The organism is Nostoc sp. DedVER02, from assembly GCF_034530675.2.
Lineage (GTDB): Bacteria > Cyanobacteriota > Cyanobacteriia > Cyanobacteriales > Nostocaceae > Nostoc.
In genome coordinates, this window is sequence record NZ_JAVRCP020000017.1 from 57,672 (window position 1) to 115,342 (window position 57,671).

The 57,671-nt window shown below is 41.8% G+C and carries 38 protein-coding genes and 1 pseudogene (2 of these 39 cut by a window edge); 17 read left to right on the forward strand and 22 right to left on the reverse strand.

The window, feature by feature from the left end; all coding sequences use genetic code 11:
• From RMZ41_RS18225 to RMZ41_RS18235, 3 genes are all read right to left on the reverse strand, one after another.
• Nucleotides 1–2,014 carry the 5' portion of a phosphoketolase family protein gene (locus RMZ41_RS18225; RefSeq protein ID WP_322644860.1) on the reverse strand. The gene continues 368 nt to the left of window position 1, outside the view, so the window shows 2,014 of its 2,382 coding nt (coding positions 1–2,014); the start codon lies at nucleotides 2,012–2,014; its stop codon lies off the left edge, out of view.
• Between the two features lie 383 nt (nucleotides 2,015–2,397).
• Nucleotides 2,398–2,985 carry a ribosome maturation factor RimM gene (rimM, locus tag RMZ41_RS18230; protein WP_322644859.1) on the reverse strand — a complete coding sequence of 196 codons (588 nt, stop codon included), beginning with the start codon at nucleotides 2,983–2,985 and terminating at the stop codon, nucleotides 2,398–2,400.
• A gap of 63 nt (nucleotides 2,986–3,048) precedes the next feature.
• Nucleotides 3,049–4,332: a valine--pyruvate transaminase gene (locus RMZ41_RS18235; RefSeq protein ID WP_322644858.1), complete on the reverse strand. Its 1,284-nt coding sequence runs from the start codon at nucleotides 4,330–4,332 to the stop codon at nucleotides 3,049–3,051.
• A 281-nt stretch (nucleotides 4,333–4,613) separates the two neighbouring features.
• Here RMZ41_RS18235 and RMZ41_RS18240 point away from each other — a divergent pair, with 281 nt between their 5' ends.
• On the forward strand, nucleotides 4,614–5,723 hold the full coding sequence (locus RMZ41_RS18240; protein ID WP_322644857.1) for an S-(hydroxymethyl)glutathione dehydrogenase/class III alcohol dehydrogenase: 1,110 nt from the start codon (nucleotides 4,614–4,616) through the stop codon (nucleotides 5,721–5,723).
• 128 nt (nucleotides 5,724–5,851) lie between these two features.
• On the forward strand, nucleotides 5,852–6,310 hold the full coding sequence (locus RMZ41_RS18245) for a DUF29 domain-containing protein (RefSeq protein WP_322644856.1): 459 nt from the start codon (nucleotides 5,852–5,854) through the stop codon (nucleotides 6,308–6,310).
• 25 nt (nucleotides 6,311–6,335) lie between these two features.
• On the opposite strand, the gene RMZ41_RS18250 is transcribed toward RMZ41_RS18245, so the two are convergent.
• Nucleotides 6,336–8,009, reverse strand: a complete 1,674-nt coding sequence (locus RMZ41_RS18250; protein ID WP_322644855.1) for an ATP-binding protein — start codon at nucleotides 8,007–8,009, stop codon at nucleotides 6,336–6,338.
• A 292-nt stretch (nucleotides 8,010–8,301) separates the two neighbouring features.
• Entirely contained in the window at nucleotides 8,302–10,221 is a 1,920-nt protein-coding gene (locus RMZ41_RS18255) for a GTPase family protein (RefSeq protein ID WP_322644854.1), read from the reverse strand.
• 404 nt (nucleotides 10,222–10,625) lie between these two features.
• Between RMZ41_RS18255 and RMZ41_RS18260 the strand changes: the two genes are divergently transcribed.
• Entirely contained in the window at nucleotides 10,626–11,429 is an 804-nt protein-coding gene (locus tag RMZ41_RS18260; protein WP_322644853.1) for a PEP-CTERM sorting domain-containing protein, read from the forward strand.
• A gap of 23 nt (nucleotides 11,430–11,452) precedes the next feature.
• Here the strand turns inward: RMZ41_RS18260 and RMZ41_RS18265 are convergent, their stop codons facing one another.
• Both RMZ41_RS18265 and ebsA read right to left on the reverse strand, forming a co-directional pair.
• Nucleotides 11,453–11,836: a hypothetical protein gene (locus RMZ41_RS18265; protein WP_322734473.1), complete on the reverse strand. Its 384-nt coding sequence runs from the start codon at nucleotides 11,834–11,836 to the stop codon at nucleotides 11,453–11,455.
• A 152-nt stretch (nucleotides 11,837–11,988) separates the two neighbouring features.
• Nucleotides 11,989–12,363 (reverse strand): type IV pilus biogenesis protein EbsA, encoded by a 375-nt coding sequence (gene ebsA / locus RMZ41_RS18270; RefSeq protein ID WP_322644851.1) that lies wholly within the window; start codon nucleotides 12,361–12,363, stop codon nucleotides 11,989–11,991.
• A 686-nt stretch (nucleotides 12,364–13,049) separates the two neighbouring features.
• On the opposite strand from ebsA, the gene RMZ41_RS18275 reads away from it, so the two are divergent.
• Nucleotides 13,050–14,456, forward strand: a complete 1,407-nt coding sequence (locus tag RMZ41_RS18275; RefSeq protein WP_322644850.1) for a glycosyltransferase family 2 protein — start codon at nucleotides 13,050–13,052, stop codon at nucleotides 14,454–14,456.
• Between the two features lie 66 nt (nucleotides 14,457–14,522).
• On the opposite strand, the gene dnaX is transcribed toward RMZ41_RS18275, so the two are convergent.
• On the reverse strand, nucleotides 14,523–17,897 hold the full coding sequence (dnaX, locus tag RMZ41_RS18280; RefSeq protein ID WP_322644849.1) for a DNA polymerase III subunit gamma/tau: 3,375 nt from the start codon (nucleotides 17,895–17,897) through the stop codon (nucleotides 14,523–14,525).
• Between the two features lie 392 nt (nucleotides 17,898–18,289).
• On the opposite strand from dnaX, the gene RMZ41_RS18285 reads away from it, so the two are divergent.
• Together RMZ41_RS18285 and RMZ41_RS18290 are read left to right on the forward strand one after the other, a co-directional pair.
• A complete protein-coding gene (locus tag RMZ41_RS18285) occupies nucleotides 18,290–18,976 on the forward strand; it encodes a hypothetical protein (protein WP_409875586.1) in 687 nt (228 codons plus the stop codon).
• A 171-nt stretch (nucleotides 18,977–19,147) separates the two neighbouring features.
• Nucleotides 19,148–23,062: a CHAT domain-containing protein gene (locus RMZ41_RS18290; protein ID WP_322644847.1), complete on the forward strand. Its 3,915-nt coding sequence runs from the start codon at nucleotides 19,148–19,150 to the stop codon at nucleotides 23,060–23,062.
• A gap of 226 nt (nucleotides 23,063–23,288) precedes the next feature.
• Here RMZ41_RS18290 and recR read toward each other — a convergent pair whose 3' ends face one another.
• From recR to RMZ41_RS18310, 4 genes are all read right to left on the reverse strand, one after another.
• Nucleotides 23,289–23,846: a recombination mediator RecR gene (gene recR / locus RMZ41_RS18295; RefSeq protein WP_245245965.1), complete on the reverse strand. Its 558-nt coding sequence runs from the start codon at nucleotides 23,844–23,846 to the stop codon at nucleotides 23,289–23,291.
• A 202-nt stretch (nucleotides 23,847–24,048) separates the two neighbouring features.
• Nucleotides 24,049–25,131 carry a photosystem II q(b) protein gene (gene psbA / locus RMZ41_RS18300; RefSeq protein ID WP_409875567.1) on the reverse strand — a complete coding sequence of 361 codons (1,083 nt, stop codon included), beginning with the start codon at nucleotides 25,129–25,131 and terminating at the stop codon, nucleotides 24,049–24,051.
• Between the two features lie 1,020 nt (nucleotides 25,132–26,151).
• The gene (gene metK, locus RMZ41_RS18305) at nucleotides 26,152–27,426 is read right to left on the reverse strand and encodes a methionine adenosyltransferase (protein WP_322641553.1); all 1,275 of its coding nucleotides are present in this window, start codon (nucleotides 27,424–27,426) and stop codon (nucleotides 26,152–26,154) included.
• Between the two features lie 423 nt (nucleotides 27,427–27,849).
• A complete protein-coding gene (locus tag RMZ41_RS18310; RefSeq protein WP_322641552.1) occupies nucleotides 27,850–28,854 on the reverse strand; it encodes a phosphoribulokinase in 1,005 nt (334 codons plus the stop codon).
• Between the two features lie 979 nt (nucleotides 28,855–29,833).
• Between RMZ41_RS18310 and petH the strand changes: the two genes are divergently transcribed.
• From petH to RMZ41_RS18340, 6 genes are all read left to right on the forward strand, one after another.
• The gene (gene petH / locus RMZ41_RS18315; RefSeq protein WP_322641551.1) at nucleotides 29,834–31,144 is read left to right on the forward strand and encodes a ferredoxin--NADP reductase; all 1,311 of its coding nucleotides are present in this window, start codon (nucleotides 29,834–29,836) and stop codon (nucleotides 31,142–31,144) included.
• Nucleotides 31,145–31,371: 227 nt separating this feature from the next.
• Entirely contained in the window at nucleotides 31,372–32,658 is a 1,287-nt protein-coding gene (locus RMZ41_RS18320) for a homoserine dehydrogenase (RefSeq protein ID WP_322641550.1), read from the forward strand.
• Between the two features lie 330 nt (nucleotides 32,659–32,988).
• Nucleotides 32,989–34,152, forward strand: coding sequence for a DUF262 domain-containing protein (locus tag RMZ41_RS18325; protein WP_322641549.1), 1,164 nt, complete (start codon nucleotides 32,989–32,991; stop codon nucleotides 34,150–34,152).
• Nucleotides 34,149–35,345 carry an AAA family ATPase gene (locus tag RMZ41_RS18330; RefSeq protein ID WP_322641548.1) on the forward strand — a complete coding sequence of 399 codons (1,197 nt, stop codon included), beginning with the start codon at nucleotides 34,149–34,151 and terminating at the stop codon, nucleotides 35,343–35,345. Before RMZ41_RS18325 ends, RMZ41_RS18330 begins: the two co-directional genes overlap by 4 nt.
• Nucleotides 35,346–35,348: 3 nt before the next feature.
• The gene (locus RMZ41_RS18335) at nucleotides 35,349–36,314 is read left to right on the forward strand and encodes a hypothetical protein (protein WP_322641547.1); all 966 of its coding nucleotides are present in this window, start codon (nucleotides 35,349–35,351) and stop codon (nucleotides 36,312–36,314) included.
• A 100-nt stretch (nucleotides 36,315–36,414) separates the two neighbouring features.
• On the forward strand, nucleotides 36,415–37,137 hold the full coding sequence (locus RMZ41_RS18340) for a Uma2 family endonuclease (protein ID WP_322641546.1): 723 nt from the start codon (nucleotides 36,415–36,417) through the stop codon (nucleotides 37,135–37,137).
• A 233-nt stretch (nucleotides 37,138–37,370) separates the two neighbouring features.
• Here the strand turns inward: RMZ41_RS18340 and crtH are convergent, their stop codons facing one another.
• Nucleotides 37,371–38,861, reverse strand: coding sequence for a carotenoid isomerase (crtH, locus tag RMZ41_RS18345; RefSeq protein WP_322641545.1), 1,491 nt, complete (start codon nucleotides 38,859–38,861; stop codon nucleotides 37,371–37,373).
• A 369-nt stretch (nucleotides 38,862–39,230) separates the two neighbouring features.
• On the opposite strand from crtH, the gene upp reads away from it, so the two are divergent.
• The 3 genes from upp to RMZ41_RS18360 all read left to right on the forward strand — a co-directional run bounded on the left by upp (nucleotide 39,231) and on the right by RMZ41_RS18360 (nucleotide 40,721).
• Nucleotides 39,231–39,881 carry a uracil phosphoribosyltransferase gene (gene upp, locus RMZ41_RS18350; protein WP_322641544.1) on the forward strand — a complete coding sequence of 217 codons (651 nt, stop codon included), beginning with the start codon at nucleotides 39,231–39,233 and terminating at the stop codon, nucleotides 39,879–39,881.
• Between the two features lie 77 nt (nucleotides 39,882–39,958).
• Nucleotides 39,959–40,312 (forward strand): hypothetical protein, encoded by a 354-nt coding sequence (locus RMZ41_RS18355; RefSeq protein ID WP_322641543.1) that lies wholly within the window; start codon nucleotides 39,959–39,961, stop codon nucleotides 40,310–40,312.
• A 130-nt stretch (nucleotides 40,313–40,442) separates the two neighbouring features.
• A complete protein-coding gene (locus RMZ41_RS18360) occupies nucleotides 40,443–40,721 on the forward strand; it encodes a YggT family protein (protein WP_322641542.1) in 279 nt (92 codons plus the stop codon).
• A gap of 91 nt (nucleotides 40,722–40,812) precedes the next feature.
• On the opposite strand, the gene RMZ41_RS18365 is transcribed toward RMZ41_RS18360, so the two are convergent.
• Nucleotides 40,813–42,396, reverse strand: a complete 1,584-nt coding sequence (locus RMZ41_RS18365) for a hypothetical protein (RefSeq protein WP_322641541.1) — start codon at nucleotides 42,394–42,396, stop codon at nucleotides 40,813–40,815.
• A gap of 416 nt (nucleotides 42,397–42,812) precedes the next feature.
• Between RMZ41_RS18365 and RMZ41_RS18370 the strand changes: the two genes are divergently transcribed.
• Nucleotides 42,813–43,445: an acyltransferase gene (locus RMZ41_RS18370; RefSeq protein WP_322641540.1), complete on the forward strand. Its 633-nt coding sequence runs from the start codon at nucleotides 42,813–42,815 to the stop codon at nucleotides 43,443–43,445.
• Between the two features lie 745 nt (nucleotides 43,446–44,190).
• Nucleotides 44,191–46,404 (forward strand): phosphoketolase, encoded by a 2,214-nt coding sequence (locus RMZ41_RS18375; RefSeq protein WP_322641539.1) that lies wholly within the window; start codon nucleotides 44,191–44,193, stop codon nucleotides 46,402–46,404.
• A 651-nt stretch (nucleotides 46,405–47,055) separates the two neighbouring features.
• On the opposite strand, the gene RMZ41_RS18380 is transcribed toward RMZ41_RS18375, so the two are convergent.
• The 8 genes and pseudogenes from RMZ41_RS18380 to RMZ41_RS18415 form a co-directional block, all read right to left on the reverse strand.
• Nucleotides 47,056–47,811, reverse strand: a complete 756-nt coding sequence (locus RMZ41_RS18380) for a sulfotransferase domain-containing protein (protein WP_322641538.1) — start codon at nucleotides 47,809–47,811, stop codon at nucleotides 47,056–47,058.
• A 480-nt stretch (nucleotides 47,812–48,291) separates the two neighbouring features.
• Nucleotides 48,292–48,627, reverse strand: coding sequence for a type II toxin-antitoxin system HicB family antitoxin (locus RMZ41_RS18385; protein WP_322641556.1), 336 nt, complete (start codon nucleotides 48,625–48,627; stop codon nucleotides 48,292–48,294).
• Entirely contained in the window at nucleotides 48,627–48,860 is a 234-nt protein-coding gene (locus RMZ41_RS18390) for a type II toxin-antitoxin system HicA family toxin (protein ID WP_322641555.1), read from the reverse strand. The genes RMZ41_RS18385 and RMZ41_RS18390 overlap by 1 nt, the downstream gene beginning before the upstream one ends.
• A 300-nt stretch (nucleotides 48,861–49,160) precedes the next feature.
• Nucleotides 49,161–51,266, reverse strand: coding sequence for a hypothetical protein (locus RMZ41_RS18395; protein WP_322641537.1), 2,106 nt, complete (start codon nucleotides 51,264–51,266; stop codon nucleotides 49,161–49,163).
• Nucleotides 51,267–51,426: 160 nt separating this feature from the next.
• The gene (locus RMZ41_RS18400; RefSeq protein WP_322641554.1) at nucleotides 51,427–51,762 is read right to left on the reverse strand and encodes a XisI protein; all 336 of its coding nucleotides are present in this window, start codon (nucleotides 51,760–51,762) and stop codon (nucleotides 51,427–51,429) included.
• A pseudogene (locus RMZ41_RS18405) lies at nucleotides 51,759–52,169 on the reverse strand (XisH family protein). The gene RMZ41_RS18400 and the pseudogene RMZ41_RS18405 overlap by 4 nt, the downstream one beginning before the upstream one ends.
• 114 nt (nucleotides 52,170–52,283) lie before the next feature.
• The gene (locus RMZ41_RS18410; RefSeq protein ID WP_322641536.1) at nucleotides 52,284–56,267 is read right to left on the reverse strand and encodes a magnesium chelatase subunit H; all 3,984 of its coding nucleotides are present in this window, start codon (nucleotides 56,265–56,267) and stop codon (nucleotides 52,284–52,286) included.
• Nucleotides 56,268–56,904: 637 nt separating this feature from the next.
• Nucleotides 56,905–57,671, reverse strand: the final stretch of a protein-coding gene (locus RMZ41_RS18415; RefSeq protein ID WP_322641535.1) for a DUF4347 domain-containing protein. The gene runs 1,195 nt beyond the window's last position; 767 of the gene's 1,962 nt are visible here — the last part of the coding sequence; the start codon falls outside the window, past its right edge; it ends in the stop codon at nucleotides 56,905–56,907.

Consider the following 57,671-nt stretch of genomic DNA (forward strand, 5'->3'; position numbering starts at 1 on the left):
GTTCGCTTTTTGGTTGTAGTGTCATCAAATCGACTACGTTCACTACCCGCACTTTTAAGTCGGGGAAGTGCTGACGCAGAATGTCCACAGCCGCTAAGGTTTCCAAGGTGGGAATATCCCCAGCACAAGCCATTACTACATCTGGTTCGCCGCCTTGATCGTTGCTTGCCCATTCCCAAATGCCGATGCCTTTTGTACAGTGCTTGATAGCAGCATCCATGTCAAGATATTGCAATGCTGGTTGCTTGCCGGCAACGATGACGTTGACATAGTTGCGGCTTCTTAAACAATGGTCAGTTACTGATAGCAGAGTATTAGCATCGGGGGGCAAATATACGCGAACGATTTCTGCTTTCTTATTGATTACATGGTCGATAAAACCGGGATCTTGGTGAGAGAAACCGTTATGGTCTTGCCGCCAAACGTGGGAGGTGAGTAGGTAATTAAGGGAAGCAATCGGTCTACGCCAGGGAATATGTCTGGTTGTTTTCAGCCATTTGGCGTGCTGATTGAACATTGAGTCAATGATGTGGATAAATGCCTCATAGCAAGAGAAGAACCCGTGCCGTCCTGTGAGGAGATAGCCTTCTAACCATCCTTGACAGTTAGTTTCGCTGAGAATTTCCATTACCCGACCGTCGGCAGAAAGATGGTCATCTTCTGGGAGAATCTGGGCTACCCAATCCCGATCTGTAACTTCTAGTACAGCGCCTAAGCGATTCGATACCGTTTCATCGGGGCCGACGATGCGGAAGTTGCGGGTTTCTTGGTTAAGTTGCATGATATCCCGGAGAAATTTTCCTGCAACTTGAGTAGCTTCTGCGATCGCTTGGCCTGGTTTGAGAACATCTACAGCATAGTCTTGAAAGTCTGGCATCTTTAAGTCGCGCAGCAAAATGCCGCCGTTGGCGTGGGGATTGTCACCCATGCGTCGATGACCTTTGGGAGCCAGTTCTCTGAGTTCGGGAATCAGTGTACCGTTAGCGTCGAAGAGTTCTTCTGGTTTGTAACTCTTCATCCAATCTTCTAGGAGTTTCAGGTGTTCTGGCTGTTTGGCGATATTGCCAAAGGGGACTTGATGCGATCGCCAATAACCTTCAGTTTTTTTGCCATCAACTTCTTTGGGCCCTGTCCAACCTTTGGGGGTTTTTAAGACAATCATCGGCCACTGGGGACGTTTGGTGAAACCATGTACGCGGGCTTCTCTTTGGATGTTTTGAATTTCGGCGATCGCTATATCTAAAGTCGCCGCCATCTGCTGGTGGACATCTGCCGGATCGTCACCTTCGACAAAGTATGGTTTGTAGCCGTAGCCTACAAATAAGCTTTCTAATTCTTCATGACTAATCCGTGCGAGTACTGTTGGATTAGCAATTTTATATCCATTCAGGTGCAGAATCGGCAGTACAGCCCCATCATGCACGGGGTTCAGAAACTTGTTGGAATGCCAGCTAGTTGCTAAAGCACCTGTTTCGGCTTCACCGTCACCGACAACAGCAGCAACGATCAAGTCAGGGTTATCAAAGGCAGCACCAAAAGCGTGAACGAGGGCATAACCTAGTTCCCCGCCTTCGTGGATCGAACCAGGAGTCTCCGGTGCAACGTGGCTGGGAATACCACCAGGGAAAGAGAATTGTTTGAAGAGTTTCCCGATTCCTTCAGCATCCTGGGAGATGTTATGGTAATACTCAGTGTAAGTACCTTCTAAGTATGTGTTGGCTACCAGTCCGGGGCCTCCATGACCAGGGCCAGCAATGTAGATTGTATTTAGGTCATATTTTTTAATGACTCGATTCAGGTGAGCATATATCAAATTCAGCCCTGGGGTTGTTCCCCAATGGCCCAAAAGCCTGGGTTTGACGTGTTCCAGCTTTAGCGGTTCTCTAAGTAGCGGATTATCGAGTAGATATATTTGCCCAACTGAAAGATAGTTCGCTGCCCGCCAGTAGGCGTTTATTTTATGTAATTCTTCATCTGTTAAAGGCTTTGTTTGTGGAGTCGTTGCTAATGTCATTTCGACACTCCATTACAAAAAGGATTAGGATGGGTTCATCAGTAAGTAATTATACTTTTTTTCCCGATTATGACCATCTACCCATGATGATTTTTTCCAGCCTTTGTGACTAAAATTTTGTCTTTTAGCACAGCATGGAAAGCTATATCTACGACAGGCTACGCTTACCCTAACAATCTTAAATAAATCTTTAAAATCTCCGATTCCTGTCTCTGCGTTCTCTGCATCTGTGAGGTTAATTTATTTTTAGAAATCATTCAGGATTAGTATCTATTGATTAATAGGATAGTAATCGAATTTGATTTTTTCAAAAATAAAAAATTAATATCCAACTAATCATTAGGGACGACTTAATTTGTTGCCTAAGCGATGGAGTTAGTGACCTAATTATTAATTTCCAACAATCCAGGCGGCGGCGTAATTTCAATGCGATTAGATTTCAAGTCTACAACTGGTGCGATCGCTTCCACAAATGGAATTAAAACAGTCTTTTGTTGTTTGTCATTTGTCATTTGTCCTTTGTCAGTGGTAAAAGATGGGTGTAATTTTACTTCTAACAAATCATTACCGGCGGGGATGATGTCTACCACCGTACCAACGAGTTCGCCAGATGCTTGCATAAAGACTTCCAAGCCAATCAGATCGAGGACATGGTATTCATCTTCGCCTAATTGGGGGCGATCGCTTGCTGGTACCATTAACTTACAACCGCGCAACGCCTCGGCCTGATCGCAATTTTCCACGCCAGCTAATTTAATTACATACAAGTTCTTATTACTGAGATAACGTCCTGTCAATAATTCTATTGGTTGCGGTTCTGCCTCATCTGAACGCAACAACCAACGTTTTCCCGGAACCTCAAATCTTTCGGGGAAGTCAGATACAGGATAAACCCGCAATTCTCCAGATAATCCTTGAGGGGCAACAATCTTACCAATTTCTAGCCAATCATCTAATTTGTCATTTGTCATTTGTTATTTGTCATTAGTTTTCCTCCCCTGCTTCCCCTGCTCCCCCTGCTCCTCTGCCCTTAATTAGGCAGTCACCGCCGCACTTTTATAAACTTCTTCAGCAACTTTTGCTAAACGTTGCATGGCAGTGGCTATCTCTTCATCTGTACCTGTGAGACTGACGCGGAAACATTGATGCTTGTGCGCCCATTCTTCTTCTAAACCAGGGAAGAAGGTACTTCCAGGGACAATAATCACACCGACTTGCTTTAATTTTTGGTAAAATTCCCAATCACTGATGGGTAAATCTTGTAACCACAACCAAGCAAAAATTGCTCCTTCACCGCGATGCAGGAACCAAGGTAAATCCTTGGGCATAGCTTCTTCTAAGCTGGTTTCTAAAACGGTAAACTTATTCTGGTAAAAGGGACGGATGACGGTGTGAGAAATTTCTACTAATGCACCAGAATTAATTGCAAAAGCTGCGATCGCTTGGCCGTAACGTGAAGAATGAAGGCTCATATTTGCCTGAAAACACTCAAGTACTTCAATCCATTTTTCATCCCCAATGGCAATACCAAGCCTTTCTCCTGGTAATCCGGCTTTCGATAAACTCATGCAGTGTAAGATATTCTCACCAAATACTGGTGTCATTTCGGTAAAGTTCAGTGCTGGGAAGGGAGGCGCATAAGCGGAGTCAATTAACACAGGGAGATTATGAGGTGCAGCCAGGGCCGCAATTTTCTTCACTTCATCATCAGTGAGGACATTCCCTGTGGGATTACAAGGGCGAGAGAAGAGAACACAACCCGTATTTTCTGTAATCGTAAGTTTGCTGAAGTCGGGGCGATATTTAAATCTATGGGCGGCTGCATCGATATCGAGAGTTGGTTTGTAGGCAGTTAAGGCTTTTGGAACTAAGCAAACACCGCCGTAACCTGTGTAATCAGGGCTGAGGGGCAAAACGATTTGTTTTAACTCGCCGCTAGGAGTGTAGCCACCAAAGGTATTCGCAGCGTAGAAGTAAAGGGTTTGACTACCTGGGGTGATGAGGATATTGCGATCGCTTAAGTTTAACCCGTAGCGTTTGTTAAAATCATTAGCGATCGCTTCAATAAATGGTGCATAGCCCTGACTTGAGCCGTAGCGACAAACTACCTCGCCATATTCTGGGCTAGCTAAAAGCTGTGCAGTACAATCTCGCCATAACTGCTCTACTTCTGGCAAAATCAACGGATTACCAGCACTCAAATTAATAAACTGCTGCCCTGCACCCCCTCGCAAAGTCTCGATAATATCCTTCATGATTGCTCTTACGCCAGTCAGGTTGGACATTTGAGCGCCAATTTGAGTTAGGGCAGGGTTCATAAGCTGTAACAAAATAATGTATTAATCTAGGGGTGGACAAATTATTTGGGGGTTGCTGCTGACATCAAGTTTACATCGTTGCCAAAACAGCTGTTACCACCTTTAACTAATCTAGCTAGAGAATGATATTTTAACAGAGTAATATTTATCCTTATAGAGGCGATCGTCTGTCCTTAAGTAAATAGGATGAAGTGATACAAAAGTGTATCATGCCCTCAATTATGTTTAAGTGAAATAATCCTTGTGTTTCAGCAAATAAATAAATATATAGGAGACTGACCTTGCAAGTTAAAGCAGCAGTAGCTTACGGTGCAGGTAAGCCATTAACCATTGAAACTGTTCACTTATCGGGGCCACAAGCCGGCGAAGTGTTAGTGGAGGTGAAAGCCAGCGGGGTTTGCCATACCGATGCTTTTACCCTATCTGGTGACGATCCTGAAGGTTTGTTTCCGGCAATTTTAGGACATGAAGGCGCTGGTGTCGTAGTCGAGGTAGGTGCTGGTGTCACTAGTTTGAAACCAGGGGATCGTGTGATTCCTCTATATACTCCTGAATGCCGCCAGTGCGAATATTGCCTCAGCTTCAAAACTAATCTCTGTCAAGCCATTCGCTTAACTCAAGCACGCGGTGTCATGCCCAATGGTACTAGCCGTTTTAGTATCGATGGGCAGATGATTCATCATTATATGGGTACATCCACTTTTGCCAACTATACGGTGTTGCCGGAAATCGCCCTGGCAAAAATTCGGGAAGATGCCCCATTTGAAAAGGTTTGTTACATTGGCTGTGGCGTGACTACTGGTATTGGTGCAGTCATCAATACTGCCAAGGTGGAACCCGGAGCAAATGTCGTAGTTTTCGGTTTGGGTGGTATTGGTTTAAATGTCATCCAAGGGGCGCGGATGGTAGGGGCGAATATGATTGTCGGGGTGGATATTAATCCCAGCAAACGCGCTTTGGCAGAAAAGTTTGGCATGACGCACTTTGTTAATCCCAAAGAAGTAGAGGGTGATTTAGTTCCTTATTTGGTTGATTTGACAAAAGGCGGTGCTGATTACAGTTTTGAATGTATCGGTAATGTCAAAATAATGCGTCAAGCATTAGAATGCTGCCATAAGGGTTGGGGCGTTAGTGTGGTTATTGGTGTTGCTGGTGCTGGACAGGAAATCAGTACTCGTCCTTTTCAATTAGTAACTGGGCGCGTTTGGAAAGGTTCAGCATTCGGCGGCGCTAGAGGGCGTACAGATGTGCCAAAAATTGTTGATTGGTATATGGAAGGTAAGATAAATATTGATGATTTGATTACTCATGTGATGCCCATTGAGCAAATTAATCATGCTTTTGAATTGATGCATAAAGGTGAATCAATTCGGAGTGTAGTAACTTTTTAATTCGTAATTCGTAATGGGCTACGCCCCGCTACGCTAACGTAATTCGTAATTAAAAAGACCATAATTATGAATTATGACTTTTTCAATTATGTAGATGCTACAGAGCTAATAAAACGGCAAAAAAACTGATGCAAAATTTCTATGAAGCAGACTTCTACAGTTGGACTCAAGAACAGGCTAACCTTTTGCGTCATCGTCAATGGAATCAACTTGACCTGCCTAATTTAATTGAGGAAATCGAATCTTTGGGAAGAAAGGAACGCCAAGAATTGAGAAATCGTCTTAGTATATTAATTGGACATTTGCTTAAATGGGAATATCAACCACAGCAACGGAGTCGTAGTTGGTTAGCAACAATTAGAGTACAACGACGGGAAATTATCAAGTTGTTGAGCGAAAATTCTAGCCTAAAACCTTACCTTGAAGAAGTAATTCAGGAATCATATCAAAACGGTAGGGATTTAGCGTCGGGAGAAACAGATTTGCCACTCTCAACTTTTCCGAATGAATGTTTATATCATTTTGAAGAAATTATGAGCGATCGCTTTTATCCGGGCCAGCCTGCGGCAGATGATTTAATGGGATAAAAGCGATGTCTATAAGTGCGTATGTTTACGCACTCACCAGAAAGTATCGATCAATTTCTGTTGTCAGCATTTCAAAGTCCACGGGTTTGGTCAAGTGGCATTTAAAACCAGACTTCAGAGCAAGCTCTCTATCCTCCTGGCCACCGTAGCCGGTGAGCGCAATCAGAATTGAGTCAGTAAATTTGGAGTCTTTACTCAGTTCCTCTGCAACAGCGAATCCATCCATTTCGGGAAGCCCGATGTCACAAATAATTATATGAGGCTCAATTTCTCTTGCAGTTTCTACCCCTAAAATTCCATTATTAGCAAGGGAAACTTCGTGCCCGAAATGCTCAAGCACTGCTTTTAATGTTGTAGCTGAATCTTCGTTATCTTCGATGACTAAAATCTTCAGCGATTTGTTAGCCGCCTCCATAATCTCTGGGTCGTTATCTAAGGTTGTAATCTCTTCACATGCAGGGAGAGTTACTTTAAATTCTGCTCCCAAATTGATCCCTCTACTTGAGGCTTCGACATTACCACCATGAAGTTCGACAAGACTTTTTACTACCGAGAGTCCTAAACCTAGCCCGCCCCTGGAACGATCTAAACTGCGATCGGCTTGGGTAAATGGCTCGAAGAGTTCTGGTAATATTGTCGGTTCTATCCCTATACCTAAGTCTCTTACAGATAAGGTCGCTACACTACCTGAGCCATTTTCACCGCGAATAAATGATAAATCCACCCAGATCGTCCCATCTGGCTTGGAAAATTTTAAAGCGTTATCAAGAAGGTTCCCAAAGATTTGGAAGAATCGCGTCGGGTCAACATAAGCCCACAGAGGCGTGTTTGGCAGGTCTTGTACTACGTTCAGGTTTAATCTCTTGATTGCTTGTGCATGGTCATTGAGGCTCTGGCGAACCAATTCCACCAGATTAACTTTTTCAAGGTTTAATGAAATCTTCCCATAAGTGATGGATGATACATCAAGTAACTCATCGATCAATTTCGAGAGGTGCTTAATCTGGTGTTGCATCTTTAAAACTGTTTCTCCGACTGCACCAGTCTCGCCTAGCTTCAACTTGAGTAGCTGAACCCCATTCGAGATGGGGGCAACGGGATTCCTTAACTCGTGAGCTAGCATTGCAATAAATTTGTCTTTAAGCGCGTTTTGGTTTGTCAGTTTCTGGAAAAGTTGAACGTTTGCGATCGCTACTGCTGTAGTGTCGGTTAAAATCTCCAGCAATTCTATTTCTTCAGATGTGGCTAAGTGTTGTGTACTCCAGTAGGCTCCGATCGCACCCAACGGATCGGCAATCCGGATCGGAACCATCACTAAACTTTTGACAAAAGTTACTTTATATGCATCAAGAGGAATTCTTGCATCTTGGTAAATGTCCTCAATTATGGCTGCTTGTTTATTGAGCATTGCCCAACCGGAGATGCAAGACTTGAGCGGAAAACGCATACCTTTCCAAAGCGGCCCAATGGCATTTTCATCAACATAGTGGCAACATTCACCATCCCGCAACACAAAAGTTACTCCATCAGCATTGGTCAGATCCCTCGCAGCCAAACGCACAATTTCAATAATTTCCTCAATAGTCCGCACACAAGCCAAATCTTTCACGACCAAAAGCAGCCGATTATGAGACGAGATGTTATGGCTTTGATGTGAATTCTGTTCTTGAGAGATGGATCTTTGTAATATATTTTTCATAAATAACTCCGCAAAAAAGGATGTCTATGTAAAAGCTTAGGTAAGGCGGGTAGGCTTCAGCAGACACTTACTCTTAATCGTAATCTTAAATTTAATGTTAACAGTACGAAATGTTACTGCATTTATTATCTCTTCTCTATAATTATTATCTCTTCTCTATAAGTATAAATAGTACAGCGTTTACTAAGTAAATATTCTTAACCACCAATAGGGGGTAATACAAATTGTGGAATTTCAAGTCATTGATTATTGGCATTAATGACAAATGACCAATGACCAATGACCAATAAAATTATTTTGCAACCGATAGATAATATTCAAATCGCTTCCGGAGTTGTTCAACGGTTAGATTTTGAGTCCAGTACTCTACTAGGGCGTGACCAAATGCCCAGGCGTTGCGATCGGGTGAAGTAGAATTTTCCAGCAGTAGCGGCCAGAGGGATAGCAATTCAAAGTTGAGTCGGTTCGGGTTAACTGTATTCAAGAGCGAGAAAAGCTCATAAGCCATTTGGAGTTTGCCAATTACAATCGGCAACTGTTCCACGGGAATTTGCTCTGCCAGCATATATGCTAGGGCTGGCGATCCAGTTGATAGGGTAGAAACAAACTGGAGGACGGGACTTTTGAGCAATGCAGTTAGTCCTTGTGTTGTCGCCATCTGAAAGGTGTAATGGTCGATGATTTTGGCTGCGGCGACGGTACGGGCTTCAAGGTTACGCAAAAAGCGGGCGAGACGAAGTTGTTTGGTAGGCGCGATCGCATCTACCAATCCCAACGATAGCGCTTCTACTCCCCAAGCAACTCGGCTTGTTTTGCTGTCACCTGTAACCACAGGTACAACTAGATTACAAAAGGTTCCCAGTAATTTGGCGCGATACTCAGTGGCTTCTCGAATGGCAATTTCTTTTGGGCGATCGCCCCATTCCCAATCATAAGGTGGTTGCCATTCGCGGATGGGACGCAGACGATCTACTTGAGTGACGATCGCGATCGCTGGTAAATCTGTAACTTCTGCTTTGATGTCTTGCAAAAAGTCTACATCCATTTGCAAGGAAGGATCGAGGGCAGGGGTAACTAACAGCAACAAATCTGCATTTATGGCATAATCAAGCACTATGTTTCGGAGATCGGCACGGTTGACTTGTTCGTAACCAGGTGTGTCCAAAAGCGTCAAACTTTCCCCGCCTTGAGTCTGCCATTGATAATTTTGAATGCGATCGGTACTAGGTAAAACATCAACGGCTGCTAAATCCGCCTGAAATAGGGTGTTAATCAGGCTACTTTTTCCTGAACCTGTGCGTCCCACCAGGAGAATATTTACGGGTTTTTGCTCAACGGCTGCGGCTGGTTGAGCTTGAGTCAAGATTTCTTTGAGTGTTTGAGTTTTTGCTGTGGGTAAAGTGGGTGTGGATACTACAGTTGCTGAAACTGGTAATGTACTGCGTCCGTAGAGTGCGATCGCTTGCCGACATAAGTTTCTCAAAGCAGCTTCTCGGAATAACTGGCTCAAATTCCCCAATAATTGCTGAGTTGCCTGGTTACTAGAACCCTGACTAGCTTGTTTTGCCACCGCAGCCACCGGATTTAATACCCACTGTGCCCAGTTCCAAGCTTTCCAGAATTTTCGAGCCGATGGTTCCAACTTCCGGTAGACTTCGTATCCTTGGTATGCTTGCCCAACCGTCACCTGATTGAGGATGGGAGATAATTTTTGCATCCACTGATCCATATCATCCACCGTTCCGCGAATCAGCCCGTAAGCTTGGGGGACGTAGATGTTCAGCAGAGGATATTGAATTTGAGGATTGTAGATATGAGCGATCGCTACAACCAAATCTTGGCATCGCTTCCAAAAAGTTGGCCAGTCTTCCCAAATGGGGCGATCGCTTTGTGCCGCTTGCAGAATCTCTTGGAGTGCTATTTCTGCTTGCTTTGTGACATCACTTCCTACTGGTGCTGTTACTGTATCCTCTGCTGTCGATTCTAGTTGTTCTTGAACTTGGGCTAATACAGCTTCCACTTGGTTAACAGCAGGTTGAGTCCATTTAACCAACAGCCAACGCCAACCAACCAGTAAAAGGGTGAATACACCCCAAATCCAACTAATACCCCAGGCGTGAATTTGTGAACCGGCGGCTACCAGTAAGAAAATAATCATAAACGCGATCGGGATTGCCAACACAGCCCACTGCCACGGTTTGAATCGTACCATTGCCCTATACCTGCTTTGAAATGTTGGTAAATTCGAGTTTTTGCAAAAATTACTCTTATAAAAAGTCTATCGTCTTCAATCTAGGCAAGATATTTGATTTTATTGGATTGGAAGCTGAATACACGATGAAGAGACAGTGAGCCAAATTCTTTGGTATTTAGATGAAGACAGTGTTGAATAGTCTCTGATTAAAGTTTTCTGTAATAGAAACTTGGATGTTGGGCTATTTTCTCCAATACGCTCCGCAAACGCAAGAATAAAAATAGCGATTAACAAGGCTTTTTATTGCCGATGAAGCTTGCTTCACAAAGTTGGGAATAATAAATCATGCTTGAGAAATATTTGAAATAAATCTCAGCAGATTAGGTGTGTTTTCTATTGGCAATTACAGGAGCAAATTGTTAATGAAAGTAAGTTCATCAGGGATTAAGCTAGGTTGTGCAATTGTTAGCGGCAGTTGTTTAGCAGCAGTAACAATCGCTTTAAGTGGCGCAAGTGCAATTGCTGCTCAATTCATTACAATTCAAAGCACTGGCACATTATCAGGAACTATCGAACTTCCTAGAAACAATCCCAATTTCAATAACAGTACTACTCGGATTGATACGGATGAAACTGGAACTTATTACCGGAATTTAGGTACTAATAATAATCCTAATTATGTTCCTGTATACCAGTCAAACTATTTACAGGTAGAAACACGCCCTGACGGAAGTCTGCATTACTTTGTTGACTTTAAAGGTATTCCCTTTGTCTCATTTGATGGTGTTCTCACATCGCCAGTTCTCTCTGGTGGCCAGTTGACACCCTATAAATACCAAGGACAATTAGCAGGAACCAAATTTCAAGGAGTAGTTCAGGATGAATTTAATTTCATAAAAGCCTTCTATACTGGTAATGTCACCGATCCAGATACCGGCAAACAGTATCAAGGAACTTTTGAAGTAACTGGATATGGGGTGCGATATAGCGATCGCAATGGTGACTTAACTCCCACAGTCTTTGATTTCCAGTCCGATATCCCAGGTTCGCCAACTGTAACATCCTTGACCATCACTAACGCTACCTTGGCGAATTTAAGAATCAAAGTACCCATTGATGAAACTTCTATTCCAGAACCCGCTAACGTTATCGGAACTTTTCTCGTAGCTGGTTTTGGTTTACTTTTGAAAAGAAAAAAAGACATCTTCCCTAAAAAGATGTGTTGAAAATATTGGGTGGCTAAAAGTCGCTAATATATCAGCAAAGTCCCACTGATAATCAATAGCTTGCTAACCTGCAAAAACAGATAAAAGTTCGTTTGTCTGCGGCTTATATTCGGCAAACTTATAGGATTAATATTTGATTTTTGAACAGAATTAGGTATTGTAGAGGAGCCAGTGCGTTGCGGTGAGGGGGTCGCAGTCTTGGCGGTTCCCGTCGATTGCGAACTCCCGAATCCGAAGGGAGGTTCCCGACGCTCGTTCGCGTAGCGTCTCCGACAGGAGAAGACTCGCTTGCCGCCGACGCTATCCGTTGTAGCAACTGGCGTTGTGTTATAACGGAGTTCGTAACGCACTCTTGTCAAGGGTTTGATGCCGTACTCTCCGCGCTCACATCCTACGTCTATTTTCAAAAATCAAACCGGATTCCTATAGTAACAAATTAGATTTTAAACACATCTTCTTAAAAAGAAGATGTGTTTAAACAGGGAGGCTGGTAAATTTCATAATTACACAGAGTTATTTTGAAAATGAGCCGAACTAGCAAAAGTCCGGCTGAGTTTAATCAATCGTCTATACGCAATAACTTGCGGTAAAACGGTTGTGAAAAATCGGTTACGCGATGACGTTTATAGTTGTCCATAACTTCAATTAAAAAATTAATAAACTCGAAACTAGCCATCATCAGTTCGTAACTCAGGTCTGCGTTGCCATCAAACTGAATTCGGCAACGGGTTAAGTCTGAGGGTAAAGTAGCAACATTCCAAGAGGCGACAAAGGGTATATGTTCACTAGCCTCTATCTTTCGGTGTCCTTCTAAGACCCCTTTTTGATAAAGACTGATGGCATAGGGTAAGAAATTGCGCTTAGTACCCTGGACGTAAGGTAAGTAAACACTAGCTTGTTGTTGATTAGCAGGCTGGAGTTGCTCAATAGACATTGTTAAATATTCCTTAAGTTAGTTGGCAACTATGGATATCAGTGGATATTAGTAGTGTTCCCAAAAGATGTGCCTAAAGCACATAGTGAGAGTCGGGGAAGCAGGGGAGCAGGGGAGACAAGGGGGAATTATTGAACAAGTCTCTTCCAAGTCTGTCCCTCTTCTTTGTCTACTTTGTCTCTTCTTCATACCCAATACCCCATGCCCAATGCCCCATGCCCAATAAATGAAGTTACTGCTAAGAAATATTAAAATTTCGGTTACAATAAGGCTGCATTAACTTTGCTCGCAGCTGGGCGCAATAACATAACATGAAAAATCCTCACTATTAAAGTTGTGGATGTTATTATTGCTGTTTCTCCCAACAACAAGCTGCTGTTACCTTGATATAACTTTGCTTAAACGGGAGTTCTCCTTAGAGAAAGTCCAACTCTACAAGCTTCCTGCCCAAGTGGGTATCAAAGGAATTAAGCCTCTGTATAAGAGTCGCAAACCTGGTTCTTGCTAAGTAATTACACAGGGTGACAGTGACAACAAAAGTAGTCCCAGCAGCTTTTGGCTTAGGGATAGCGGGTATTGCAGTTTGCCCATTCCGATTAAAATCGGAAAAAGTAGCTTAGGGATATTTGTCCGTAAAATTACTAACTGTAGACAAATACTGGTTTTTGAATCAAGCAACCTAACCTATGCCAGCGAATTCCTGGCCCGAAGAAGATTCTTATCAAGAGCTTGATCCGCTCAACTCCTTGTTGTCTGACCTATCAGTAGATGAGGAGTCAGTGTTAGAGACAGATTCTATGTCTCTACCATCCCGGTTTCAAGGTCGTAGACGTAAGGCAGCTATAGTCTTAACCGTTGTCTGGAGTGGGACGATCGCTCTACATTTAGTTTCTTGGGCTTCTATATTTATTCTAGGACTGACCACCATTCTAGGATTCCATGCTTTGGTGGTAGTGTTTACTAAATCCCGTCGCCATCCAAAAGAAATACAGGGAGATTTGCCCTTTGTATCTGTGTTAGTAGCTGCGAAAAATGAGGAAGCAGTAATTGCAAAATTAGTCAAAAATCTTTGTAATCTGGAATATCCAGGTGGGCAATATGAAGTGTGGATTATTGACGATCACAGCAGTGATAGCACACCACATTTATTAGCAGAACTAGAGCAGAAACACGATCAACTGAAAGTACTAAGGCGTTCAGCAGAAGCTAGTGGCGGCAAATCAGGGGCATTGAATCAGGTGTTGCCTCTGACAAAGGGCGACATTATAGCAGTATTTGATGCTGATGCCCAAGTTGTACCAGATATGCTGCAACAAGTAATACCTTTATTTCAAAGAGAAAAAGTGGGCGCGGTGCAGGTGCGAAAAGCGATCGCCAACGCTAAAGAAAACTTTTGGACTAAGGGGCAAATGTCTGAAATGGCACTTGATACCTGGTTTCAGCAACAACGCACTGCCCTTGGTGGTATTGGCGAACTGCGGGGCAATGGTCAATTTGTCCGGCGTTCAGCCTTGGAAAGCTGTGGTGGCTGGAATGAGGAAACCATTACCGATGATTTGGATTTGACAATCCGTTTACATTTGGATAAATGGGATATTGAGTGTGTTTTCCATCCAGCAGTGCAAGAAGAAGGTGTGACAAATGCGATCGCACTCTGGCATCAGCGCAACCGATGGGCAGAAGGCGGTTATCAACGCTATTTGGATTATTGGGATTTAATTCTCAAAAATCGGATGGGATGGCGCAAAAGCTGGGATTTGCTGATTTTTATGCTGATTATGTACATCTTGCCGACAGCAGCAGTACCAGATTTATTAATGGCGATCGCGCGTCATCGTCCACCAATGTTAAGTCCCATCACAGGCTTGTCCGTTACCATGTCGATGGTAGGGATGTACACAGGTCTAGGGCGCATACGTCAAGATCAAAAATTCTCACTTTCTACATATCTTACGATGCTAGTGCAAACCCTGCGTGGCAGTTTATATATGTTGCATTGGTTAGTTGTCATGAGCAGTACTACTGCCCGAATGTCGGTAAGACCAAAGCGCCTGAAATGGGTGAAAACTTTGCATACTGGGAATGGGGAATAGCCCCTTTGGGGAATTAAAAATTAAAAATTAAAAATGCAACATTATTTGTGGTAATTTTGCATTTTTTTATTCATCATCCAGTTCTGATTCCTCTACCCATTCAGGTGTAGTCATGGAATCAGAGAATTCTGGGAAATCATCTGCAAAGCGGATAATTTCTCCGTTGAAAAATAATGCTAGACGTTGAGCGGCGATCGCTACTTCATCAACTTCCCAATCAGGTGCGGGTGTTCGCTGTGGCTGCGGAGGCAAAGTTTGCGCCCCATTTTTATTTGCCCCATTTCCGTTTACTCCATTTCCATTTGCCCCATTTCCATTTACACCATTTCTATTTACACCATTTCCGTTGCTTGCTGTCGGCTCGGTTTTTAGTGGTGCTGGTGTTGCTGGCTGTGGTACTGGTGCTGGAGGCGAAATTTGCTGGTTGTAACTAGGAGTAGCTGGTTGCTGAACGCGACTAGAGTCTTTTGGCGGAGGATTTTTTTTGGCGGAGGTAGAGTTTGAAGAAATTCCTTTTTCTATATCGATCTGAATTTCACGCTGGAAAGTCTGCTGGAAAGCTGCCGTAATCATAGGTAAATAAGATTTACCCTTGTCATACCATGCCTGTTTGATCGCAATTCGAGCCACAATACCGTCGAACTCTATAAGTTGGCTCATTTGACGGAGCATTTCTTGCCTTGATTTTGGCTGGAGGTTAGCAAGCACCTGTTGCCAAATTTGAGTTAAATCATATTGTGCTTCCCCTGCAACTTCTGAAGTTACTGGTTCAACGTTTGCAGGTGACACAGGAACAGCAACAGGTTCTGGGGTTGGTGGTGAAACAGAGTTAGCAGCAGAATTATGATTTGTTTGCCGTTCAACTGCGCCAGATGAAGTAAGGGGCTGATTTTGAGCAGTCGCTACCTGATGGTTTGTAGAATTATGATTTGTTTGCGGTTCTGCTATCGGTAAAGAAGTAATGGGCTGATTTTGGGCAACTGCTGGAGGAGAGTTTGGAGATACAGCAGGTGGGTTAACTCGCGGTGCGGCACTTGGCGCTTGTGGTTGAATATTCGTCGTCGCACTGGGTAACAATCCTAGTAATGTTACTTCTAACCACAAACGCGGCTGGGTGCTGTTTTTAATTTGCACTTCGGCTTTTCGCAGGTGTTCCTGTCCTGCTAAAATCACGCTCATATCGAAATATTGAGCAAACTCAACCAGCGCTTTCCAAGTTTGCTGGGTACAAGCAACCAAATCGTGGCGGTTGGGTGCTGTTTTGGCAATCAGTAAATCACGGTAAAAAGCGGCGAGATTTTGCAGCAGAGTTAGGGGTTCTCGACCACGATCTAAAATTTTGTGGGTACTGTCAAGAACTGCTTCGGCTTTATCTTGAGCGATCGCATTTAAAAGTCCCAGCAAGTCCTGTTCGCTTACTGTCCCCACTAAATCCCAAACTCGATCCGGTGTCACTTCACCTGCTAACAAACCCAATTGATCGAGTAAACTTTCAGCATCCCGTAATCCTCCCTGAGAAAGTTGGGCTATGAGGGTTACGGCATCGGGCGAAATATGAATATTTTCTTTAAAGGCGATCGCACTTAAATGCTTAACCATCGCCTCTAATTGAATACGTCTAAAATCAAACCTTTGACAGCGCGAAATAATCGTTGGTAACACCCGTTGCGGGTCTGTTGTTGCCAATACAAAAACCACGTGCTTCGGTGGTTCTTCTAGGGTCTTTAGTAGCGCGTTGAATGCCTGGGTACTGAGCATGTGGCAATTATGTACCAAAAGCCCGTTTGCTACAAAGTTATGATTATCTGCTACTTCAATATCGTAAACTCGCTCAACCCCAGCGAGGTGAACAGATTCGACTGTCTCCAAACTTGTAATCCATTGAGGGAATGGAATATTGTTTAAGGTCTGCGAGCCATTTTCTACCGGTGCTTGCGCCCATCTGAATGTAGTGGTATGTTTTGCCTGTACTACTTCTGGTATAAAACTTTGTTGCGGCTGAATATCCCATTGCTGTAAGCCAACTGGCGATGAGTTGATTTTCTGCGCCGGAGAATCCTTCTGTATGCAATTGAATTTGTGGACTTCCTTGTGGACTGAGACTGAGTGAGCCATCATCCATGTACCACCAAGCAAGTCCTTCTGGGGTAATTCGATTAAGCCAGTCCATAGAGACGAGCTTTTTATCCCCATTTGGTTTAACGATTTCCAAGACATCTTTGAGTTGGGGATGACAAGCGGTGTTACAGGTAACTGATATATTCCCGTATCCTTTGTTAGCTGTAATTCGCAGTTTTGGACGCAATTCTTCAAGGCGATAAGCTTTGTATTCCAACCATTCTTGCTGCTTTTCTGAGTGTGTCCAACACAATCTGGGGAATCTGCTGTATTTATTGGGATAACTGATAGAGCAATCCCCAAGTAAGGTTCCGTAGATAAGTCCAAGTGTGTTTGGCTGGATAACTGCCGCATCCGCAAGGAACTTTTCTGTTCTAAGTTTCCAGATTCCGTGTCCTTTTTTATATGGATGTTTTTCCCAACGAGACTGGATGCTGATGATTCCTCGTCCTTTTTTTTGTAAAAAGGTTGAGATATCGAGCTTTTCTCCGCACCCGCAAGCACAGAAAGGTCGGAGTAATTCGGCTTGTTTAAGAATAGATTCCAAGTCGTATGATTTTTGCCCAGATGTATTGCCTTTAAATTGGTGTCCGCTAACAAATCTTCGAGTGCGTCCATCGATACCAAATTTGTAAATGAGGATGCCGCATCCGCATTCACAGGGGATAGTATCTTCACACCTTCTTTTACGTCCTTTGCTAGTAGCCATCCCTGATTTGTCCTAATTAAATGATTACCCGTACATCTAATTTCTCGATTAGTTGTTTTAATAACCAGGGTTTGTCTTTCCCCTTGATCTAACCACCTGACAACTTTCTTAAATTCCCAGTTACCTAATGAGTCGTTGTAACTCAGAACCTTCTTGTCTTTAATTTTGGGATCATCAATTCTTTGAAGTCCCTCATCAGTCAAAACTAGAGAATCTCCAGTTAAGCATTCATCGATTACATAAACTTTGTAACGACACTGCACAGGAGCAAACTGGGCTTTTTCAATCAACTCGCGGATATTATCGACACCAGTGTTACTAGCGGCATCGATTTCAATTACATCTAAGGCGTAACCCTTGGTGATTCCCTGACAAACATCACACACGCCGCAGGGTTCAGCAGTGGGGCGATCGCTTTTGAGACAATTAAGGGACTTTGCCAAAATCCTGGCACTAGAAGTTTTCCCCGTACCTCTTGGCCCAGTGAATAAATAGGCGGGGGCAATTTTGGATGTGCCGATCGCATTCGTGAGGGTGGTAGCGATCGCTTCCTGTCCCACCAGTTCAGCAAAACTTTTGGGGCGATATTTGTGGTGCAGTGGTTCGTAAGACATGGAAAAATAGACTTCAATGCCTTTCAACGTGAATAAGTAGCACCGAGTCGAGTTTGGGATTCAATTATTTTAAACTCTCGTACCTGCTTTATTTATCGATGTTGCCATAGCGCTTACACTCAACTAATGCCGTCAATTTTGGCACTCAGGAAAGCAAGCAACCAGATCATATTTTTACTATGATTCCAACATCAACATATCGGAATTATAGCATAGCATTTAGTACATTTGTTCTATTTAAAAATTGGGGAATTGGGAATGGGAAGAAATAACCAATGACAAATGACAAATGACCAATGACAAATGACTATACGTTTTATTGACTGAACTAACGCTATAGTCCAGTGCGATCGCTACAATTTTAGGATAAGCAAAACTCGATGGTGCAGCAGATGCTCAAGCGGCTATTTCAATGGCTCAAAAAGCTTTTTCAGAGCTTATTCGGTGGAAAACAGAATGTCTCAAAATCTAGAGGGAATATCCCAAAAGAACCAGCACCACCCCTAAGCGATACGGATCTGGAATTTCTCTTCACTGAGCTATTGCAAGGAGTACATCAAGCACGAGGGGAAGCCTGGGCGCAAAAGTGGCTGCATAATATTGAACATCGAATTACAACTGAAGACTGGGTTAAATGGTTAGGGCGCTTTGGCGAAAAATTGCTAGCATCACCTACACCCAATAATGAAATAGCAGCGCGATTAGTACAACTGGGTGAGTTGAACATCGGAGAAGTCGGAGATGTTGCCTATAGTATCGGGATGCAGTTGTTGACACGCAATCAAGGCGAACCAATTTGGGAATATGAAGGGCCAGATGGTGTCAGCACGATTTTACCCTCTGAGCCAACCGCCCCGATATCAGAGTCAGTAGATGCACAAGGAAACCCTCCAGAGGGAGAATACCAAACTGTCACCCTAGAAGAGTTGTTTGTGATGTTGCAAGACGATGAAAATTTACGCCAGCAGATTGCTCAACAGCTTGCCATTGAGACAGACGATCCACAAGTGCTTGTCCAGGCATTGATCAATCAATTATATCCCGGCGGTGAATCGACTACAGAGCAAACAGGAAATTAGTAGAATCGGGGAATTGTAACGTTGTAATGCTTTAATCTTGAATGTTTGTATATTTTTTGCTAACCTGCGACGGAAGCGCCGTCACAATCTAATGGATTTTTACGTAATTGATGATTTTTTTAACACAACGATGGCTACAATCTAGAAAAACAAAATCCAATAGTGTGGCAGATGCTCAGGCGGATATCGCAGTCGCTTAAAAGGTTTTTAAAGCGCCTCATTGAAAGTAAGCAGGGTAGTTCTCTCAAGGGTGCGAGAGGGCGCAATCTGGTGGGTGTACTACCAGAACTAACCAATGCCGATCTAGAACAATTGTTTATCCAATTGTTAGAAGGCGTGCATCAAGCACGAGGACGACAGTGGGCATTGAGGTATCTGCAACGGGTCGAAAATCGGATTCCGGCTGAACGCTGGATAGATTGGTTGGTGATGTTTGGCGAAAGCTTGCTAGCTTCACCTACACCGAATCCTCTTTTAGCATCCCAGATGGTGCAATTAGGAGAACTTGGTGTGGGCAGAATTGGAGATGTTGCTTATGAAATTGGCATCCGAATGATGCAAAACTCACCTACACAGATAGAGTATCAGGAGAATTATCCAGAAGATGGCTTAGAAATCACTCCTGAACAATATGGGGTAGAAATTACTCCTGGGGAAGAACTGAGCAGCAATTTAGGGGAGCAGTTATGGGAGTATGATGAGCCTGATATCGAAGAAATTACTCCTGGGCAAGAACTGATCCGCAATTTCGGCGAGCAGTTATGGGAGTATGATGAGCCTGATGTCGGAGAAATCACAACCGATGAAGAAATTATCCCAACTTCGCCTGGGCAAGAACTAATTCGTAGTTTAGGTGAGCAGTTATGGGAATATGATGCGCCAGATGTTGAGCCAATTCCAGACGTTGAGCCAATTACGTCAGCGCCTGAAAATACCTCTTTTGAAGAAAGATTCACTGAGAATTTAGGATTAACTGAGAATTTAGAGGAACTGGTGTTGGAGGATGAAAGGGAAGAAGCCCAAACCACGATACTCGAAAATCTCCCTCTTCCCGCAAAGGAAGATTCAATCACCTCGTTAGCCCAACTGAGATTCGATGATGAAGTTGTTCAAAGTACAACAGGAGCAAATCTTCTTTCTACTAGGCAAAGAAGTGAATTAACAACTTCTCCCTCAGTGGAAACCTGGGATAGCGCTTTGACAAATTTAGAGCCAGATGTGGCTAATACATTAGATGAGTTGTGGGTGAGATTGGATCAGAGTACCAATTTAGTCCAGCAACTTGCTTCTAACTTGGCAGTTCAAAGCAGTAATTCCCCTGGTACTATTGAGCAACATAGCAATAATCCGATTACCCACGCTCAAGGGTGGTTTTACCAAGGTCTAAGCCAAGCAAAAACTGGGGATTTGTTAGGCGCGATCGCATCTTATGACCAAGCTATTGAACTTCAACCTGAAATCTCAGAGTATTGGTTTAATCGAGGCTTGACACTGTTCCACTTAGAACGTTTTGATGAAGCGATCGCCTCTTACGAAACAGCCATACAACTAAAACCCGACTTCTACAAAGCATGGTACAACCGGGGTGGAACTCTCGGAGAATTAGGATATTTTGAAGAAGCGATCGCTTCTTTTGATAAAGCCATAGAAGTCAAGCCAGATTATCAAGAAGCGTGGTCTAGCAAAGGTTTGGCGCTGCTGAAATTAGGTTGGCTACCCGAAGCGATCGCTAGTTATGACCAAGCCCTGCATTTAGAACCAGAAGACCGGGAAAACTGGTATCACCGAGGTATAGCCTTAGCTGTAGGCGAACAATTTGCAGAGGCGATTATATCCTATGATAAAGCGCTAGAAATTGACTCTGAGTATCACGAAGTTTGGATAGATCGGGGTGTAGTGCTGTTTAATTTGGGAAGGTGGTCAGAAGCGATCGCCTCCTGGGACAAAGCCCTTTCAATTCAAGCCGACTTCTACTTAGCTTGGTACAACCGAGGTATAGCATTAGATAACTTAGGTCGTCGCCAAGAAGCGATCGCCTCCTATAGGCAAGCGATCGCTATTAAACCCGACTTCCACCTAGCTTGGTATAATCAGGCAGTAGCGCTGTTTTATTTAGAACAATTTACCGAAGCGATCGCTTGTTATGACAACGCTTTGGAAATTAAACAAGATTACTGGGAAGCTTGGATTGGTCGGGGAACTGCGATCGGTCATTTAGTGGATGCTGACGCATTGCTGAATTTTTCAAGTAATATCACAGCGACAAATCCCGACTTACAACAGGGTGGCTACGAAGGAAAATTAGCCAGCTACGAAGAAGGATTAAGGCATCTGCGGACAGATACCCATCCAGAAGGTTGGGGTAGATTGCATTTAGCGATCGCTAATACTTATTACGAGCAAGGCAAAAAACATTCCAATCCCCGCGATTATTGGCGCAAAGCTGCATCTGAGTACCATCAGGCGCTGCTAACCTTGACACTAGAATATTTTCCTCTATTTCACCTAGAAGTTTTGCAATCTCTCAGCAAAGTACTGATGGGTTTAGGACAAACAACACAAGTTCAAGAATTGCTGCAACGCGGTACAGATTTATTGCGACAATTGTTGAGTGAAGAAACTCGCTCAGACGAAAGTAAAAAACAGCTAGCTTTGAAATTTGCAGGCTTCGATCAATTAGCAGTTGATTTAGCAGTAGAGTCTGGTGATTTAGTAGAAGCTTGGGAAATTGCCGAACAAGGCAAAAATGCTTGTTTAAACTGGCTACTTTCTGGTTGGAATGAGAATATTTACTCGCCCTATTATGGTGCAATTCAAGAACTATTCAATCCTACAACAGCAATTATTTACTGGCATATTAGCCCAGTAGCCCTACATACTTTTATTCTCAAAGACCAAGCGCCATCACCGATCCTCCTGTTTACACCCATGCAAGATGCTGGGGGAATACCTTTAGGAGAAGACGCTATCCGTCTCAATGAATTGCCACTACCCGAAGCAGTGCAACGCCTAATTGAATTTGAAACTTGGCTAGAAGATTGGCATCAACAATACCAAGAATATCGCACCACACCCCAAGACAAAGAAAGTAAAATCCAGCATTCTTGGCGAGTGGATATGGAACAGAAACTGGTGCAGTTGTATGGCATCTTGAATATTTCCACAATTGCCCAGGAACTCGAAGGTATCACCCAACTGGTTTTAATTCCTCACCGCGACTTGTACAAATTGCCCATTCATACTCTTTTCCATCTCTCTACCCCATCCCAGGAAGAGTTGCCGAATGTGGAGTCAAATTTCACTGTTACCTATCTACCTAGTGCCCAAATAGGTTTATCAATCAGAACTGAGGATATTTGGCAGTGGCAAAATCAGTTATTGCTCAGTGTTGAACATCCTGAAAGTGCAGGTTATCCTACGCTGAAATTCGCCAAACTGGAGTCTGAAGTTGTTAGCCAGATGTTTAATAATATCCAGCGAATACAGGGAGCAGAAGCTACAAAAAATATTGTCGAAAACGCCTTGTTTGATAGTTATAATATCTTTCATTTTACGGGTCATGTCACTAATAATTTGGCTGAACCAAAAAAATCAGAATTAGCGTTATCAGGCGAAGATAAGCTGACTCTAGATGAAATTTGTCAACAAAATTTATCAAATTACAACCTTATTACTCTCTCTGCCTGTGAGAACCTAAGTACTAGCAACCACCTTATCAATAGCGAATATGTAAGTTTAGCCAGTGGTTTAGTAAGTCAGGGCGTTCCTCATGTAATTAGTACTCTCTGGAGTGTAGAATCTTCAGCTAGTGCTTTGGTAATGATAGAGTTTTACCGGAGATTACAGCCTAATAAATCAGCAATTACTGCCTTAGCGGAAGCAACACGATGGCTAAAAGAACTAACTGCTGGAGAACTGACAAAATGGTATGAAGATATCTTGAATAATCTGCATCCCGAAGAATTACGAATTCAAACTTATTTAGCCACACAACTATATAGAAATAGTAAAATGGCATCCGATAAAAATCTTTATAATCATCCTTACTACTGGGCAGCATTCACGATTACAGGTAAACCGAATTAAAATAATTCGTAATGACGCTGCGCTATCACTAACGTAATTAGCGTTTGCAACGGGGATTTAGACCCCGCGACAAAACTTACCCCTTGTTAAAAGCAAGCATTAATTTTGAGAGATGAAAAAGTTTGTAGTAAGGACTTTAGTCCTGAATTTTTAAGCACTTCAGTGCTTACTATGAACTCATTAATTACGAATTACGGATTACGAATTACGAATTATTTAATTAAGCCTAATCTAACTCCCTACGTCCTTCCAATGCTCGTGCCAGGGTAACTTCGTCGGCGTACTCCAAATCACCACCGACGGGTAAACCAAAGGCAATCCGTGTCACCTTAGTAAATGGTTTCAATAGCTGACCTATATATAATGTTGTTGTCTCACCTTCTACACTCGGACTAATTGCCAAAATTACTTCTTGAGGTTTTTGCTGATTTACCCGGCGCTGCAAAGCCAGTATATTCAACTGTTCTGGCCCAATTCCATCAATTGGCGAAATCACCCCACCCAAAACGTGATATTTGCCTTTGTACTCGCGGGTTTTTTCCAGCGCAATCACATCGCGGGGATCTGCTACGACACAGATAGTATTGTTATCACGGTTGGCATTGCGGCAAATTTCACAAACAGGTTCAGCAGATAAGTGAAAGCAAACAGAACACAAGCCGATCTGTTTTTTTGCTTCAACTAAAGCTTGCGCCAAAGCTTCTACTTCTGCTTCTGGACGCTTCAAAATATGCAAAGCCAGCCGTTGGGCAGATTTAGGGCCAACTCCCGGCAGGCGTTGCAATTGCTCAATTAACCGTGCTAAAGGGCGTGCGTAAACCGTTGTCTTGTCTCCAGAATGTTTTTACTTTAACTATGATGACATTCCTATAGAATTTTGGGTTGACCATTTAATTTATCAGAAATGTTCAAATAAAAAAGCGCTCCCTGTTAATAAGGGGCGCTTTTTTATCTGTAGAGACGCGATTCATCGCGTCTTGTAATAATTAACCGTTGATGGCAGGAGCAGTCATTGCAACAGGAGCAGACTGTGCAGATGCTAAATCAAGAGGGAAGTTGTGAGCATTGCGCTCGTGCATTACTTCCATACCCAAGTTAGCGCGGTTGATAACATCAGCCCAAGTTGAAATCACACGACCTTCAGAATCAATGATTGATTGGTTGAAGTTGAAACCGTTCAAGTTGAACGCCATTGTGCTTACACCCAAGGCGGTGAACCAGATGCCGATTACAGGCCATGCTGCTAAGAAAAAGTGCAGTGAACGGCTGTTGTTGAAAGAAGCGTATTGGAAGATTAACCGACCGAAGTAGCCGTGGGCTGCAACGATGTTGTAGGTTTCTTCTTCTTGACCAAATTTGTAACCGTAGTTTTGAGATTCGGTTTCGGTGGTTTCACGAACTAGTGAGGAAGTTACCAAAGAACCGTGCATTGCACTGAACAAGCTTCCGCCGAATACACCGGCTACACCTAACTGGTGGAAGGGGTGCATCAAGATGTTGTGTTCTGCTTGGAACACGATCATGAAGTTGAAGGTTCCAGAAATACCCAGGGGCATACCATCAGAGAATGAGCCTTGTCCGATTGGGTATACCAAGAATACTGCGGTTGCTGCTGCAACTGGAGCAGAATATGCAATTGCAATCCAAGGACGCATACCTAAGCGGTAGGATAGTTCCCATTCACGACCTAAGTAGCAGAATACCCCAATCAGGAAGTGGAATACTACCAATTGGTAAGGGCCACCGTTGTACAACCACTCATCAAGAGATGCTGCTTCCCAAATTGGGTAGAAGTGCAAGCCGATGGCGTTGGAGGAAGGTACTACTGCACCGGAGATGATGTTGTTTCCGTATATCAAGGAACCTGCTACTGGTTCGCGGATGCCATCGATGTCAACGGGAGGTGCGGCGATGAAGGCGATTACGAAGCAAGCGGTTGCGGCTAGTAAGGTGGGGATCATGATTACGCCGAACCAACCGATGTAAATCCGGTTGTTGGTGCTGGTGATCCACTCACAGAATCTATCCCATACGTTGGCGCTTTCGCGGCGTTGGATGGTTGCTGTCATGGTTATTTATAAATGCGATTATTTGCGGATGAATTAGGTAGGTTTGACTACCTGTTACACATCTTAAAGAATTTATTGCGTTTTGTAAAGTACTTTCAGAAAAAATTTTCTCTTGGGATTTACGCACCTGCAACAGAAAACCCCCAATTCTTTGACAAAAGGAGGCTCTCAATATTTACAAGGGCTTACTCTACGCATTTCATTTAGGTATGTTGCCCTAAAATTCTTACACTTGTTCCTGGAATTGAACCTTGGCGGTCAATACAAGAAATCTACTACCGATTAGCTATTAACCATTCTTCACGAATAGTTGATGGTAGGGGCCGGGCGCAAGCGAAGATAAACAAGTGGGCCTAGTAGTGGGACAAGTGCTACTATCCAAAACACCTGGGGATTACTCCAGTGGCGACGAGCGATATCATCGCCAAGGATTGTAGGGAATAAAAGACAAAAAAAGCAAAATGCCAAGCTCATGCCATTAATAACTGGACTTTAGACTAAAGCAAGCGATCGCGCCCTTGAGAGGCGGGGCAAAAATAAAGGGATGCCTATAAGAACAAGCACCCCAGTAACGGAAGATGAAAAAAGCACAACCAATTTCCATCTATCGTTATGAATGTCACACTAACCACAATTCATGTCTCCGTCCTCTAATGTGCCGATAGTCTGGAACCTACTGCAACTGTTCGATGAGATTGTTCATACTTCCAGATTGTCAATTTCCCATCGCCTCCCATAAGTATTGTCATTTTTCTCTGTTTGTATGAAACCACCCTGCTCTGGGGATAAGGTGCGGGGGGAAGGGGAAAAAGTTCTGTATCGTCCCCAACGCCAGTAACCTTTACCCTTTTCCCTAAGAGTGCAAAAAGCATTTTTGCAAGAGGTCTATTGGACGACACCCTCAATCCCCACTCACTTTTAATATTCATTGTGGCTACTAAAAAATGAGGGCATAGGCAATTTAACAACTTGCCAATACCCTCAAATCAATATGCTAAATTTTTGCAGTAGCCTATAAGTCTAAGTTACTGCCTGAGCAACTACCGCCGAAAGTGATTCGTTTGCCGCTTGCTTCAACAATTCGGCTTTATCGGTCTGTTCCCAAGGCAAGTCTAAATCAGCCCGCCCAAAATGACCGTAAGCCGCGACGTCCTGATAAAAACGTCCGCCTCGTTCACTTGGTAAGTTACGTAAGTTGAAGGTATGAATAATTCCTGCTGGACGCAGTTCAAAGTGTTGGTTGATTAATTCCAGTAAGGTTTCTTCATCCACTTTGCCAGTACCAAAAGTATCCACTAAAATGCTTGTTGGTCGCGCTACACCAATAGCATAAGATAGCTGAATTTCAACTTTTTCTGCTAACCCGGCAGCAACAATATTTTTTGCCACATAGCGAGCCGCATAAGCAGCAGAACGGTCTACTTTCGTGGGGTCTTTGCCAGAAAAAGCACCGCCACCATGCCGTGAATAACCACCGTAGGTATCAACGATTATTTTTCGTCCTGTCAGACCAGAGTCTCCTTGAGGGCCACCAACGACAAATTTGCCAGTGGGGTTGACTAAAAAACGTGTTTCCTGATTAGGCTTAACGTCAATGTCGCCGAAAACAGGTTCGACTACTGCTGTCCAGAGTTCTTGTTTTATCTTGGCTTGTACAGCCGCCTCATCCGTAATTTCCCCGATATTAGCTGTATGCTGGGTGGAAATTAGAATGGTATCAATACCTACTGGTCGTCCATCTTCGTAAACCACTGTTACTTGAGTTTTACCATCAGGACGCAGGTATGACAATTCACCTGTTTTGCGAACTGCTGCCAATCGGCGGGCAATGCGGTGGGCGAGACTGATGGGTAAGGGCATCAGTTCTGGTGTTTCGTTGCTGGCAAAGCCAAACATTATACCTTGGTCGCCCGCACCAATTTTGTCGAATTGTTCATCACTATCTTGTTCGCGGGTTTCTTGGGCGGTATTAACGCCTTGAGCAATATCGGGTGATTGCTCGTCTAAAGCCAGCAAAACGCTGGTGCTGTTAGCAGAAAAACCATTATCAGCGTTAGTGTAACCAATTTCGGCAATTTTTTTACGGGCAAGATTGACGAAATTCACATTGGCTTTGGTGGTTATCTCACCAGTGATTAGCACCAAACCAGTGTTAACTACTACTTCGGCAGCAACACGACTGCTAGGGTCTTGTGTCAGTAGGGCATCTAGAATGGTATCAGAAATCTGATCGCAGATTTTATCTGGATGACCTTCGGTGACTGACTCGGAGGTAAATAAATATCGACGAGACAAAGCAAATTCCTCCTGACTTGAGTTTTTTCGCTGAACTAAATATGGTATCTAGTTTGACTACCTAATTTAACGTGAGTTCGATGAACCTTTCCCTGACTGGAACTAAAGTTCTAATCTGTTCCTCTCCGACTTGGAGAAGGACGGTTTTGTGTAGGAAAACCTCTAGGAGGTATGTAATTCAACTTATTAAGCGAACACCACATAAGCTGTCCAACTCACGTTAATTTATGAAATCATAACAATATTTATACTTCAGTAGTTAGTATCTTCCTAAGATTGATAAAAACCATTAAATATAAGGTAAGTATCTTTAAAAAATCTCAATTGATAGTAACGATTTTCTGGATTGAATGTATTTAATAACACAAAAAAAGGGAACGCCCAGAAGCGCCCCCATAAATTTTGACACAAGCACTGCTGCTTTTAAACCTGAACCGCTAACTTCGCTTCCGCAGCTGTTAAACGCTCATAAGCAGCACGCATTTTCAAACCTGTAAGTACTTGGAAGAAACCAGTACCATTATTGGAACCTGGATACTCACGGTGCTGGAGTAACAAGTGAGTCAATTCACCCTGGTATTTGGTGGATGTATTGCTGAGATGGGTTTCGATATAAATTACTTCTTCTAGGTTGTCAAATTGACCATCCACCTCAAGTACTGAGACATAGCGACCGTAGTAAACATCTGAACCGTAGTATAGCTGCATACCAGGGTAAGAACAAGTTAGTTTACGTCCACAGGGAGTCCAATTAATTGTTGACCCTTCATCAAATAGGTAGGTTGGATCGAAGCCTTCCTTACCTTCTCTCTGAAGCATACGTACTCTTAATACCCTACGTTCAGTATCGTTTTTGATCAAGTTGGTGGGTAATACTTGGAGAACTACATCAGCAAATTCTCTTTGTGGTTCGATAAACTTTTCAAAGTCAGGTTTGCGAGAATTGATTTGCGCCAACACATCTTCGTAGCGATGGCCGCGTTCAGCCATATCTCGCTGGATTTTCCAGGCAATTTTGACTTCATCGCTAATGTCAAAATAAACGCTGAAGTCGATTAGCGATCGCACCCGCTCATCATATAAAGGATGCAGTCCTTCAACAACTATAATGTGATTTGGCTCCACCCGTTCTGGCGGATCAATCAAGCCAGTTTCGTGGTTGTAAATCGGCTTATCAATCGCCTGACCACTTTTGAGCGCTTTAATTTGCTCATACATCAGGTCAAAATTGTTCGCCCTGGGGTCTAGTGCCGTTATCCCAGTTTCTTTACGCTGTTTGCGATCTAAGGAGTGATAGTCATCCAAGCAAATGACTGTCATCAAATCTTCACCAAACAAATCTATCAAACGACGCAAAAACGTAGATTTCCCGCATCCAGAGTCTCCGGCTACTCCAATTAGTACCACGCGTTCCGGCTTATTTGTCATAAATCTCCTCTAAAATACTAAAATTGTGTCAATATTTTTTCACACAGCAGATTCTGAAGCCAGGAGTTTACCCTTTTGGTTTATCCTGCGTTCTTGCTACCTAGCACATCTATAAGACACCAAGCGGGTAGACAACAAAATAATTTAGTTGCTACTCGTCGGACTAGCCTGAATTTTGGTGCCGGTAAGTATTTAATCCTAGTGGTATATTTGATTTTAACAGAAGGAGGTATCCCATACAAGATTGCTGTCAAGAAGAATTAGCGTGGTTCATCAATCATTTTTTCTTGATTTAGTTGTTAATTTAAAAATGGGGATCAACACCGTCCATAAGTCTTGTGCCTTTTTCATTCTGCAACTTGTGACTCTATACAATCAAGTTTATAAGGTATAATTTATTATCGCAGTGAATCTTTTGATGTTCTTAAATTGTAATTCCAGTTCGACAATGCTTAAGATATTCAAAGCAAAAATCTATCCAACGAATGAGCAAAGAACTTGCATGAGTCAAATTATTAGCTGTAAATTTATAGATATGTTCATCATAGAAGCGTTGACGTTATGACAAAGTACTGATAGAGGTTGACAGATTTATTACATTAGGTAAAACTGATTACAGTTGCTTAAATCACCGTTCTCTTTGTCGTTCAATATTTGCTATTGTGGCTTGCTCGTAGGGTAGTCAAGTAAAAAGCTATCTTGCTCATGCGGGTGGTAGTTAACAAAAAAAAGATTAAATTGACTCATTATTAACATTCTCCACAAGACTTATCCTTTAACTTAGAAGGTGAACAGGTGTGTTTTTTGCTATGCCTGCATGTCTTTGGTGAGTGTACTTAGCAAGGCATTAATTTAATGATGCCGTTTTTCCTTCTTTCTCCAGTTTTGTGAAACAAAAATCCGGTAAACTAAAGCTGGCATGGGATGGGAATAGTTTTTTTGAAAAACGGTTAAGTAAATTATCGGAGTGGTAGAACGAATGTACAATCAAGGTGCTGTTGAGGGTGCTGCCAACACAGAATTAGGTAGCCGCATCTTCCTCTATGAAGTGGTGGGTTTGCGTCAGAGCGAAGAAACTGATCAAACTAACTACCCAATTCGGAAAAGTGGCAGTGTGTTCATCAGAGTGCCTTACAACCGCATGAATCAAGAAATGCGACGTATCACTCGTCTAGGCGGCACAATTGTTAGCATCCAGCCTGTAACTGCTCTAGAGCCAGTTAATGGTAAAGCCTCATTTGGGAGTGCTAATAGCGTTGTCAGCGAGTTAGCTACATCTGGGGAAACTGCTAACAGTGAAGGGAATGGTAAAGCCACACCTGTGAATGCTCATAGTGCTGAAGAGAACAAGGACAAGAAAGGCAACACCATGACTCAAGCGAAAGCCAAAAAAGACCACGGTGACGTTCCTGTTAACACTTACCGTCCCAATGCTCCGTTTATTGGTAAGGTAATATCTAATGAACCACTAGTTAAAGAAGGTGGTATTGGCATTGTTCAACACCTTAAATTTGACTTATCTGGCAGTGATTTGAAGTATATAGAAGGCCAAAGTATTGGGATTATTCCACCAGGAGTAGACAAGAACGGCAAGCCGGAGAAACTTAGACTGTATTCCATCGCTTCAACTCGTCATGGGGATGATGTAGATGATAAGACAGTATCACTGTGCGTCCGCCAGTTGGAGTACAAGCACCCAGAAACTAGCGAAACAGTCTACGGTGTTTGCTCTACGCATCTGTGTTTCCTCAAGCCAGGGGAAGAGGTAAAAATTACCGGGCCTGTGGGTAAGGAAATGTTGTTACCCAATGACCCTGAAGCCAATGTGATCATGATGGCAACCGGAACAGGTATTGCTCCCATGCGGGCTTATCTGTGGCGGCAGTTTAAAGATGCAGAAAGAGCAGCTAACCCAGATTACCAATTTAAAGGATTCTCTTGGTTGATATTTGGTGTACCAACAACTCCAAACCTTTTATATAAGGAAGAACTGGAAGAAATTCAACAAAAATATCCTGATAACTTCCGCCTCACTGCTGCCATCAGCCGCGAACAGAAAAATCCCCAAGGCGGTAGAATGTATATTCAAGACCGCGTAGCAGAACATGCTGATGAATTGTGGCAGTTGATTAAAAATGAAAAAACCCACACCTACATCTGCGGTTTGCGCGGTATGGAAGAAGGTATTGATGCAGCCTTAACTGCTGCTGCTGCTAAGGAAGGCGTAACCTGGAGTGATTACCAGAAGCAACTTAAAAAAGCCGGCCGCTGGCACGTAGAAACTTACTAAGTTAGTCATTAGTCATTAGTCATTAGTTTTAGACAAAGGACGAAGGACAAATGACAAAGTTATGAATTAGTAGGGTGGGCATTGCCTACCCTACAATTGTTTTGTTATGAATATTGTAAATAGCTGAGGAAAGAGTTCTCAGTTCTGAAGGCTAAAGTACTAACTACTTCTTACTACTCAGCACTCAGCACTCAGCACTCAGCACTTAAAAATTAATTGGGTGCAAAATGGGTGTGAAACTAGGAATACTGGGATTAGGCACCGTGGGAACGGGGACAGTGCAGTTGTTGCAAGATAGGGTTGGCCGTCACCCGTTGTTGCAAGAGATAGAAATCTATCGGGTGGGAGTACGATCGCTAGATAAATCCCGTGCAGTAGAATTATCTACGGAAGTCTTAACTACAGATTTAGAATCCATTGTCAACGATCCGGCGGTAGATATAGTTGTCGAGGTGATGGGGGGATTGGAACCGGCGCGATCGCTAATTCTCAAAGCTTTAAGTAATGGTAAGCACGTAGTCACCGCCAACAAAGCAGCGATCGCCCGCTTTGGAGCCGAAATTTTCACAACTGCCAATCAAGCTGGCGTATACGTGATGTTAGAAGCTGCTGTGGGTGGCGGGATTCCGGTGATTCAACCTCTAAAGCAGTCTTTAAGTGTTAACCGCATTCACACTGTTACAGGCATCGTGAACGGTACAACTAACTACATCCTGACGCGGATGCAAACAGAAGGCAGCAACTTCAACGATGTCTTAGCTGATGCCCAGCGCTTGGGTTATGCTGAGGCTGACCCCACAGCCGATGTTGATGGCTTAGACGCAGCAGATAAAATTGCCATCCTCGCATCATTAGGCTTTGGTGGACGCATTAATCTACAAGATGTTTATACCGAAGGAATTCGGCAAGTTAGCAAGACAGATATTGCCTACGCTGAAAAGTTGGGATTTGTGATTAAATTGTTAGCGATCGCTAAACGTGATACCCCCTCATCTCCTCTATCCGTAAGAGTTCATCCGACTTTAGTGCCCAAAGCCCACCCTTTGGCTAACATCAACGGCGTTTACAATGCCATCCTTGTCGAAGGAGAACCCATTGGACAAGTAATGTTTTTCGGCCCTGGCGCTGGTGCTGGTGCAACCGCCAGTGCTGTGACATCGGATATTTTAAATTTAGTTGCTGTCCTCAAAACTAATACAGCAGTTGCAAATCCTTTAATAGCTTGTAGACATCAAGAATACTGTCAAATTGCACCAATGGCAGAACTGACAACTCGGTTTTACGCCCGTTTCCTTACAAATGACCAACCTGGAGTTATCGGTAAATTGGGAACTTGCTTTGGTAACTATGGCGTTAGCTTAGAGTCAATTGTCCAAACTGGCTTTCAAGACGAACTTGCAGAGATTGTGGTTGTCACCCATGATGTACGGGAAGGTAATTTTCGGCAAGCTTTGGCAGAAATTCAGGATTTGGAAGCGATCGAAAGTATTCCTAGCTTACTGCGTGTACTTTGAGATTATGTTTAATGAATGATCGCTTGGTGTTGAACTAGAAGTATAGGTTTTTAGCTTTAAGGTGCGATCGCTGTGAGTTTACCGGAGGCGATCATACTGATTTTAGATTTAACAGGGACTACACCAGTTAATTTTGTGGTAGCCAAATAAATAGGTAATCATATTTTTTCTAAAGCAGCTGGTCTACTCTGGCTGCTTTGGTATTTATAGCTATTAGGAGGGCGATCATTTATGTTGATTACAACTTAGAAGGTAGTACGATCAAGGTAAGTCATTCAGATAAATTATCAATTATTAGTAACTATTTTTTCAGGCTAAGGAGTATGTGCCATGACAAATTTGAACCACCTTAACTCTGAATTATTTAAAGAAGAGGCAAAAATAGAAAATGATGATATTACAATACAAGATGATGGAGAAGAGGATGAGATTACAATAGAAGAAGATATAAGTGAACCCTTTGATCCTACTAAGATTAGGATTGAAACTAGACAAATTAGTGTTGACTACTTAATGGATAGAATTAGGAATAATGAAATTGAATTATCTCCTGAATTCCAACGAAAATCAGTTTGGAATAAAATTGCTCAAAGTAGGCTTATTGAGTCAATTTTACTTCGTATTCCTATCCCGGCATTCTATATTGATGCAACTAAGGAAGAGAAATGGTTAGTAATAGATGGTTTACAAAGGCTAACTACTTTAAAAGAGTTTGTGATAGATAAAAAACTTAAGCTAACTGGACTAGAATCATTTACTCTTTTTAATGGCAATATATATGACGAAATTCCACGGAATTATCAACGTAGGATAGAAGAAACTGTTGTCACAGTGATTTTTCTTGAACCAGGTACAGATAGTGAATTTAAACAGGCTATTTTTGAGCGGATTAATACGAGTGGTTTATCTCTATCAACCCAGGAAATTCGCCATGCTTTAAATCAAGGCAAAGCAACGAAATTACTAGAGGATTTAGCAGCATCATCTGAATTCCAAAAAGCTACTGACAAAGGAATAAAATCAGATAGAATGGCTGATCGAGAGTGTATACTTAGAGTTTTAGTATTTATGATAAACAATCAAGAATTATTTCAAACAAAAACAAGCTTTAAAAAAATATTAGATCAAACTATGGCGTATATAAATTTTATGTCAGAGGAAGAAATAAAAACAATAACTAATGATTTTTTAATTTTAATGAATTTAGCATGTGATGTATTTGGTAGAGACGCTTTTCGGAAAATGAAAGAAGGAGCAAAACGATATCCCATCAATAAGTCCTTATTTGAAGCGTGGTCAGTTAATTTATATAAACTTAATAATCAAGAAGTTAAGATGATTAAAGAAAGAAAAGAAATTATAAAACAAAAAATAATAGATTTGACTAATAAGGGTAAATTTGATACTCCTATCTATAGGAGTACAGGAACTATTAAGACTGTATTATATCGATTGAATGAAATTGAAGAAATTATCAAAGCGGTATTATCATGATACATTTACTACATATAAAAAATTTTAAAGCCTTTGAAGACCAGATACTAGAGTTTAAACCATTAAATTTATTGTCTGGTCTTAATGGCATGGGTAAGTCCTCAGTATTACAATCCTTACTTCTATTGCGCCAGTCTTATCAACAGGGAATTTTGCAAAAAAAAGGTCTAGCTCTGAATGGTGATTTGATTAATATTGGAACTGCTCAAGATGCTCTATTTGAGTGGGCAAAGGAAGAAATAATTAGTTTTGAACTTGTTGTAGATCATCAAGAGAAAAAAACATGGAAATGGCGATTTATTTATGATAGGCAGGCAGATGTTATCCGTAGCGATGCAGCACCAAAAATTAGAGATATAAATGGATTTAACCTTTTTGGTGATTACTTTCACTATCTGCAAGCTGAACGGATTGGCCCTCGCAAAGTATTTGAAATGTCAGATGATTTAGTACATCAACATTTTCAACTTGGTACTAGAGGTGAATACACAGAACATTTTTTGTACGTTTTTGGTAACTTTAGAATAAATACTGTTGGACTCGAACAGATAAATTCACAGACCGTTCCTAAAGCTTTTGAACGCCCTAAACAAGGTGAACCAAACAAATTAAGCCATCCAAAAGCAGAGTCGCTATCTTTGAAGGATCAAGTGGAAGCATGGATGGGAGAAATTAGCCCTGGTACAAGAATTCATGTTAACCCAATTCAAGGTGTTGATTTAATGAGTTTGCAATACTCATTTGAAATGGGAAAAGATGTGAGTAGCAGATATCGTAATACTAATGTTGGATTTGGAATTACCTACACCTTACCAATTATTGTAGCTGTACTTGCATCCCCTCCAGGTACGCTGATTTTAATTGAAAACCCAGAGGCTCATCTTCATCCTAGAGGGCAGACAGAAATGGGTGAATTGTTAGCACTGGCTGCTAGTTGTGGTGTTCAAGTGGTGATAGAAACTCATAGCGATCATGTTTTAAACGGAATTCGGCTTGCAGTTCATGGCGGCAGACTTAATCCAGAAGATGTGCAATTACATTACTTTCAGCGTCAAGAAAAACAAGGACAAGCTTTGACAAAAGTAGTTTCACCACGCATTGATCGGAATGGCAGAATTGATCGATGGCCTGATGGATTCTTTGATGAGTGGGAAAAAAGCTTGGATGTTTTGTTAGAACCTGCGGGAGAGTAGAGTGTGGAGATTAACCTAGTATTAAATGAACTCTCTCTGCAAAATCCTACCTCTGATAAGGAAACAGCGCGACAGTGGATGTCCAATTTCATTAACACTGTAAAGGCAGTCAAAGCTCAGGGTGTGAAAGTATATCTTCGCACTAAAGATAACTTTCATGCAACTATACTTGCACCTGACTATCCTTTACGTCGTTGGCTAAATGATAAAGAAGTAGATCAAGTTGAACGAGGTTTTATTATAACTCTAGCAACAGGAAGTCCTTTCTCAACTAATATTGCAAATTTAGATATTCAAGATATTGAAAATAATGCTGGCTTGTCTGAATTTTGGCATCAAGGAGAACTAGCAATTGGACTTGCTGTAGCTCATTTGCTTGACACAGTAGCAATTAGCTTTATATATAAGGAATGCTGGAACTTTAGCCGTCTAGAACTTGAAGCGAGGCGACTTAATGAAAATGAAGAGTTAATCAATGATATTTTAGAAATTCTTCATGTTAGTCGTAGCAATCATGTACAGGAGCATACTGAGTGGATACAAAACCGCATTCGGACTGGAGTTATTGATGGTGACGATCTTTGGGAACGAAAAGGAGAATTATTTCCTAACCTTGAATTCTGTGATGCTGTCAGTAAACAGTTAAGAAATATACGTCTTGGACAATTGGAATTACAACCTGTTGTCAAAACACTATTGGAGCTTGAAAAATGCTCTAATGAATGGAAAAAAGGGTATTTTAATCTTGATAATTATCCTGTTGACGAATCTGGAGAAAGTGAAGGAACTTTGAATAAATATGGTAAAGAAAGAACTTTTATTTGTATTGATGGTAAAGAACGTCTATTTGATCGCCACATCAAATTGAGATTCTGCAACTGGCGAATTCATTTCTTTGCACTAAAACCAGGACAAGTAATTATTGGCTATGTTGGTCGCCACCTTCCTACAGTGAAGTATAGAACTTAATAGAAATATTGCGTAGGCGAAGCCCGTCGTAGACATCGCCCTTCTCCCTCCTTCCACTGTTAAACTAAAAAACAAACCTTACTACTGCAAAGGTAGTCTTATGACCTCTGCAACTGACCCATACACCGCCCTCACTCCTTTCCCCGACCATACGCAGCTACCAGAGTCCAATGGTACTTTCGTGAAAAATTGGCAAGAGCATCCCCAAAGCATTTTACTGACTGATTCAATTACACCTGTCCTTAAACAAATACATCCTGAAGGTGAATATTGTATAGGTCAGGACTTAGGTATTTACTGGCGCTTGACAGACCCGCCAGAACGAGGCGCAGAAGCACCAGATTGGTTTTATGTACCAAATGTACCGCCCTTACTTGATGGACAAACGCGGAGGTCTTATGTACTCTGGCGAGAATTTATTGCCCCTTTGATTGCCTTGGAATTTGTTTCTGGCGATGGTAGCGAGGAGCGAGATAAAACTCCTTGGAAGGGCAAATTCTGGATTTATGAGCAAGTAATTCATCCGGCTTTTTATGGCATTTATGAAGTGAATAAAGCCAATGTAGAAATTTATGAATTAATTGGTGGACAATATCAGTTATTAGCAGTAAATGAGCGCGGACATTATCCGATTACGCGCTTGGGAGTTGAGTTAGGGTTATGGCATGGAGTTTATCAAAACGCCGAATTGTCCTGGTTGCGTTGGTGGGATTTGCAGGGTAATTTGTTGTTGACTGGTGAGGAAAGAGCCGAACAAGAAAGACAAAGAGCCGATCGCTTAACTGCCCAATTGCGATCGCTTGGCATTGAACCAGAAGTTTAATAGCAGCCTGAACCTTAAGTCCTAAAATCTAGCCCTTTCAAGGTGGGTAAAATTTTTAGACAATAATTCCTCTTCTCTCTGTGTTTTCTGCGCCTCTGTGGTTCAAGAAATTACTTTCAAACCGCACAGGCAAAGAGTTGGCAGTATGTTTGGCGGGTTCCCCGACTTGTAGCAACTGGCGCGACACAGACAGGAAAGTAGAGATTTTATGAGTCACCTTGAAAGGGCTAGTCCTAAAACCCTAAATCTACAGCAATCCGGTGGGCGCAAGCAAACCCAGAAAAAGCTACTGCATTCAATCCCTGACCGGGAAAGGTACTATCTCCGACACAATAAAGTCCTGGAATAGCTGTGCGATTAAAGGGCATCTTCAATAATCCCCGCAATTTACGTCGGGGAATTGGCCCATAAGTGCCATCTTGACGACCCAAAAAGCGGCGATGGGTGCGGGGTGTACCTACTTCCAGATAATCCAATCCTGCGTCTAAGCCGGGAAAAATCTTCTCTAGGCGGTCAAGAATTCGCCCAGCCGCCTCTTCTTTCTTCGCTTCGTACTCACTCGGAGAAAGTTTCTGCCAATCATCAATCCAGTGAGGTGTGAAGGCATGAATAATATGATATCCATCTGGCGCTAAATCTGGATCGAGCAATGTGGGAATCGAAACAAAAATTGTCCCTTCCACTGCGCTCATCTTTTCCCAATCTTCCAGCAAAATATGATGGCACTCTGTCCCCGTAGGTAAAACTGACTCTTTTACCCCGATATGCAAACTCAAAAAGCTGGGAGATTTTTGATAATTCTGTTGCCAATTTTTCTCATTACGTGGCATGTCTTCTGCTGGTAGTAATTGCTCAAATGTATCCCAGCGTGTGGCATTAGAAACTATGCGTTTACCCCGATATACTTTACCATTTGCCAGTTGCACACCTACCGCTTTTCCTTTTTTTGTGAGAATTTTCGTAACTCTAGCTTGGTACTGAATTTTACCCCCAGCTTTCTCTAGACCTTCCGCCAGTTTTTGGGCAATTTGTCCCACCCCGCCTTTAGGATAGTTAACTCCGCCATAATGCCTGTCAGAAAAGACCATCCCAGCGTTGATCATTGGTGTCATGTCTGCTGGAACCACCGACCAGCAATAACATTCCATATCGATAAATTTCAATAATTGCGGGTCTTTGATGTAGCGTCTGGCAAAATCCCCCGCATTTTGGGGCAGATACTTAACTAAACCGAGACATGCCAAAGGATGCTGGAAAAATACCCGCAGTAAATACCGAGGTTCTTCCAAGGACAGCAAATCCATGCTGTTAAGGCACTTGAATACTTTTTGGCATTCGTCATAAAAGCGACGAATTCCCTGTTCTTCATGGGGAAAATGAGCAATAAGATTTTGCAAAAATTTTTCATAAACCCGGTCAACCTTCAAGTCTAAACCTTGGGGTAAATGATAGTGAATCTGTACTGGATCTGCGATCGCTTCTTGGCTGACATTCACAGCTGACAAAGCGCGAGTAAGTAAGTTAGTAGTACCATTCTGTCCCAGTCCAAAAATCATTGATGCACCAACATCGAATCGATAGCCTTGGCGTTCAAAATAACCAGCGCTACCACCTGGAATCAAATAACGTTCCAGTACCAGTACTTTCGCCCCCTTCGCGGCTAACTGAGTCGCAGTTACCAACCCACCAATACCAGACCCAATCACGATCGCGTCATTAGTCATTTGTCATTTGTCCTTTGTCATTAGTCATTTGTTCTTTGTCACTTGTACTAAGCGGAGCCGAAGTATTTGTCCTTTGTCCTTTGCCTACAGTAAATCAATATTTACCAATGACCAATGACAAATGACCAATGACCAATCAAAAAAAAAGAGGGACAAACCTGCTACTGCTGGCTAATCCCGTCTGCCGATCCTTAAAAGAGAGGAGAACACTGAACAATAATATAGCCTTGATTGAGAATAGATGTCAACTACTAATGAAAAAGTTTATCAATAAAATTGAGAGGATTAATTTTAGCTGTCAGCCGGATGCAGGAAAGAGTATTATGGTGTTTCAGTTCTTGTACAATAAAAAGTTGCCTATCTCTGGCTATGACGCTACAATTGCGCGTTTATGTTCCACCCCATCCCCTGATCAAACACTGGCTGGCAGTTGCCCGTGATGCAGGCACACCTTCAGTTTTATTTCGCAGCGCCATGACTGAGTTGGGAAGATGGCTGACTTATGAAGCTGCGCGAGACTGGTTGCCAACCCAAGAAACAGCTGTGCAGACTCCTTTGGATACCTGTTCAGCAACGGTGATCGATCCGCAGATACCAGTAGCAGTAGTACCGATTCTGCGGGCTGGACTAGGATTACTTGAGGGAGCGCAGACTCTATTACCTTTGGCATCGATTTACCATATTGGCTTGGCGCGAGATGAAGAAACGCTGCAACCTCACTGTTATCTGAATAAGTTGCCAGAAAAATTTGATCCTCAAACACGAGTGCTGATTACCGATCCAATGTTGGCAACCGGAGGGTCGATTATGGCTACAATGGCAGAATTGACACAACGGGGTGCTGATCCTTCTCTAACCCGAATTGTTTGTGTAGTGGCGGCTCCACCAGCTTTGCAAAAACTGAGTGAAGCTTATCCAGGTTTAATAGTTTACACCGCTACAATTGACGAAAAACTTAACAATAAGGGGTATATTGTACCGGGATTAGGAGACGCAGGCGATCGCACATTTGGGACTTAAGTTAGTATGCAGCTAGGAGAGGAGACAATAGCATAAATACTGTAAAAGTTGCAAGGTTTGTTGAAGGTGGTAAAGATATGAGTCAGCGAGATGGTTTTGGCAGTGGTTTTTTAGCAGGGGCCTTTGTTGGCGGCGTATTTGGTGGTGTTATCGGGGCGCTGATTGCTTCTCGACGCGATCCGCAATTGCTACCAGAGGACGAAACAGAACTGACAGATAGCCAAGTCGAAGCGAAGAAAATAGCGGCAAAGCGCCGTCAGATGAAAGCCTCAGAAAGTGAGGCTGTTGGGATAGAAACTGCCCGGCGATCGCTAGAAGATAAAATTGCCCAGCTAAATGCCACAATTGATGATGTGCGGAAGCAATTGGGTAATGTGAATAGCGCTTCACCCCAAGCCAGCAATGACCGCTCCCTGACTAAAGACTCCTAATTCTTGTTCAGGCGTGGTGAAAATGTCTGGTGTGGTAAGTGCCAAATCTGCAAACACTTTTGAGTTTGGACTAAATTAAAATTAGAGAGATAAGACCGCGTTTGACACTTAGTAGGAAACAAAGCCATCCATGAGTTTACTGATTACTACACTAGTTACCTTTGTCACCTTTTATAGCTATTTGCTAATTATCCGGGTTTTGTTGACCTGGTTCCCGCAAATTGACTGGTATAACCAGCCATTTGCGGCTTTAGGCCAGATAACCGACCCTTATCTAAATTTATTCCGCTCAATTATTCCCCCATTGGGCGGTATGGATTTTTCTCCGATTTTAGCTTTCTTAGCACTCAACTTAGCTGGCGATCTTCTCAGAACCTTAGCTCGTCTGCCATTCGCACAGGGATTTTGATTAGTAGGCAAATAAAAATTTTGTAGAGACGTGAATTGTGAAAGCGTCTCTACAATTTTTGATCGCAACTCTGCGCTTATTCTTCAGTCAATTAATTGTGCCAAGCTTTGTAGAAATCTGGGTAATTCATATTCTCAGCACAATGCCAGATAATTTTAAACACAGCTTCATAGCGATATGAATTGTTATTGTAGAACTGTTCACTCAGATAGTCTTTTAGAGTTATGACTACTTGTGGTAAATGTTCGCTTTGAAGAATTTTAGTCAAACTATTAGCTATATCCAAGAGACAGGATTCATAGGATAGTTGATGTGTGGGTTTAATGCTGAATTCATTTTTGTAGTCATCATATTCCTGAAAAATCTGAATGTCCTGAACAAGAATAAAGACAGCTTGTTTTAGCTTCTCTTTAACTAGTTTGTTACCTAAATCAAGTTGTTCTATAGTTTGAACAGCATTTACTAGACTTTCAGATGCTTGCAAACGCATCAATGTATTTTGATTACTTTCACGTATTTGAGATAAAGTAGCGATCGCCTTTGAATTACCAGGATCAATTTTTACTAAAGCTTTGGCTGCATACAAAGCTTCCCATTCATCTTCAAAGGTTTGATGCTGAGTAGTTTCAAGTATCTGGGATAAGGTGGTAATAGCTATCGTATTTCCTCTAGCAATTCCAGTTTTATTTTCTGGATCGATTTTAAGTAAATAGGTTGCAACGCAATTTATAAGAGATGCACTTGCAGAAGTTTTGAGGATATAGGCTAAACTTTTGAGTACATCTGCATTACCAGGATCGATTTCCCACAAAGCTTGACTCGCATCAAAACAGATTCTATCACCCTGGTTTATCTCTAAGAATTTGACGAGGGCTGCGATCGCAGTTTGATTACCCACAGCAATTTTTCCCAAAGCTGCGATCGCACTGCAACAACTGTCCTTATTCAGTGTCGTCTCCATAAGGTGAACTAGTGCAGCGATCACAGCGTGATTGCCGTCAGCAATATCCGCCAAAGCCATAATTTCCTGCGTGCAAATTTCCCGATCTGGTATCTTTTTGATGTCGTGAATTAGAGCAGCGATCGCACTTTCATCACCAACTGGTATTTCCCCAGAATTTTGACTTGTCTGGAAGAATGTTTGTTTATTTTCAACAACTGGTGTTAGTAGTATCAAGGCTGCGATCGCACTTTTATTACCCGGATCGAGTTCTCCTAACTTCTCGGCTGCAAGTCTAAGAACTGTGCGACTTTCGGTAGTATGAATTAAATGAACAAAAGCGGCGATAACCCGGTTTCTATCGGTTAATTCCAGGGTTTTTCTAGCTGTCTTCACCAATGGTTTTGGTAGTATCTGCCAATCGTTTTTATCTTGCCGAAAGTAAGCATAACTCCATTTGAGCAATTGTTCTACAATTGCATCACCCAAGCTACATTCTGGGAACTGGGATAAAGCCTCAGCCGCCAAAAAATAGGCGCGATACCGATAAAAATCGCCGCAATCATCATCAAAACCTATTAAAGCTTGGATAAAGTCTTCTTTTTGCTGCTTATCTACATCTTTTCGGCTGAACCAGTGGAGAATCTCTGCTTTCCACTCCGGCTCAAAGATGCGGTAAGTGGCTTGATTTAAATTGCTGCGATCGTGGTTAAAGAAATACTGCCAATCATGCATTGCCTCCTACCCACTTCGAGATGTGGGACGAAAGGGACTTAAGTGAATCTTGCTACATCAGTTTGCTTTTTGTCAAGTCACACGCAATGAGTATCTATTTTTAATCAAGGCTATCCACACGGGAGAAAATACTCTTATCTGGGAAACCTAATACATGTAAAGGGTACTAAACCCGGATTTCTCACGACACCTCGAATGGAGGAGTAATGAGTAGTGAGTAAGGAGTAATGAGTAAGAATGTACAAGTTCTTGCACGCTTTTTTGCGCCTGTTGCTCTTTTACTTATTACTCATTACCCATTACTTATTACTCATTATCAATCGCTTTGGAGCTTGTGAGAAATGCGGGTAAAGTACCCACATCGTTTTTCCTCCTTGGTTAAAAGCCAGAGAGTTTATAGACTTGTATGAGGTTTTATGAAACAAATCAAAGATAAAATTATAAATAAATTAGATCGACTACTAGAACAACGGTTAGTACCTCATCTGGTAGGCTGGGGAGAATATCTAGGAAACAAAATTAGGCGCTATAAGCATCAAGAACTGAAGAATAAATTAAAGTTTTGTGGTGCTGATATAAGATTTAAGCGAGATATTAAAATTGACCATCCGCAAAATATATCTCTGGGAAATAAAGTCTACATCGGCCCGAATGTCTTATTAGATGGACGTGGCGGAATCACAATTGGAGACAACACCACACTTGGATTTAATGTTGTTATCCTTTCTGCAAATCATGACTATCAAAGTAATGATTTGCCTTATGAGCATAATGTTTACATTCATAAACCTGTTGTCATTGGTCGCAATGTTTGGATTGGCGGAAATGTTCTAATTGTTCCGGGAGTTACCATTGGAGATGGTTCAATTGTGGCGGCTGGTACTGTTGTAACTGCTAATGTTGAACCTTTAGCAATTGTAGGAAATCAACCTATGAGAACAATTAAATACCGCAATAAAGAACATTATGAACAACTCGCTAATAAACAGGAGTCAGAAGTCAGAATACAGGAGCCAGAATACTCCACCCATGAAGGGATGGAGTTTTAAGGCGATAATATTTTAATTCTTTTCGCGCCACTTGCAGGCGTTATACCCGTAATTCGTAGTAGAGCCTCCGGCACGCTACGCGAACGTAATTCGTAATTAAGAAAGTCTTACCTAGTCAGGGTTTCAGGGTTTGCATCTGTTTTATTATTTTCGTGAAATGGTATTAGCGGGTAGCGGGACGAAGTGACGATATAGAACTTTTTCCCCTTTTCCCGACTTATGCAAGAAGTCTAATATGCGGGGCTTTTACCATAGTGCGGAAGTACTGTTAGCGGAAGCGGGGCGTTTAGCCCGTAATCTTCTTACGACTCAACACTCAGCACTCAGTGTTGTATAGCAACAGCCTTGGTGGATAGGACATCAACAGATGGTGAAACTTAGACACAAAAAGACTTTTCACCCAGTCCCCAGTCCCTTGCTATAAATTCATAATGTTTCTTGGCAAACTGCTGTCAAATAGGGCAACTTAGCTAATCTTCCATACATGACATCAGATTAACAATGCTGCGCTGCATCTGAAAAAGGACTGGAATTTGCGGCCCATAAGGTAATTTTATAAATTTTTTTGCTATTTAAATATCTTTTTGTTACTTCAACTCACTGAAATTTTGGTTGTGTAATCATTTAAAGTACTTATTCTAGCGTTGCAAAAAAGCAATAAACTCTTACAACCTGAAAGATGTAAAATTTTTGTTAAATTCAACGAGCATCTACAGTTTCATCTCATCGTCATAAGGTACTCAGCATGACTGCAATCTCCCCAAAGGCATCTTCAGCGCTTCCCAATTTTTCTGAAGGAATTCAATATTTTGGTGAAGCTTTACCAGATTTTGAAACTTATGGTGCAACACCTGCTATTGAGTCGGGCAAAGTAGCGATCGCATCTCCCACTGATAAAGCAGCTGTATATCAAACTTTACTAGCTGCCGATGCCTTACGCTATCTGACTTTGCAAGTTACCGCTAGCAAAGCTTCTGGACATCCCGGCGGATTCGCCAGCCAAGCAGAAGCTTACGCCTCTCTTGTCATGCTGGGATACAAGAACATTATTACCGAAGTCGGACACCACGCCCCCGGATTTTATAGTGCCATGTTCTTGGATCGATCGCTAGAGGACATGGGAATTTTTACAGTTGAACAATTGCGCGATCGCTTCCGAGAAAAGCACGGACTTTTAGGACACCTTTCTGGTTTCATTCCCGGTATTCTCGCACCTGCGGGGCCTTTGGGACAAGGACAACACTTTGCAATGGCGGCGGCACTGTTGCACAAAGATAAGTTGTTTCCCTTTACAGTTGGGGATGGTGGATTGGGTGAACCATATATTGTAAGTGCGATCGCACATTTCCATACAGCTTATCCTGCTGTCACCAATTTCTTACCAGTGTTGGTGTGGAACGGTTACAGCCAAGAACATCACAGCATGGTTTCTTTAAAAAGCAACCCAGAGATGCAAGCATATTGGCAAGGTAACGGTTTTGATGAAGTTGTGTTAGTAGATGCCAAAGACTTTGACGATCAAAACCAGCCAGGGGATTACGTTGATAGTACCGCCTTTTCCTTTGAGAAACGCCTAGAATTCACTCAAGCAGTACTTTCAGGTGTAGATAAAGCAGCGCGATCGGCTTTGGGTGGTAAACTTACCGTCTTCATTATTAAACAACTCAAAGGTGCAGGAGTTCACGCGCGGGGTGCAAAATCTCACAACCTTTATCCTAAAGATACACTGGATGCACCCCATATTGTTAGTGCATTGCAAACCCGTGCTTTGTCGGCGGAAGCTTGGCAATTAGTCAGAACAAATGCCGAACGCGCCGGTGGTGGCCCAGCAGCAAAAACTGTGGTGACAGAATTTGAATTTCCATTACCAGATTTAGGCGAATTACCTTTAGAAGAATATGCCGTTGGTGGTGAAGCAAAAGTTTCCACAACCGCGATGGGACGATTGGTAGGAATAGTTGGAAATAAAGATCGAAATTTCCTCGTCACCAACGCCGATGGTAATGAAGCATCAGGAATTGCCAACATCAACCAAGCATTAAAGATTATCCACCCCACAACCGACGACTTATATAATCAAGCGCCAAATGGACAAGTTTATGAACCATTGAGTGAAGATGCTTGCGCCGGTTTAGCTGCGGGTTTGGCATTAATGGGTGCGAGAACTTTGTGGTGTTCTTACGAATCTTTTGCCATTAACGGATTACCAATTTGGCAAACTGTAACCCAATCAATGGCAGAATTACGCCGTCAAACTCCTTCAACTATTACTTTATTCACAGCAGGCGCATTAGAACAAGGGCGTAACGGTTGGACTCACCAACGTCCCGAAATTGAAGCTTACTTTGCTTCCTTGATGCGAAATGGAAATGTTTTCCCATTATTTCCGCCTGATGCTAATAGTATTCAAGCTTGTTATGACTGGGCTTTGAAAACTAAGAATAAGGGAATTGTGATTACAGCAAGTAAATCGCCGTTACCAATTCGTACAACTTTAGAACAAACTCGTCAAGGATTGCGCGATGGTGCAGTGTTATTACATGAAATCGCTGGTGATAAACAAGTTGTATTTGCTGTAATTGGTGATATGACATTAATACCAGTATTTGAAGCTGCTGCTTTCTTAGAAACTGAAGGTATTGGTGTCAAGATAGTTTCTATCATCAATCCTCGGCAATTGTACCGTAGCCATGATACTGCATGGGATACCTGTTCTGAACCCGAAGGCGGTTTTTTAGATGATGCGAAATTTGCCGAATTATTTGATGGCGATGCGCTAATTGCTGTGACAGGTGGTGCTGCGGGGATGTTAGAACCTATCTTGTTACGGAGTACAGCCAAGCGCGACACTTTTGCATGGAAACGTGGTGAAACTACAGCGAGTGCTGGCGAGTTGATGGCATTTAATGGATTAACTGCTGAAGCGTTGACGAAACGTGCGATCGCATTAGTGCATTAAAGCTAGATTGTTTCTACTTTTATCGCAAATATACCTCTACAAACGCGGAAAAATTGCGTTTGTATAAGTATATTTGCGTTTTTTTATTTCAGAGAACTTTGAGAGCATTATTAACTCACAGGATAAATACAGGTAGATTTACTGAATTTTGTTCATAATATGGGAATCCGGTTTGATTTTTGAAAATATACGTAGGATGTGTTAGCGACAGCGTAACGCATCAAACCCTTGAAAAGAGTGCGTTACGAACTCCGTTCTAACACACTCTACAATACTTAATTCCGTTCAACAATCAAATAGTAATCCTATAACAGGTTTACGAGTCAGAAACTTAGTTTACGAGTCAAAAATTTAGTTTACGAGTCAGAAATTTAATTTACGAGTCAGAAACTTAGTTTACGAGTCAAAAACTTGATTTACGAATCAGAAATTTAATTTACGAGTCAAAAACTTAGTTTACAAGTCGCAAAACTTTATTTTTGAGCTAGAACAAAGGGTGATATTTTTATCTGGAAGCGTGGGAAATGTGGAGACTTGAGGAAAAGTGCGATCGGGTTAGTTCATAAGCTGGGTATGTAGGTAGAAAAATCAGATTTTAACCGGACTAATAAGCATATTTTGTATCTTCATTAATTTTCCTCAATTTAAAAGTTAATTAGTCCAAATGAATTCTCTGCCTAAATAGGCTGCTAAACGTTGATTATGTGGTTCAAAATAATCTGCCAAGTATTGATATATACGTTCATTAACAGCAGCATAATTCCCAGCGTTGTATTTACAGTATTGGGAAAGCTGATAGTGGGGAAGCCCTAAAAAATCAAAGGTTTGGTTAACTGTAGATTCAGGGTCTTTGTACAAATTTTCACTTTTTAAAATAAGAAATTGTTCTATAGGAAAATACTTTATCCAGTTTTGAAGCTGATCTATATATATACCACGAGACAAATAAGTATAACGTTGATGATTAAAACTGTAATAGTCAGGATTGCTGATAATTTTTTCAGTTTCCCCAATAAGTCTTGTTGATTCAGCAGCAAAGGCTTCCTCTAAACCAAGAGTCTCAATTTGACAGCGAATTTCGTGATAGTAATGAGAAATTGCTCTATCAACAGGGTTTCTTAAAAGGACAATGATCTTTATCTGTGGATAGTGCTGTTTAATACGTTGGGGAACCAGGGGATGAAATATATAATAGGGGCTAGCTTCTCCAGTCAACAACTCTTCTGAGTTTTTAGAGGCAAACTGAGCTTCGTACCAGTCAATACCTTTTTGGTATTGGAAATCAAAAAAGTGAATTTCCTTTTGGCTAGATGGAATGATTTGAGGGTGCTGAATTAGATAGTTATAAAGAGAAGTTGTACCACCTTTTTGAATTCCGACAATGATGAAGTTGGGTTGAGTAGACATCACATAGTAATCCTGAATCATTAGTGACAAAATGCTAAAGTAGCAAAAACTTTTCGTTTTGCTAAAAAATATAGTTACACAAGCAAATCAATTGATATTGAATAAAATCATTATTTCATCTGAACGGCAGTCAAAAAGGTATCCATGAAAAGTTTTTTTAGAACCTTTGGAACCTTTGAAGACACACGCATTGCAGAAGAAAATTGAAGCAGCAAATACTATGCTAAAAGTGCTAGAAGCTGCTAAAACTCAAGATCATTCGTAATGCTGAACGGTATCCCTTTATCCCGATTGCATTACGCTCAAATCTGATTAATTCATTTATCTGACATAACTGAAAGAATTGCTCATCTGTAATTTGAAGAACAGGAGCAAAGTTGATAGTTAACGCATCCATAGAAAAATTTCAACTTGAATATTCCCATAAAAATGCCAAAGGCGAATGCACTTTAGCGAAAAACATATTTAGAATGACTGACTCTAAGTATTGATTACTTGATCCGCAGCACCAGTTAAGATTTCATCCATCCAAGCATTTATGCTTTTGCCAGCCTTTTTAGCAGCAATAAATATTTTGCGGTGGTGTTCTGGAGTTGTGCGGAATGGAAGTTTACCAGAGAATGGTTTATCAGGCTCCTCTCCTAGTTCTTCACAGAAAGCAAGATAATCATCAACAGAAATTTGAAATTCTTGACGCGCTTCCTCTACAGTTTTTGCCTTAAAGGTAATTACGTCATTAATATCTAGGACTTGACCAAAAAGTATTCCCGCTTCTACATCTACTTCTATACTAGCTGTGTATCCTTTATAAGTCATCATATTTCAATTCCTGCCTTAATTAAAAGTTCTCTAACAGATTTGACTGCTCCTTTATCTGTCTCATTTTGAGGATGCGGTTCGTGAAAAACAGCTTTCACATCATTTAATTTCACACGAACCCGCGAACCTCTACCTTGAGTAATATCAGCACCGAGAGCTATAAATAAACTTTCAATATCTTTCCAAAGAATATTAGATGGTACAGGATTTGTAAAAATTAACTCTAAAATCTGACGTTATTTGTTATTGAGATCCATTTAATCAATACAATTACAGCCATTTTACAGTTAACTTGAATATAGCCACAGATACAATGATATCATATTATGATATCGTTGAAAAGATAGAAGCGATCGCTGATTGGATGATGGCGTTGTAGGCGATCGCCTTTAAAATTACACTCCCAAAGTGCGATCGCTTATTGTAGGAGAGTGAGCGATGTCTACGACAGGCTACGCCTACACCTTACAGAAAACCTCAAAAATAAAGCGATCACTGTTGTGGAAGAGTTATTGCCTTAGCAATCTTCTTTACATAGAATCTCTAGCTGCTGCAAGTTTCCTTGCATACTCATATTCTCTGTAAAAATCTAAGGAACTTGTAGTGATGCTACGAGTTCTCCAAAGCTCACGCTTTAAATCATCACTAGAATTTACATTATCGAGGAGTATAAGTAGTTGGGGTACGCTTAAGAACCAACAGTTATAGAAAGGATTTTTTGCTCTTATTGGATCTATTTGAATAAGTTCATTAAACTGAAGTTTAAACTCATCGAGCTTATCATTCAATTTTTTAACTTTGTTTACATCATCACTTGCCTCAACTTTTCCTAACAACATATTTTCTAGAAACTGGAATAAAACAGTTCTATCTTGGAAGCTTCCAAAATCGAGAAGTGTAACTGAAACTCGTGCGATATCTCTATTATTTAGATCACAAATAGAATCGTTTTCCAGAGAGATAGAGCCATTTTTTCTTATAGAAATCTCATGTTTATTTATTTGAATCTGTGATGTAAGTAAAGAGTCAGACAAATCAAACAATAGATTCGAATCACTACCACATCTGGATCTTCTTGTAAGTGGTTTTGCCTTTACCTCAAAGAAAATTAAGGTGTCGGATGTTTCTACTACGATATCGATTTCATCAACTTTATCTTTTTTAGTTCCACGGTACTTGCCATAATTAAACTTAATTCCTCGTCTTGAAAACTCGCATTTAATAAAACATTCTATCTTATCACCTAGCTTATCGTTAATTTTTGAGTCCACTTTTGCTCGAAGTTCGGATACAATAGCTTCATAGAAAGCAGGTGAACAAATTGAAGAGCTAGTTAATAAATACTCATCTTTACTCAGTCGAATTAAAGGTTTATGCTGAAAATAATTTTCAGCAGATATCTGGCTTAGATCCTGTGGTATATGGAAATTTGAATTAACAGAACTTACTTCATGAGAATAAACAGTCAGTATTTTATCAATTTCATCTTTCCCTATGTTTAATTTTAGATTATATATTTGTCTAGCGTGAAAAGTTACTGGATATAGTTTACCCTCGGCTAGTTTAAGGATTCTCTCTGCTATTATTGCTGCTTGCTCAGGAGTCCATCCTAAATTCTGTTGGATAGTTTCAGAAAACCCAGAAAATAGTCCTTGGATCATTTTAGAAACATCCGAGGGACGCAGTTGAATGAGACAAAATAAGTTATCGTATACTGCTAGTTCTTGTAAGAAACGAAGTATTGTGTCAGTACTGTGGAACAATAAAGCAAATTGATTTTGTGCTTGTACATCTAGAATAGATGTTAACGCAATAGAGATTTTTAGTATTCTTTTCCAAATTTTATTAGGACTTTCAACAGCTACCAGTATCTGTTTTCGTGGATACTTAACACACAGATTCAGCAGATATGCAACAGGAATTGATGGAAAATCAGCTTGTATTAGACTATTAAAGGTTCTACCTAGATGATATCTCCCTTGATTTTCGTTATGACAAGGCTTTATTAGTTCAAATAATTTTTTCAAAGCCTCAATTCCGCCTAACAATCTAATATCAGCTTCTATACGGTTAGCTACATTTCTTACTTGAGATTCATCTATTATAATTCTTCCATCTTCAATATGAACCTCGCAACCTTCACTCTGCAAAATATTTGCAGAGTTGCTTACTACAAATTGTCTTCTATACCGTGTTTCTAAATCCTGTAAATTATACTCAAGCTTTTGTGGGCTAACAACTGTTAAATCCCAGGCTGATTGGAGTGCAATACGCCATTTGCCCTCATACTCAAGACTCACTACCTGGCGACTTGACTGATCTAGTGTATCATCCTTACTGCTGATAGCATCAATAACAATTTCTATAATTCCGAGGTAGGGTTGCAATTTTTTTGATTTGATAAAGTGAGTTAGAAGTAGTTGATCTTTAAGAATAAAAAGCTGCGCTCTGTACAACTGATTGCCTATAAGATTGTCTTGAATATTCTTATATAGATGCTTCTGAACCTGATAAAGCGTCAGGCTATTTTCATACTCAATTCCGTAGTGTTCATACAAACTTGTCAAGTCTTCTACCAAACTTAAGTCCAGGCTTGGCTTTGTAGAATCTACTAATTGTTTAAAGAGTATGTCCATATCAATTTTTCTTATAAAAATAAATCTGCTTACTACTAAAGTCTACAGAATATTTAGGTTAACCTTATTTAGCATTGTCTAGCTCATTAATATCATAATTAACACAGGAGTTGGGGGTTAACATTCATTAAGTAGTAGGTGGAGATTTTCAAAACATCTCCTAACTCACTGCGTATTCTGTAAACTGTCTCATAAAAGGAGACTGAAAACCTAACACAATGTCTTCATTAGGAACTCCCGCAGCTACTAAATTAGCTGCAATGTCATCTTCTGTACCATTCCACTGAAGCCAAATTTTTCCACCTTTAATATCAATATGAATAATACAACTATGTACCCAGTCTTGACCTTCCCACCCTACATGAACTATTTGATAATGGTCACGATCTGTATCAAAAATTGTTTCAACTTCTACATTTCCGTAAGCTGGTTTTTGCTCACTATATACCTGTAATATCTGTTGTACAAGCTGGCGATATCGAGTTAATTTATCTATTGGAAAATCACCTCTTGCTCTACATCATAGATAAGCCTTTTTACTTGATTTTCTGTTATCATCTCTTTAGGAAAATCAAGTTAAAAAAATGTTTTGTAAGTTGTTAAAGGTACTGCTAAATATAAAACACGCTCTGGTTGTCGCCGTCGTAATGCACCTCTATAATTAATAAATTGTCCTAATGCTGTATTAAATTCTGAAATAGCAGACGACCTCTCTAAAAAACTTTTGACTTCGACTGCAATTTTTTGTCCTTCACGTTCTGCTGCAATCAGCTTTTGGGCGGCTAAATCAATCGAAAGGTTAACTCCTCCCACACTTATTGTGAGTGGATCGTGAGTAATTTGCCAACCATCTTTGTATAAAGCTGTTTTTACAACTTCGTGAAAGACATCTTTAGCAGACATACATATCTATAATTATATATTTGATTTTCATTTAGCCGGATTCTATACAATTTGTCAAAACCGTTTTTTATGTAGAGACGTTTTATAAAACGTCCCTACATTTATGATTAGGGATTATTCTATCCCTTCAATCCGGTCTTCAACCTCTTGGTACAACTCGCGTAGACGATCTAAATTCTCCTCGCTAGTCTCCCAATAACCGCGTCCATTCACTTCCAATAAAGTTGATACAACCTTGCGGAAAGAATGAGGATTAAGGTTCAGCAACCGTTTTTGCATTTCTTCATCTTTGATGAAGGTTTCATTAGTATCCTCGTAAATCCAGTTATCCACAGCGCCGGCTGTCGCACTCCAACCCATTGTATTTACCAATCGCTTAGAGAGTTCGCGCACACCTTCGTAACCGTGATTCAGCATCCCCTCGTACCATTTGGGATTTAATAATTTGGTACGCGCATCTAAGCGCACGGTTTCTGTTAATGTCCGCACTTGAGCGTTAGCTGTGGTTGTATCGGCAATATAAGATGCTGGTTTTTTACCATCACCGCGCAGATTTGCCACAAGCTTAGTGGGATCTGAGTCGAAGTAGTGAGAAACGTCCGTTAAGCTAATCTCGGAAGAATCCAAATTTTGGAAAGTTGCATCAGCAGTTTTCAATGTACTTTCAAAAATCTGCCGGGATTCGTCCATAATTCCGGGGTTATCGGAATTGAAGGAGAAGGATTTTCGGTTGAGATACATTTCCTGCAACTCGGCTTCGCTATCCCAAGTGCTGTTTTCTACCGCCAAGTTGATATTTGACGAGTAGGAACCAGAAGCATTGGAGAAAACGCGCGTTGCTGCTTGACGCAGATTAATCCCCATATCTTGGGCTTGTTGCAAAGCATGTTTGCGAACAAAGTTCATTTCTAAGGGTTCATCTGCCTCAGCCGCCATTTTCACGCCTTGGTCTAGCAGGTTCATTTGGTTGATGAACAAGTCGCGGAATACACCAGAACAGTTGATTACTACATCAATTCTGGGTCTTCCCAACTCTTCTAAAGATATCAATTCCAACTTGTTCACCCGTCCCAAAGCATCGGGAACTGGACGCACACCCACCATCCACATAATTTGTGCTAGGGATTCGCCGTAAGTTTTGATGTTATCGGTTCCCCAAAGGACGCAGGCGATGGTTTCTGGCCATTTTCCACCGTTTTCGGCCTTGTTACGTGCTAAGAGCCTGTCTACAACGATTTTGGCTGATTGAACTGCTGCTGTTGTTGGGATGGATTGTGGATCGAGTGCATGGATATTCTTACCCGTGGGCAATACATCCGGGTTGCGGATGGGGTCGCCACCAGGGCCAGGTAGGACGTACTCACCTTCTAAGCCTTTGAGTAATGCTCCGAGTTCGTTGTCGGCACAAACTTGTTGGAGGCAGAATTCCAAATACTCAAATAGGGGTTTGAGTGTGGCGGTGTCAACTTTGGGATAGCCGAGTTTATGCAATGCTTCTACCCAAGGTTCTTTTTTACCCATGTTGAAGAAATTCAACCGGGAAACTAAAGAAACTCGTCCTTCTGCGTCGATTTGCTCTTGAACAAGGGCGGTAACTGCTGCACGGGTCGCCAAGGTGATATCTTGCAATAACTGTACATCTTCTAAAATGCCCCGATCGCTATTTTGGTAAATATCGTCAATGTTACGCCCAATGCTATTGGCGATAATTCCCGGTAAGCCTTGAAGTCCGTCTTCTTGACGATCTAGACTAGCAATGTTGACCAGAGTTGCGATCGCTTCTTCTGCACTTGGCGGTTTACCAATGACGTGCAAACCACAAGGCAACAACCGTGACTCGATTTCCATCAACTTGCGGTAGACGTTGCCAACAATATTATCGCGCTCTTCGGCACTCATATCTCTGGCATCGGTTTCTGGCAGGTCAATATCCTTATCCAGATTCACGATCCGGCATTTATCCATGATGCTGTTGACAATGGAAACACCGCGTCCGCTATCTTTCAAGGTTTGGTAGGAAGCAATTAATTCGCTCAGTTCCTTCAAACCTTTATACAAACCAGCATTTTCTGCCGGCGGTGTCAAGTAAGAAATTGTTTCAGCATAACTCCGACGTTTAGCAATTGTCGCTTCACTCGGATTATTGGCTGCGTAGTAATACAAGTTGGGAATTGAGCCAATCAAGTTATCTGGGTAACAGTCGCCAGACATCCCCATTTGTTTACCTGGCATGAATTCTAAGGAACCGTGTGTACCAAAGTGCAGTACAGCATCAGCTTTCCAAACTTGCTCTAGGTAAGTGTAGTAAGCAGCAAAACCGTGGTGAGGACTAGCTGAACGGGAGAATAACAGCCGCATCGGATCGCCTTCGTAACCGAATGTGGGTTGTACGCCGATGAAGACGTTACCGAATTGCTTACCATAAATCAGCAGGTTTTGCCCATCGCTGTTGAGATGTCCGGGAGGTGGGCCCCAGTTTTCCTCTAGGCGTTGAGAATATGGGGTCAGTGCCTCATACTCAGGAACTGACATTTTATAAGCAACGTTCAGTTCTGGGCTGTTGTACTGCGCCTGTGCATCGTGGATGACTTCTTGCATCAACGCTTCGGCTGATTCTGGCAATTCTGGTAAGTCGTAGCCGTTATTTTTGAGGGCTTTCATCACCTCGTAGATGGAGCCGAATACATCCAAGTAAGCGGCGGTTCCGACGTTGCCTTTATCTGGCGGGAAGCTAAAAACGGTGATGGCGACTTTCTTATCAAGTTTTGGCTTGCGACGCAGATTTGCCCATTTTAAGGCGCGTTCGGCTACTGCTTCAACCCGATCGCGCAGTGCGATCGCTTTCCCTGTAGCCCCATCTCTACCTGATAAAATTATCGGCTCAATTGCCCCATCCAATTCAGGAATTGCAATTTGCAAAGCTACTTGAATTGGATGTAACCCTAAATCGCTATCCATCCACTCTTCTGTGGTTTGGAATACTAAGGGTAACGCCACCATATAAGGACGGTTTAAGCGTTTGAGTGCCTCAATTGCCTTGGGATGGTCTTGTCTGGCTGGGCCGCCAACTAAAGCAAAACCAGTCAGCGATATTACTGCATCTACCAACTGCATGTTAGTAGTCGGTTCATAGAAGTAGGCATCCACAGGCTTGGAAAAATCCAAACCACCAGCAAACACAGGTAATACCCGTGCGCCTAGTGCTTCCAACTCCTGCACCATTGCTACATAATGGGCATCATCGCCTGTAACTAGGTGGGTTCGTTGCAATACTAACCCGACACAAGGAGCTAGGGGATCTTTGAGATCGTTAGAAATATCCTTACGAGCCGTGTACCAATTGAGGTATTCTCTGACATCTTCAAACATACTAGGAGCCAAAGGATGCCAAATCCCTAAATCGGGATAAACCACTGGCTGCTGATATGTCGAAGGTGCAACTTGTTTTTCTAAACCTTTAAATACATATTTATCAGCTAGCATCAGCAAGAAGTTTTCCAGATTTTCTGGAGAACCACCTAGCCAATACTGAAAACTGAGCATGAAATTTCGGGCATCCTGTGCCTTGTCCATTGGTAAAAACTTCAGCACTTGCGGCAAGGTTCGCAAAAGCTTCAGCATCCCATCTTGGAATCCTGCACCGGATTTTTCTTTGCGTTTCCGCATGAATTGGGCGATCGCACTCTTCGACTGACCCAACTGTGCCAAGGAAAAGCTGCCCATTTTACTCAGGCGCATTACCTCTGGCATGGAGGGAAAGACAACAGAAACATCCAGGCGATCGCGGTGCGGTTCTACTGCTGCTACTACTTTCTGTGCTAAGTCTTCGATGAAAATGAGGGAAGCGATGAAGATATTCGCATTCTCAACTTCTCGTTTGAACTCCTCGTAATTCTCTGGGTCGCGGAGTTCCTCAATCAAGTACCCGCTAATTTCAATCGCCAAGTTAGGATTGTTCGCGTTAATCGTGCGAACCGCTTGCGACAATGCGCTCTGGTACTGGGACTCAAGCACGACATAGACCACCTTGATTAAACTACGTCCGCGTAAGTTATCAGGCGCAATGTGTCTAATGGTGGACTTGACGTGTGTGAACATGCTTCTTCGGCTCCTTTGATGCGTGTTCTCTGAAGTAAGTTCCTAGGGGCATCATCAGCCACAGGTAACTTGTGATTTTTAGGCAATATCTGTTTTTTATCAGAAAACGCTTACCCAGTAGGCATTTTATCGCCTATATGACACAAATCGATAGAAAAAACGAAATATTTCTTCGTAATTGTTGACTTTATCTAAAAGTAGTCGCTCACATATTTGTAAATTTTTTGTAATACAAATAATATAGTTAAATAGTTATTTAAAGATATTAGCTAAATTACAAAACAAAACCCGCTTGTGCGGGTTATAAAATTAGATTTTGTTTGGCAAAATGCAATGGCGTAACCGTCCGCCGTAGGCGATCGCAATTACTTGATTTAGCATATTTATAACAATATCTTTAGCTTTTTGTTCAAGACTCGCCCTAGAGACTGACTCGATTTTCCCCTGAATTCCTCACTTATTAATTCTGAATTATGCTAAAAGACCAAAGGCGATCGCTCGATATAAAATTTACTATGTTCCCTATTCGTGCGACAACGCCTTACATAACTTATAGATTTTTCTGCGGAATTAGCTAGCGAATATTATCCGCTAGCTAAAGTTTCCTACACCTTTTTTGCCTAATTAGCGAACCATCTTACGACAAGTTCTTAACTTCAGTTGCACTCAAAGCACGATTATAGATACGGACTTCATCAACTAATCCCTTGAAACTGTCACTCAATGGTGTCCCCTCCTCAGCGTTCTCTGCTGCACCAATGGTTACTGGATTGTAATCTCCTGGTATGGAGTCTTTATACGGATTACTACCAATTTCAACACCATTAACATAAAGACGGAGCATACTGCCATCGTATGTACCTACCAGATGTGCCCAACTATCGCCGATTGGTGAACCTGTGTAAATATTACCTTCACTACTAGCGGTGCCTATTTCCCATTTATAGGTAGTTACTTGATTCCGTATACCAAACCCCAAAAAGAATTGATCGGGATGAAGAAGGGTGCCAATCTGTCTATTCACAACAGACTTAAAACCAACTGGTTGACCATCAGGACGTACCCAGGCTGAAACAGTGATTTGATTGGTTATAGAGTTAAGACTAGCTGAAGCAGGTATACTTGCATGGGAGCTATTTCTTCCAATCACTTGAAGAGCTTGGCCATATAGCCCAGGTGTTCTGCTGGAATTAATCAACGATCCGTTATTATTATTGCCAGAACTGTCTAAAACAGTACTACCTGTTGCTTCTTCAAACTTCCAATAGCCTATTAATCCATTTGAGCTATCTTTATTGGAGTTGAATGTCCAACTGTTAATATTTTGGGCATTAAATTGAGATCCCGTTCCAGCAGTAAAGCCAATAAAGGCTTGGGAACCGAGAACAGAAGTTAAATCAATCT

Excerpts from the sequence above, each read along its gene's own strand:
- upp (WP_322641544.1), top strand. The coding sequence starts at position 39,231 with ATGACGCTACAATTGCGCGTTTATGTTCCACCCCATCCCCTGATCAAA.
- RMZ41_RS18290 (WP_322644847.1), top strand. The coding sequence starts at position 19,148 with ATGCTCAGGCGGATATCGCAGTCGCTTAAAAGGTTTTTAAAGCGCCTC.
- RMZ41_RS18340 (WP_322641546.1), top strand. The coding sequence starts at position 36,415 with ATGACCTCTGCAACTGACCCATACACCGCCCTCACTCCTTTCCCCGAC.
- petH (WP_322641551.1), top strand. The coding sequence starts at position 29,834 with ATGTACAATCAAGGTGCTGTTGAGGGTGCTGCCAACACAGAATTAGGT.
- RMZ41_RS18285 (WP_409875586.1), top strand. The coding sequence starts at position 18,290 with ATGCTCAAGCGGCTATTTCAATGGCTCAAAAAGCTTTTTCAGAGCTTA.
- psbA (WP_409875567.1), bottom strand. The coding sequence starts at position 25,131 with ATGACAGCAACCATCCAACGCCGCGAAAGCGCCAACGTATGGGATAGA.
- RMZ41_RS18275 (WP_322644850.1), top strand. The coding sequence starts at position 13,050 with ATGCCAGCGAATTCCTGGCCCGAAGAAGATTCTTATCAAGAGCTTGAT.
- RMZ41_RS18320 (WP_322641550.1), top strand. The coding sequence starts at position 31,372 with ATGGGTGTGAAACTAGGAATACTGGGATTAGGCACCGTGGGAACGGGG.
- RMZ41_RS18395 (WP_322641537.1), bottom strand. The coding sequence starts at position 51,266 with ATGGACATACTCTTTAAACAATTAGTAGATTCTACAAAGCCAAGCCTG.
- RMZ41_RS18330 (WP_322641548.1), top strand. The coding sequence starts at position 34,149 with ATGATACATTTACTACATATAAAAAATTTTAAAGCCTTTGAAGACCAG.
- RMZ41_RS18410 (WP_322641536.1), bottom strand. The coding sequence starts at position 56,267 with ATGTTCACACACGTCAAGTCCACCATTAGACACATTGCGCCTGATAAC.
- RMZ41_RS18370 (WP_322641540.1), top strand. The coding sequence starts at position 42,813 with ATGAAACAAATCAAAGATAAAATTATAAATAAATTAGATCGACTACTA.
- RMZ41_RS18360 (WP_322641542.1), top strand. The coding sequence starts at position 40,443 with ATGAGTTTACTGATTACTACACTAGTTACCTTTGTCACCTTTTATAGC.
- RMZ41_RS18385 (WP_322641556.1), bottom strand. The coding sequence starts at position 48,627 with ATGACTTATAAAGGATACACAGCTAGTATAGAAGTAGATGTAGAAGCG.
- RMZ41_RS18375 (WP_322641539.1), top strand. The coding sequence starts at position 44,191 with ATGACTGCAATCTCCCCAAAGGCATCTTCAGCGCTTCCCAATTTTTCT.
- ebsA (WP_322644851.1), bottom strand. The coding sequence starts at position 12,363 with ATGTCTATTGAGCAACTCCAGCCTGCTAATCAACAACAAGCTAGTGTT.
- RMZ41_RS18325 (WP_322641549.1), top strand. The coding sequence starts at position 32,989 with ATGACAAATTTGAACCACCTTAACTCTGAATTATTTAAAGAAGAGGCA.
- RMZ41_RS18380 (WP_322641538.1), bottom strand. The coding sequence starts at position 47,811 with ATGTCTACTCAACCCAACTTCATCATTGTCGGAATTCAAAAAGGTGGT.
- RMZ41_RS18255 (WP_322644854.1), bottom strand. The coding sequence starts at position 10,221 with ATGGTACGATTCAAACCGTGGCAGTGGGCTGTGTTGGCAATCCCGATC.
- RMZ41_RS18365 (WP_322641541.1), bottom strand. The coding sequence starts at position 42,396 with ATGCATGATTGGCAGTATTTCTTTAACCACGATCGCAGCAATTTAAAT.
- RMZ41_RS18355 (WP_322641543.1), top strand. The coding sequence starts at position 39,959 with ATGAGTCAGCGAGATGGTTTTGGCAGTGGTTTTTTAGCAGGGGCCTTT.
- RMZ41_RS18260 (WP_322644853.1), top strand. The coding sequence starts at position 10,626 with ATGAAAGTAAGTTCATCAGGGATTAAGCTAGGTTGTGCAATTGTTAGC.
- RMZ41_RS18250 (WP_322644855.1), bottom strand. The coding sequence starts at position 8,009 with ATGAAAAATATATTACAAAGATCCATCTCTCAAGAACAGAATTCACAT.
- dnaX (WP_322644849.1), bottom strand. The coding sequence starts at position 17,897 with ATGTCTTACGAACCACTGCACCACAAATATCGCCCCAAAAGTTTTGCT.
- RMZ41_RS18235 (WP_322644858.1), bottom strand. The coding sequence starts at position 4,332 with ATGAACCCTGCCCTAACTCAAATTGGCGCTCAAATGTCCAACCTGACT.
- RMZ41_RS18310 (WP_322641552.1), bottom strand. The coding sequence starts at position 28,854 with ATGACAAATAAGCCGGAACGCGTGGTACTAATTGGAGTAGCCGGAGAC.
- RMZ41_RS18245 (WP_322644856.1), top strand. The coding sequence starts at position 5,852 with ATGCAAAATTTCTATGAAGCAGACTTCTACAGTTGGACTCAAGAACAG.
- rimM (WP_322644859.1), bottom strand. The coding sequence starts at position 2,985 with ATGACAAATGACAAATTAGATGATTGGCTAGAAATTGGTAAGATTGTT.
- crtH (WP_322641545.1), bottom strand. The coding sequence starts at position 38,861 with ATGACTAATGACGCGATCGTGATTGGGTCTGGTATTGGTGGGTTGGTA.